The sequence below is a fragment of the Rhodanobacter aciditrophus genome (genome assembly GCF_042679525.1).
Classification (GTDB): domain Bacteria; phylum Pseudomonadota; class Gammaproteobacteria; order Pseudomonadales; family Marinomonadaceae; genus Marinomonas; species Marinomonas aciditrophus.
Genome location: NZ_JBHTMN010000007.1, coordinates 1 through 51,969, shown reverse-complemented (window position 1 = coordinate 51,969; position 51,969 = coordinate 1). Strand labels below are relative to the sequence as shown.

Below are 51,969 nucleotides of genomic sequence, written 5' to 3'. Positions count from 1 at the left end.
GAAAAAGCCACTGGCGCAGACGTAAGTTACGCTGGCTCGGACTCCTTTGAACAGCAGATTGTGATCGACTCCCAAGCTGGGAGTGCCCCTAACATTGCCATCTTCCCGCAACCGGGGTTAGCGGCTGACTTGGCGTCTAAAGGCTTCCTAACACCTCTGTCTGATACGGTTAAGAAGGGCATTCAAGATGACTATGCCGCGGGACAATCCTGGGTAGATTTAGCAACCTTCACTAACGCATCAGGCAAGCAAGACTTTTACGGTATCTTCTACCGTGCGGACCTGAAATCTCTGGTCTGGTACTCTCCAGACAACTTTGATGATGCAGGCTATGACGTGCCTGAAACTATGGAAGAGCTGAAGGCTCTGACGCAACAGATTGTGGCTGATGGCGGCACTCCTTGGTGTATTGGTCTTGGTTCCGGCGCGGCTACTGGGTGGCCGGCAACAGACTGGGTTGAAGACTTGTTACTACGCTTGCAGCCAGCGGATGTGTACGATAAGTGGGTGACCAATGAGGTGAAATTCAACGACCCTCGTATTGTAGAAACCATCAATGAGTTCGGCTGGTTTGCCCGCAATGACGATTACGTGGATGGTGGCGCAGGGGCTGTGGCTTCTACGGACTTCCGTGATAGCCCTAAAGGCTTATTCGCGTCCCCTCCAAAATGTTACATGCATCGCCAAGCGTCTTTCATTCCAGCCTTCTTCCCAGAAGAGGTGGAAGTGGGCTTGGATGCGGATTTCTTCTACTTCCCATCTTATGAAGCCAAAGATCTAGGTAATCCCGTATTGGGTGCTGGTACCTTGGCAGCCATTACGGCGGATTCTAAAGGTGCCCGTGCCTTCATCGACTTCCTACGTTCACCCATCGCCCATGAACTGTGGATGGCGCAAACAGGCTTCCTGTCTCCCCATGGCAAGGTTAACCCAGACATTTACGTGACCGAAACCGCTCGTAAACAAGGGGAAATCCTTCATGACGCCACGACCTTCCGTTTTGATGGCTCGGACCTCATGCCAGGTAAGATCGGCGCTGGTTCCTTCTGGACGGGCATGGTCGATTATGCCGGTGGTGAGGACGCTAAAGATGTGGCTGATAGCATCCAGAAAACTTGGGATGCGCTGAAATAGCACGCCATACCTTGGAGGCTCTGAAGAGCCTCCAAGCTTCTGATTAACCCTTTCACAACCTCTTTTGCGATGTATTGGAGAGACAATGGGACAGCTCGCGACAGCGTTAGTGACCATGATCTTAGGCGTGCTTGCGTGCGCAGCATACTTTTATGGCTCTAATGCCTTATTAGACATGATATTTCCAGGGAAGAACCGCCCCCCAGAAGTGGTGGCTCGTAACCTTCGTATCAGTAACCGCATTCGACCTTGGTTGTTTCTTGGGCCAGCGGTACTGATCTTAACCTTCTATTTGTTTTATCCGGTAATCGATTCGTTTCGCTTGTCTTTTTACGATCGCACTGGGGAAGCCTTCGTCGGTGTTAGCAATTATGTGTGGTTGTTTGGCAGTGACGAGTTTTTTGAGTCGTTCAAAAACAACATGTTATGGCTGATCTTTGTGCCTACCATGGCGACCTTCTTCGGTTTAGTCATCGCCACCATGACCGATCGCGTCTGGTGGGGCAACATCGCCAAGAGTTTGATCTTTATGCCTATGGCGATTTCCTTTATCGGGGCATCGGTGATCTGGAAATTCATCTACGACTACCGCAGTGGCGATGACCCACAGATCGGTTTGTTAAACGCTGTGGTGGTGGCCTTTGGTGGCGAGCCTCAGGCGTGGATTACGATTCCATTTTGGAACAATTTCTTTTTGATGATCATCTTGGTGTGGATCCAAACGGGATTTGCCATGGTGATTTTGTCTGCGGCGCTACGGGGAATTCCTGACGAAACCATCGAAGCCGCGGTGTTGGACGGTGCCAGCGGAGTGCAGATTTTCTTTAAGATCATGGTGCCGCAAATCTGGGGCACTATCGCTGTGGTATGGACCACCATAACCATTCTGGTACTCAAGGTATTCGACATTGTATTGGCCATGACCAACGGTCAGTGGGGGACACAGGTGCTGGCGAACCAGATGTTTGATTGGATGTTCCGCGGGGGCGGTGACTTTGGTCGTGGCGCGGTCGTAGCCATTGTCATCATGGTGCTGGTCATCCCTATCATGGTTTGGAACATCAAGCGTGCCAACGCTGAAATGGAGGGCCGCTAATATGGTGATCTCAAAGAAAGGCTCTGCCTTAACCGCAGTGGTCCATGTGACGGTATTGCTATTGGTGATTATTTGGACCATCCCTACTTTGGGGCTGTTTGTCTCTTCCATTCGCGATAAAGATCAGTTGTCTACATCAGGCTGGTGGACGGCGCTAGCAACCTCAGAGCAACGTCTCGTGGAGCGTGCCGCCTCAGCAGAGGCGCAAACCCAAGAAGGCAATCTTTGGGTGATTCGAGGCAATGTGCTTGGCGATGGCTCAGATCATTCTGCGAAAATCACTCGCTTCGGTAGCAGCTCGTTAGAGCCAGAGGCTTATGCTGCAGGGGAAACCGTGGCACTGAAGCGTGGTATTCAGCTACAGGTGATGGCGAACGGGGATTATTTAATTTCTTCGGAAGAAGAAATGAGTGGTCGCCGTGGTCAGCGGATTTTCTATACGGCAGAAGTGCCACCCCGTTTCACCCTGGATAACTATCGTGAGGTGTTGGGAGCAGAAGGGTTAGGCAAGTCGTTTATTAACTCCCTGACGGTGACCATCCCTGCGACCATTATCCCTATTCTGATCGCAGCGTTTGCGGCTTATGCCTTGGCGTGGATGAAGTTCCCCGGTCGTGCGCTCTTGATCGCTGCGGTGGTGGGACTGTTGGTAGTGCCATTACAAATGTCTCTGATTCCCCTGTTGAAAACCTACAATGTAATCGGGGAGTTTTTAGGGGTAGGAGCGAAAACCTATGTGGGGATCTGGCTTGCCCATACGGGGTTTGGTTTGCCCTTGGCTATTTATCTCCTACGCAATTATATCGCTGGTTTGCCGAGCGAGATTATTGAATCTGCTCGGGTAGATGGTGCCTCGGATTTCGACATTTTCCGCAAAATTATTTTACCTCTGTCGTTCCCTGCGTTGGCGTCTTTTGCCATTTTCCAATTCCTTTGGGTATGGAACGATTTGCTGATTGCGATGGTGTTTTTGGGGAACAACGAAGATCAGCTGGTAATGACGGGACAGCTGCGTGAATTGTTGGGCTCCCGTGGTGGCAACTGGGAGATTCTCACCGCTTCGGCGTTTATCACCATCATAGTTCCTTTATGTGTGTTCTTTGGATTACAGCGTTATCTGGTACGTGGCTTATTGGCTGGATCCGTTAAATAACGTCGAATTTGAATGGCGAAGCGCCCAGAGCGCTCGCGAAAAGAGGCAATAGACATGGCAGATGTAAAGCTAACCAATGTTAAAAAGGTCTACGCAAACCAAGTGGAGGTCATGCGAGACATCAATTTAGATATTAAACAGGGCGAATTTATCGTTTTTGTTGGGCCTTCTGGCTGTGGTAAATCCACCTTGTTGCGCATGATTTCCGGTCTGGAAGAAATCTCCGGTGGCACCTTGGAGATCGACGGGACTGTGGTGAACGATGTGCCGCCTTCTCTACGCGGTATCGCTATGGTGTTCCAAAGTTATGCCCTGTATCCGCACATGACGGTATACGACAACATGGCGTTCAGCTTACAGATCGCCAAAGAAGACAAAGCGGAAATCGACAAACAGGTGCGTAAAGCAGCAGAAATGCTGCAATTGACGCCGTTTTTGGACCGTTTACCCAAAGCCTTATCCGGCGGTCAGCGTCAACGGGTGGCCATTGGTCGTGCGATTGTGCGCCGTCCTAAAGTCTTTTTGTTTGATGAGCCCTTGTCGAACCTAGACGCAGCTTTGCGTGTGGCAACCCGTATGGAGATTGCTAACTTAAAAGAAAGCATGCCGGACAGCACCATGATTTATGTGACCCATGATCAGGTGGAAGCCATGACCTTGGCGGATCGAATCGTGCTGTTATCCGCTGGCAACATCGAGCAAGTAGGCTCACCGCTCGCTTTGTATGAACGTCCTGAAAACGTGTTTGTGGCGAAGTTTATTGGCTCTCCAGCCATGAATATCCTGCCTTGTCAGATCGCTTCTACGGGCAGTGAAACCCTTGTGACCTTGGCATCAGAGCAGACTGTCACTGTACCGATTTCCACCGAGAGTTCAGAGCAGGGTAAGACGGCTTTCTTTGGTGTTCGTCCCGAGCATCTGGACGTTGTGGCTGAGGACGAGGGGGCGATGTTGGCTGGGGAAGTGTCTTTTATTGAGTCTTTGGGGGAAGCCACCTTGCTATATGTGGCGGTACCTGGAGTAGAAGGCATGGTGATTGCAAAGCAAGCGGGTACCCTAAAAATCGAAAAGGGCGACCCAGTGCGCTTAGCGGCGAAGCCTGAAGCCCTACATTTGTTTGATGAACAAGAGAACACATACCGCCGCGACTAGCGGTCATGTGATGCATGATTGATGACCGGTGCTGAGTCTTTTATCTCAGCACCCAATTTTTTGGAGAATGGTGTTATGTCAACCGATCTGAACTGGTGGAAAGGCGGGGTGATTTATCAGATTTACCCGCGCAGTTTTATGGACGCCAATGGCGATGGCATTGGAGATCTTGCGGGCATTGCACAGAAGCTCGACTATGTGGCCTCGTTAGGGGTCGATGCGATTTGGCTGTCGCCGATTTTTACTTCACCGATGAAAGACTTTGGTTACGACATCAGTGATTACCGTGATATTGACCCTATGTTTGGTTCTTTGGAGGATTTCAAAGCTCTGATCGACAAGGCTCACTCTTTGAATCTTAAGGTCATGGTGGATCAGGTCATCAGCCATTCATCTGACGTGCATCCTTGGTTTGAAGAAAGCCGTCAGGACAAGACCAATGACAAAGCGGACTGGTATGTTTGGGCGGACCCAAAACCAGACGGCTCTCCGCCAAATAACTGGCTGTCGATCTTTGGAGGCAGTGCCTGGAAATGGGACAGCCGTCGTCTGCAGTACTATTTGCATAACTTTCTCGAAAGCCAACCGGACTTTAACTTCCACAATCCAGTGGTGCGTAAAGCCCACTTGGATAATATGCGTTTTTGGCTCGATTTGGGGGTGGATGGTTTCCGTCTTGATACGGTGAACTTCTATTTCCATAGTCAAGGCTTGGAAGACAACCCACCAGTGCCGCCGGGTGAGCCAAAAACCAAAGGCGCACCAGAGGACAATCCATACACTTACCAGCGTCACGTGTATGACTTGAGCCGTCCGGAAAACTTGGACTTCCTCAAAGAGCTACGGGCTTTGATGGATGAATACCCAGGCACCACCACGGTGGGTGAGATTGGTGACGACTTCCCTCTCAAACGCATGGCGGAATATACCTCCGGTGGCGATAAGCTACATATGGCTTACACCTTCGACTTTTTGAACAAGCCCCATTCACCGGCTTACATCCGTGAAGTCTTAGCCAACATGAATGAGATTGTGGGGGATGGCTGGCCATGTTGGGCCCTGTCGAACCATGACGTAGAGCGCTCCCGCTCCCGCTGGGGCAAAGGGGAAGATCCGAGAGCTTACCCATTGGTGGCCATGGCGCTGATTTTATCCTTGCGCGGCAGTGTGTGCTTGTACCAAGGGGAAGAGCTAGGCTTACCTGAAGCAGAAGTGCCCTTTGAGCGCATCCAAGACCCTTATGGCATTCCTCTATGGCCAGTGTTTAAAGGCCGTGATGGCTGTCGTACTCCCATGGTATGGGACAAATCACCTCTTGGTGGCTTCTCTACCGTGGAGCCATGGTTGCCAGTCTCCGCGGCGCAATTACCACTGAGTGTGGCGGAGCAAGAAGCGGACCCAGAGGCCCTATTACATAAGGTGCGTCGCTTGATGGCATGGCGCCAAAACCAGCCAACCCTAGTGAATGGCGCTTTGACTTTAATCGACGTAGCCAATGATGACCTGGTGGCGTTTGAGCGTGAATACCAAGGGCAACGGGTCTTGGTCGTGCTAAATATGACAGGTGACCACCACACTGCAGAAGTATCTGTGGCTGTGTCTGAGCCACTCACGGGTCATGGCTTCACGGCTTCGATCTCTGGAAGTACTGTGTCATTACCGCCTTACCAAGCGTTTTATGGGGTATTAGGCTAGCCCTTTTGCGCCCCAACAGATGAGTTGGGGCGCTTTGTTTACCCGTCGAGTTGTATTGCAGGTTGATATGAAAACGACAATAAAAAAACTCACCCTCAAAGACGTTGCCTTGCATCTGAATGTGTCCACCGCGACCATCTCTAACGCCTTTAATCGTCCTGATCAGCTGTCTGCTGAGCTGCGCGAAAATATTTTGAAGCAGTGTGAAGAGATGGGCTATTACGGCCCCAATGCGGCGGCTCGGAGCTTGCGTACTGGGCGTACTGGGATTGTGGGGATAGTCCTATCGGACGAGCTGAGTTATTCCCTGTCTGATCCGGTTGCCAATCAGTTTATTACAGGTATGGCGGAAGTCTTTGAAGCCAATGATTACAACATGCTGCTGTTGTCCGCGACAGAAGCCAAGCAGGATGTGCAAACGCGCATGCAGTCGTCCATGGTGGATGGCTTTATCGTCTATGGACACAAGCCCCAGCAGTACCATAGTGCGCCTTGGTTAGATGCGCGCAAAAATGTGGTTACGGTCGACAGTGCCATTCCCGGCACCCCATCGGTGAATGTGACCAATGAAAAGGGCGCCTACGACATTGCCAAGCATGCTCTAGTGCATCAGCCTGAGCATATTGCGATATTGGGATTAGCCTTATTAGAAACGGATCGAGTGTGTCGCATACGTGATGACGAGCTGTTTGATGCGGCGGCGTCAATCTCGATTCAGCGTCTGGCGGGCTATCGCAGGGCCTTGCAAGAAGCTCAAGTAGAGCTGCCTCCAGAGTTGATCTGGAACATTCCCCATAACGATCATAAGTTGGCTTATCAAGCGGCTAGAGAAGCCCTCACCATGGCTAATCGCCCTCAGTTATTACTTTGCATGAGTGATCGGATTGCTTTGGCGGCGCTTCAGACAGCATTGCAAATGGGCCTTCGCGTACCGGAAGATCTGCAAGTGGTGGGATTCGATGGCATTCCAGAAAGCGAGACTTTCCATCCTTCCATTACTACTGTGTATCAGCAGACTGTTGCCAAAGGCCGCATTGCCGCGGAGATTTTTTTAGGTTTGCGTGAGTCAAAAGATGTGGAGCTTGAAACCCAACTAGTGGTGCGGGAAAGTTGTCCCGCACTCTAGCGTGTTATTGTGAACCGAGGAATGGTTAGCAGTAATAATCCTTTAGGGGGCGCTCGACATCTAAGTGGTGTGCTGCTTGCGCTTGCAAAAGCTCTGCGCAAGAGATGGCATCAATCAAGGCTTGATGGGCGCGGTAGCGGGGGAGATTGTAGCGCTGGCGACAAGCATCTAAACGGACGGAAGGTTGTCTACCAAAGCGTTTCCACCAAGGTTTGTGGATGATGGCCGCCTCAAGGGCCATGGTATCTACCATGGGAAACAGTAATGGCTCACCGAAGTATTTTTGTGCCGCTTGATAAAGAAACGGGCGTTCAATAGCGGCGCAATGGACCACCACCACTTTACCGGCGATCGCCTCTAAAACGTCGTCCAAAAAGCTGGAAAGTCGCGGGGCATCCTTGATCTCTTCATGGGTGATTTCATGAATGGTAACGGATTCTGCTGTCAGTGGACCATGGGGCTTAGCGAGCCAATAGCGGGCTTGATTGAGAGGAATACGATCCAATGTCATATCCACTAAACCAATGCTCACAATGTCGTCCGTATCAGGGTCCAGTCCAGTGGTTTCAATGTCTAATGCTACCAGCGGCGCCTCTTGGAGATTGCCATCAAAACGAGCGGCTCCGGCTTCATAAAACGCTTTAAGCTCAGGCGTTTGCACTTCTTTGGCAAGCTGTGCGAAGGTCGCCTGCCAATCATCGGGTGTTTCATAAGGTGATTGCATAATGTGGAACTAACCCTTCCCTGGATAGCGGTATTTCAAGAACTCTTGCTGACGCGAAACAATGTTAAAAGCGTCCCTCAAATGGCGCTTCTCGAAGGCTGAAAGCGTTTCTGGGTCAACCTTGTTATCAGGTTCTTCACCGTTCTCGATTTGAGACTTTTGGTTTTTGATACGCACCATGCCAATCATTTCCAAGGCGAGGATCAAGTCTCGTGCTCTGCCGTCTGGCATCACCCCCGCTTCTTCGATGTCTTCCAAGCGTTCGAAGGTATTGAGCTTAGAAGACCCTAGTGCCAAGGCATGTACCCGCACCAAATCACAAATCGGAGCAATACCACGACCTTTTAGGTTAAAGGTACGGGACTGTTTGCCTTCATCATCCAATACAAATTGACGGAAGAACCCTAGCGGTGGCGTGCGTTGGTTAGCGTTGCGCGCCAAGGCAGATAAGAAACCTTTGTGGCTTTGGGCCTGTTCGCGAATGTGACGATTAAGCTGCTTGGCGAACATCTTATCCCCATAAATGCCCCGTAGGTCAAAGAAGATCGACAGATGCAGTAGAGCTTCTGCTTTTGGCTTGAGGATCCACTCAGAGAATTGCTCTTTCCATTGAGAAAGAGTCATACGCCATTTGGGGTTCATGGCCATGATCTCCCCAGTACAAAGCGGATAGCCGCATTTGTCTAAGTTGTTACAAACGTATTCGCTCAGCTCCCGGAAGTAATCGCCGTGCTCTGCTTCGTTATAACGATCACTTAAGATCATGGCATTGTCTTGGTCGGTGCTAATGGTTTGCTCTTCCCGAGCTTGGGAGCCTAGGGCCAAGAAACAGTAGGGGACTGGCGCTGGACCAAGCTGTTGCTCACCCAGCTGTAATAGACGCTTCACAAATGCGACGCCAATGTGGGACAAAGCGTTGCCGATCATTTGTGTGTTGGCATCTGCATTCACCAGCTGAGTGAAAGTGTGAGTCATTTTTTTACTGATGCTGACCAGGCCTTCGATGCTTTCTTGTTTGAAAATATCGCTGATGACATAGATGGAGCCATGGCTTTCCCGTTGCACCAAGTCACCGGTGCTGATGACACCAATAGGGCGGTCTTTCTTGAGCACAGGCAAATGGTGAATGTTTGCTGACATCATTTTTAACACGGCTTCAGAGGCAAAATCCCCCGCGTCCACGGAGATAGGATCACGGGTCATGACGGTGCTGACACCCGTGTCGAAAGGCAAACCCTTTGCCACTACTCGGTTGCGTAAATCCCGGTCGGTTAAAATGCCCACCAGCATATCGTTTTCGGTAATCAGTAATGAGGAGACTCGCTCCTCAGCCATGATGTTAGCGGCGGTCATAATATCAACGCTTTGATCAGCGGTGATGGGCTGACGGCGTAAGAGACTGTGAATTGGACAGGTCATTAACGACAAGTCTGAGGACTGGCTGTCCATGGCGGCTTTCAAACGTACTTCTCGAGATACTTCAAAGAAGTCAGAAAATGCGTCGAAATCCGTATAAAACTGAATAAACCAACGTGCCGGAATGCGATAGAGGAGTGTGTCCTCTAAAGCGCGCATGGTTTGTGAAGACTTACCCCCTCGGAGCAGTGACGAAGATCCGAAGATGTCACCTTCATGCATGCGTCGCAGTAGCTTGCCCTCTCTGCCCTTGGACTCTACTGCGCCGCTGCGAATGAAGAATAACGTTTCATTCCGTTCTTCAGGGGCGATGGCCCATTGTCCCGCTCGGAGGTATTGGATTTCGATGTCTTTTACCATCTCTTGCAAGATGGGTTCGTCTTTTAGGTCCGCAAACGGTGCGTACTCACAAAGGGTGTCCAATATTTCCGAGAGTTCAATGTCCATAATATCCTCGTAATTACATGACTGGATAAATGATCGCGCTAATACCCAGTACGACAAATAGAATACAAGCAGCGATTCGTGTTTTCGCCGGGTTGATGCGTTGCATTAACCAGTTACCTGCAAACACGACAGGTACGTTTGCTAACAGCATACCTATGGTTGAGCCCACGGTCACCCAAAGTACTGATTGATAGTTAGCCCCAAGTATAACGGTGGCCAATTGTGTCTTGTCACCGATTTCCGCTAGGAAAAAGAGAACAAACGTCGCAATAAACGCACCAGATTTCATAACGTTGCTTTCTTCACTGTCATCCTTATCAGGGATCAAGATCCATAAGCCTACTGCTATAAAGCTAGCACCGACTAACCAATTTACCCAACCTTCAGGCACCCAGTCAGCAACTTGTGCGCCAAACCATGCCGAAGCTAAGTGGTTAAGAATAGTCGCGGCAAGAATACCAAGAACGATTTGAAATTTAGAAGAGAATCGTGTCGCAAGAAAGAGTGCCAGAAGCTGGGTTTTATCACCCATTTCTGCCAGTGCGACAGTTGAAATTGAGGTTAGTAAGGCTTCCATTTGTGTTTCCGTGGTGGGCGATTAAACATAAGACAATGAACCTGTGCCCACCTGAGCCAAGTCATCGTCTTAAGTCTCATCAATCCGAAGCGCTAAGGCTCTAGGACTCTCCTGCCATGAGCTTGAGGCTCAATTATGTTGACAGAGGATCTTCACAGATAGGAAGAAGATTACTCCCTTAAGAGGTGAAGCAATTCTAATCTAAGGGCTCCCCAAACGCAACAAAGGCGAGCTAAGCCCGCCTTTGCGAAGGTAATTTGTTAGGAACGATTATTTCCCGACAAATTTAAGGTCTTGTTTTAGGCCGATAAACAAGCTGACACACATAACCAGCATCAACAAGGTAAACGGTAGACCTATGGTAATCGCCGCAGCTTGGATGGCGGTCAAGGCGTCGGAGCCACCGCCTACCAACAAGGCAATCGCAATAATACCTTCCATCACAGCCCAGAAAATACGCTGAGACATAGGTGCATCTGTCTTACCACCGGCAGTGATGCCATCGATAACCAGTGAACCAGAGTCAGAAGAGGTCACGAAGAACACCAAGACCAATACGATACCCACAAATGAAATCACAGAGGTAAGTGGCAACTGCTCAAACATTTGGAACATGGCCAACGATACTTCTGAGATACCACCTGACAGAGCACCTACACCGTTTTCTACTTGCTCGATAGCAGAGCCACCGAAGATCGCCATCCACACAAGGGATACGGCAGTCGGTACAAGCAATACGGCAATGATGAACTCACGTACGGTACGGCCACGAGATACGCGGGCGATAAACATACCAACAAATGGTGACCAGCTAATCCACCAAGCCCAGTAGAAGATTGTCCAGCCGTGGTAGAAGGTTTGGTCATCACGACCAATCCAGTTACTTAGAGGAATAATGTTTTCAACATAGCCTAGGAAGAAACTACCAATGGCAGCGAAGATGGCACCCGTATGACCAACGATCACGATGAACAAAGCCAATACTGCTGCAATGATCATGTTAACGTTCGAAAGCAGCTTCACACCACCGTCTAGACCACGAGCAACCGAAATAATGGCAACACCGGTAACAGCGATGATGACACAGATCTGAGTGGCTAGCGTGTTTGGTAAACCAAATAGGAAATGTAAACCAGACGTTGCTTGCTGTGCGCCAAACCCTAGGGATGTTGCCAAACCAAAGATGGTCGCAATTACCGATAGGATGTCGACAAAGTGGCCCAAAGTACCCCAGACACGCTCACCGAAAAGTGGGTAGAACGCAGAACGGATGGTTAAAGGCAAACCTTTGTTGTACGCGAAGAAAGCGAGGGACAAAGCCACAACCGCATAGATGGCCCATGGGTGTAGACCCCAGTGGAACATGGTTGCACCCATTGCTAAGCGAGCCGCTTCAGGAGTATTTGCTTCCACATTAAGCGGTGTGCCGTACCAGCCTGTGTAGTAAGCCACAGGTTCTGCCACACTCCAGAACATCAAACCAATACCCATACCTGCTGCAAACAGCATACAGAACCAGGCTATCGTAGAGTGTTCGGATTTGGCTTCTGTACCGCCTAATCGGATTTTACCCATTGGGAGAACGATTAAGACTAAACAGAATAAAACAAATAGGTTACCAGAAATGGCAAAGAACCAATCGAAGTTGTTGATTGACCAACCGCGAGCGGCCATTAAAAGCTCTTTGGCGTCACCAGGGAAAACGATAGAGCCAATAACGAAGGCTAAAATGATTAGGGCACTGATGCCGAAGACTGGATTGTGTACATCTAAGCCAAGGAACTGAACGTTATCCTGTCCGACCTTGTAGGATGTGCTGTACTCTTCCCGCCCTTTTGGCGGAGTAGTATTACTCATCTTTTATCTCCCAATTATTAAGATGGTAACAATTGGAATGACGGCAAAGGAGAGAGTCACGTTTCGACGCTGCCTAAAAACAACCATTCCAATTGTCGCTGTGCTTTTACTCTAACGAAGCGAGTAAAACTATTCACAAAAGTGTGCTGAGGGACGCACATGTACAGGCAAAGGCCTGATTGAAATAGAAGCTTTGACACTTCAACTTGGCTAAAAAATCGCCAAAACGTTCAAGGTTGTCATATAAGATCGCCTATAAAACAACCTGATGGAAGGCAGAATGACAGCAAAATACTTAGATGTCAAATTATTGTAAGTGTAAGTATTATTCTGGCAAGAAAAGTTCGAGTAACTCATTGAGGAATAATTTACCCTTTTCTGTGGTGCTTATTATTCCATTTTTCCATAAGTTTTCACTTAATAATCCGCGGGTTGCGGCAATCTCACAGGCGCTTTTTAACACGGCTGGTACAGGGCGATAACCATATTGCTCAAAGGCTTTTAGGGGGAAACTTTCAAACAAGCGTAAGCGATTCATCATGAACTCTAAAGGCAAATCTTCTGGCTCAATGGCGTCTTTGATGCATAAGGCTTCAGGCAAATTGCTCAGGTAATGATTTGGGTGGCGAGTTTTGCGGGTACGAAAAATCTGCCCATCGGGCAGGGTGATTTTACCGTGGGCGCCAGCGCCAATCCCTAGATAATCCCCAAATCGCCAGTAATTGAGATTGTGTTTGGCTTCACGCCCCGCTTTTGCATTGGCGGAAACTTCGTACTGGTGATAACCCTTTTGCTCCAGTAGTGCTAACCCTTCGTCTTGGATATTCCATAGGGTATTGTCTTCTGGCAAGGTGGGCGGTCGACGATAGAACTCAGTATTGGGCTCAATGGTCAGTTGATACCAAGACAGGTGCTCAGGGTTCAAATCGATGGCGAGTTGCAGATCTTCCAGAGCCATGGCGGTGGTTTGATCCGGCAAACCATGCATCAGGTCTAAGTTGATGTTATCGAATCCAGCGGCCCGTGACTTATCCACAGCGTGCAAGGCTTCTTCGCGATTGTGGATTCTTCCTAAGGTTTTCAACAGGTTTGGCTGAAAACTTTGGATACCAATGGAAAGGCGATTAATCCCCGCTTGACGAAAGTGGGCGAACTTTTCTTGTTCGAAGGTGCCGGGGTTCGCTTCCATGGTGATTTCGGCATTGTCCACCCAAGTCAGTTTGCTGCGCAGGGCATCCATTAATTGGTAATAAAAATCTGCGCTCATGAGGCTGGGCGTGCCGCCGCCAATAAAAGCTGTTTGAATGGGGCGATCTGCCACGTAAGGCAGGTCAACTTCTAAATCTGCCAGTAGCTGATCCAAGTAGGCCTGCTCGGGCAGCTTACCTTGCTCTTCAAAACGGTCCGCTTGGTGGGAGTTGAAGTCACAGTACGGGCACTTACGTACGCACCAAGGGACGTGAATGTAGAGGCTTAAAGGCGGCAGGGCGCTCATGACAGAATGTTGCCTGCTTGTAGCGCATCAAACAGTTGCGTTAGAGCTTTCGCTCGATGGCTCAGCTGGTTTTTTTCATCTTTGGACAGGCTTGCAGAGCTGCAGCCTTTTTCGGGTACATAAAAGATAGGGTCATAGCCAAATCCTTCCACCCCTTCTGCAGATTCTAAAATGCGACCTTCCCAGCTGCCGTGGGCAATAATGGGGGTCGGATCATCTTTGTGACGCATGAAAGCTAAGACGCAATGGAAGCGTGCGGTACGTTGCTCTGCGGGAACCCCTGCTAGCTTTTCGAGTAGTAGGGCGTTGTTGGCTTCGTTATCCCCGTGGCCGCCTGCAAAACGAGCGGAGTATATGCCTGGTGCGCCATTTAAGTAGTCCACTTCAATACCCGAATCGTCCGCCAAAGCTGGTAAACCTGTCTTTTCGCAGGCATGGCGGGCTTTGATGATGGCGTTTTCAATAAAGGTTAAACCGGTCTCGTCTGCGTCTTCCACTTTGAAGTCACCTTGAGGTTTTACTTCCACATCAAAGGCATCAAACAGTCGGTTGAATTCTTTTATTTTGCCCGCGTTATTGCTGGCAAGCACAATGGTTTGGCTCATGGGTAGATCTCTATATTAACGGCTAACGTGAAAGATGGCCGTTTCGCTGAAAAGGTTAGGCATCATGCGAGTCCACCAATGATCTCGTAATTGTCCGTCAACGGCGGCCCAGCGTAGTACTTTTAAGTCTTTCTGCTGACATAAGTCGCGAAAATCGTTGAAAGTACAGAAGTGGATGTTCGGTGTGTCATACCAGTTATAAGGCAAAAACTCAGACACGGGCATATGCCCCTTGATGCCTAGGTGAATGCGGTTACGCCAATGACCGAAGTTTGGGAAAGTGATGATGGCTTCTTTACCAATGCGCAACATCTCATCTAACAATAGATCAGGGCGTCGGAATTGCTGCAGGGCGTGGGCCATGACGACCACGTCAAAACTTTGCAAATCAAAGTTCTGTAAGCCTTCGTCGATGTCTTGCTCTAACACCGGAATGCCTTTTTCAATACAGAAGTTAATGTTCTCTGCATCGATTTCGAGTCCATAGCCGGTGGTGTTCTTATGCTCCGCTAGGTGTTCTAACAGAGCGCCATTGCCACAGCCAAGGTCGAGTACTCGCGAGTCTTTAGCGATCCAGTCACTGATTAATTCGAGGTCAGCGCGCATTTAGACATTCTCCTTTGGTAGACGTTTTGCAATGCGGCCTAAAAAGCCACGCATCGCCGCCATGTAGCGGGGAATCGGGAACAAAAAGGCGTCATGGCCTTCGATGGAGTCAATCTTGGTGTAGGTGACGTGTTTGTCAGAGCGTATCAAGGCGTCGACGATTTCTTCACTACGTTCTGGGGCAAAGCGCCAATCCGTGGTGAAGGACACCAATAAGAACTCACATTGAGCCTTAGAAAGTACCTTGGCTAAATCGCCACCTTCTCTAGCAGCTGGATCGAAGTAATCCAATGCCTTGGTCATCAGCATATAGGTATTGGCGTCAAAACGTTTGGTGAAGGCTTCCCCTTGATAACGCAGGTAGCTTTCCACTTCAAATTCGATTTCATAGTTGTACTGGTAGGCATCATGACGCATCTGACGGCCAAACTTGTTACCCATGGAATCATCAGACAAGTAAGTAATGTGACCAAGCATGCGGGCTAAGCCAAGGCCATTGGTGGGGACAGCATTGTGTTCCACATATTGCCCATCGAAGAATTCTGGGTCACGGCGAATGGACTGACGAGCCACTTCATTAAAGGCAATGTTTTGCGTTGATAGTTTAGGCGCCGAGGCAATGATCGCCGCCCCTTGCAAACGATCTGGATAACGGATGCTCCATTCCAGTACCTGCATACCGCCCAAGCTGCCTCCGACAATGGCAGCAAAGGTTTTGATCCCTAGTCGATCGGCTAGGCGAGCTTGGCTCTCAACCCAGTCTTCCACGGTGACAAATGGAAACTCTGCTCCCCAAACTTTGCCTGTGGCTGGGTTGACCGTAGTGGGCCCTGTGCTACCACAACAGCCGCCTAGATTGTTAAGGCTGATGACAAAGAAAACGTTGGTATCGATGGGTTTGCCTGGGCCAATAGCGCTGTCCCACCAGCCGGGTTTACGGTCTTCCATGGAATGATAGCCGGCCGCGTGATGGTCACCGCTCAAGGCGTGACAAATCAAAATCGCATTGCTGGCATCCGCATTAAGCGTGCCGTAGGTTTCGTAGATAAGCTGATAGGTTGGCAGCGTTTGGCCACAAGCGAGAATCAGCGGCTCATCAAACTGGGCCACTTTTGGTGACACGAGCCCTACTGAGTCGGCAGGAAGGGTATCCGGCATAGGTTGTACGTTTCCTGATGAATGAAAGCGAAAACACCGCAAAGTATTGCGGCCAATGGAATCATGGTAAATGGACGCACAGTCTAGCGTTTGCGCTGTGTGGCATCAAGAGAGAGTGGTTAAAAGCCAGCCTGCTCAGACAGGCTGGCGTGTTAATGATGGGCTTTTAGGACAGGGTAAAGACGCGGGTTTTATCGGCTAAGGTATTGGCCATATCATGGATCTGGCGAGCGTTCCCCACGATCTGTTCAATGGAGCTGGTGTCTTCCCTTAGTTGCTGGGCGATCTGTTCCATTTCGGTACTCATTTCCACCGCTGTTGACGCCACATCTTGAATGGAAGCGGCCATCTCATCGGACGCTTGATAGCTGGTTTGCGCATTGGTTTCTATGGTGCGCATGGCTTCTTCTGCTTCGTTACCACTTTGTTCAATGACGCTTAGGCGCTGTTGGCCTTTTTCCATAGTGCTAATGGCGGACTGGGTAGACGACTGAATAGTGCCGACTATGTCTGTGATTTTAGACGTCGCATCCACGGTTTTTTCTGCCAAAGAGCGGACTTCGTCCGCTACCACAGAGAAGCCTCGTCCTGCTTCCCCTGCACGGGCGGCTTCAATGGCGGCGTTAAGGGCGAGTAGGTTGGTTTGGTTGGCAAGGTCATTGATCATGTTGATCACGTTGTCGATGTCCGTGGACAAACGGCCCAGTTCATTTAACTCTTGGCTTGTCAGGTTAACCGCTTCTACCGTGTCTTTCAGGTTGTCTAATACCTCGCGGATGGTTTTTGCACCGGCTTTCGCGGATTGATAGGTTTCGCTGGAGTGCTCTCGTAGGTTGTCAGTGGTGGTCGACAAGGTGGTGATGCGGGTAGAGATGTCGTCAGTGGACTCCGCTAAGGAGTTAGTACGTTGGTTAACCGAGCGGTTGTTGTCGGCAATATTGCCAATGGCTTGGCTTAATCCTGTGATCATGGTGCCGACACTACCGGTGGTGATCACGACTTCGGATAAGACATTGCCAAGGCCGCCAGTCATTTCATTGAGGGAGCGACTGAGGGCATCGAACTCGTCGTTGCGTTTATCGTTGATCACTGCTTTGGAGGTCATGTCGCCGTCTTTTACTTTTGTTAAGTCAGCAATTACACGGTTAAGGGTGTTTCGGGCGCTACGGCCAATACTTAGCATTAGCAGAATGGAGACAATAGACACGGCCACACTGACGCCGAGGAGGGCTATTAAAGATTGATCACTGCTGGCTTCTGCCTCGTTTTCCGCAGCGATGATATAAGTGGTCAGTAGATCCGCTAGGGCGACTTGTGTTTCGGCGAAAGCGTCTTTTTCTGCATCGAAGGTGGTTTCAGCGGCATCTAAAGCACTGAAGGCTGAGCCATAAGCAAGAATGGCATCGTGGTACTGGGCCGCGGTTTGCCCATGGGTATCTTGGAAACCAAAGTTGTCTACCCGTGCCATAAAGCGCTCATAGCTGGCGTCTAATTCTGCAAGGACTTCCGGACTTGGGCTGCTTAAGTAGGTGCCTTCTGCTTTACGTACGTTGACGAACTCCCTTTTCAGTAGGCTGAGAGCGGCAATATCATTACTAATTTTGTTGCCGAGAGAAGTGATTTGTCCCTTCAAGCCGGAGCTGTTGTCGAAGCCAATGACACTACGTTGGTAGGCGAGCTCCAGTAGCGCGTCAGCGTAGCGAGACAGTTCATCTTGTGAGGCTTGCAGCGCATTGATCAGTTGATCACTTTGGGCGCGTTCAATGCTATCGCTTAAAGCTTGTAGGTCAGCCGCTTTTTGCGCTTTTAGATCATTGGCATAGGCTTCGTAAGTGTCATTGTTTAGACCGCGAAGTCGGTCAGCTGCCTCTAGAATGCCTAAGCTCATTCGGTCAACGCTGGTTTGAATGCTACCAAACACACGCAGCTGAGCGTTTGCCTGCTTTTGGGAATGCATGCCTTGGATGGCAGTCCAAGTGACCAAGGCGAAGCCAATAATGGCGCACAATAATAAGATGATGAGTTTTGCACGAAACGAGAGATTCTTGAGCATAATACAACCGCACCTATATAAAGAGAGTCATGTTCTGGTGAACAGGGCTGTGCAATATCTGTGCACGTTTTTATGGTAATAAAAACGTGCCATAGGAGCGGTGAGGTAGGTCAGGCGTTGCGGTACAAAGAAAACGTCAGCTGTCCCGCGACTTTTTCTTTTTCTAGCTGCCAGTTGTCCGGTAACTCAAGGGACTTCTCACTTTCTCTTTCAATGTAGATGTAGCCTTGAGGCTTGATCCAACCAGATGTCAGCAGAGGAATAACTTGATCTAACAAGTCCTTGCGAAAGGGCGGATCCAAGAAAACCACATCAAACCCGGTCGCAGGTTGTCGCAAAAAGGTTGTGGCATCGGTATTGATAACACTTCCATTATGGGCCTGTAGGGTTTTTAGGTTTGTTTTGATTTGCTCCGAAACGGAGCGATTTAGTTCTACAAAGGTACAGTCTTTTGCACCACGGGAGAGCGCTTCAAAGCCGAGTGCCCCTGAACCACAGAATAAGTCCAAACAAGAGGCCCCAGGAATATCGAAGTTAAGCCAGTTGAATACTGTCTCTCGAACACGGTCAGTGGTAGGCCTTAATCCTTCGATGTTTGGAATCGGTAATTGGCGTGAACGCCACTCTCCGCCAATAATGCGAAGTTTTGAGTGGGAGGCGGATTTTGAGGTTGAGCGTTTGCCTGAAGGCTTCTTCATTGTTTGACCTGAACTTCTTGTCGCGAGGACGGTATTAGGAGCGCATCAATATGCTGCTGATATTGCTCTATTGTAAAAGAGTTCGCCGCGTCACTGTAGCTTTTGCTGAAAGTTTCAAGAGACAGTGGACTGTCTGGCAAGGCAACACGGGTGCCCATGATGGCCCACCAGCTAGGGTTCTTGGCCAAGGCTTCCAGTTGATTCAAAAGCTGGGCTTTCAGTTCGTTAAAACGTCCAGTGTCTGTGTAGCTAGGTAGCTTTTCGCTGGCGAACCAGCTGGATGCAGCTGTTAAGGGTTGTTGGTCGTCTATAAACACTTGAGTTGGCACGTCTATCTGCCAATTGGCGTAGGCAAGTTGGCGACCTAAGTGCAGCTCCCATTGGGGCACCTGGCTACCGACCTGATCCTGCTGTGCTTGCAACATATCTCGTACCCAGATTTGCTGTGCTAGCCAGTCTTCTACAGAAGCTAAGGGCTCCATTGCCACAACGCCATAGATGGCGCTGAGGTCATTGTTGCCCAATATTGCGGTAGCTGGCTGGGTAGGGAGCTGCCAAGAGACAGGGTAAAGGTTATGCTGCAATGATTTCGTCATAGATGAAAGCCCCCTCGCCAAGACCCGCTGAGCGTTTTCGTCCATGGCGCCTGCGATTAAAATGTGGGACACGTGAGCTTTTAGATGCTGCAAATAGGTGTTTATATCTTCTAAGGTGAGTGCTTGTTTTGGCTGTGAAAAGGGGGCGTCCGGCGCGTAGAAAAATTGCTGCCAAAGCTGTTGCTCGGCAGGGTCGGGGGTGTATTGGCGTTGCCAAGTTTCCAGGGGTGTGGCTTTGAGTTGGGTGTTATTAAACCAAGTGTCTAACACCTTCAAGGCGGGCGCTAGGTATTGTGGTTGGCTACTTAAGGTGACATTCAGAGTCTGTTGAAGATGATCAAAACTGCTATCAACGCTGGCCGCTGCAGGGGCTAAGCGCTGGTTAATGGTGGCCGTGCTAAGAGGTAGGCTAGGGCCAAGCATCATCCCCAAGGTGGCAGCGGTGAGTGGCGCGTTACGAGTATCCCCTTGAAAGACAAAAGAAATCGCTAGCTTATCCTGGCCCTCCCAAATACCTTGGTTTACCCAATAAACTGGGATGTCTGACTCGGTTTGCCAAGTTTCAATATTTGGTGTCGCCAACTGAGTATGAGGCGCAGTAAGGTTGAGCAGCCAAATAGCCAGTGTGCAAGCAACTATGATGACCGCTAGTACTGGGCGGCTAAACAAGGGTTTATCGCGTTTAATCATAAAAAATGTCGCATGATCAGAGGTTTGATATGCATTTTTCCACGAAAGTGGGGCTTTTTGCCAATAGGAATGATGCTAAAATCACCGCTTTTAAGGCATTTACGCAGGTTTTGAGAGTAGGTGCTGTTGCCCATATCCCCTTAAACGGGGCAGATCTAGAGAGATGTGAATGGAATTTGTTAACCAGATTATTGCTTACCTAACGCCGTATTTCGGCGAGTACGCGCGTTTTGCTCCGATCGTTATCGGTGCCATCTTGGCCATTATTGCGTTTGTGATAAAACGCAAAGTGATAAAGGGGATGGATGCGGACATCAAAGCTGGCAAAGACAAGACGCCAGAAGAGTCTTCCGTAAACGAAGTAGAACAGACAGAAGAACCCCTATCTCCTGCCTCTAAGGACAACAAGGCTGACGTTGCAGAAGCCCAGTCAGCTCAAGTTGATCCCCCTGAGCCGGTGGAAACAGAGGTTAAGCCTGAGCCAGCCCTTAACCCTGAGCCAAAGGCCACTGAGCCTGCTCCTTTGGAACAAACGCCAGCGGCACCTAGCTTATCTTGGTCCCAGCGTATTAAGGCTGGGTTATCTCGTACACGAAATGGTCTTGGATCGGGGTTGTCTAGCATCGTATTGGGCAGCAAGAAAATCGATGATGACCTGCTAGAAGAGCTCGAAACTCAGCTTCTTATGGCGGATGTGGGGATGGACGCTACCACAGAGCTAATGGGGACATTGACAGAGAAGTTGAACCGTAAAGAGTTGAAAGATGGCCCTGGGGTATTGGCGACGCTAAAGGATGAGCTTAACCACATTCTTCGTAACTCCGAGCAGGAGCTGAATCCAACTAAGGCTGATGGCCCGTTTGTGATCCTGATGGTTGGGGTTAATGGGGTGGGTAAAACCACTACCATTGGTAAATTAGCGAAGAAATATCAAGCGGATGGTAAGAGTGTGATGTTGGCGGCCGGAGATACCTTCCGTGCTGCTGCAGTGGAGCAGCTCCAAGTCTGGGGGGAACGTAACAATGTTCCTGTTGTCGCACAACATACCGGTGCTGATTCTGCGTCAGTGATTTACGATGCCATCGAATCCGCTAAAGCCCGTGGGGTAGATGTGGTGATTGCTGACACCGCAGGTCGTTTGCAAAATAAAGCGAACCTCATGAGCGAACTTGAGAAAGTGGTTCGAGTTATGAAGAAGCTAGATGTGGAAGCGCCCCATGAAGTGATGTTGGTGCTGGATGCAGGCACCGGACAAAACGCCTTGAGCCAAGCCAAGCTCTTCACCGAAGCCGTTGGTGTGTCAGGTATTACGTTAACCAAGCTGGATGGTACCGCAAAAGGTGGCATTATCTTCGCCATTGCGAAACAGTTTGGTCTACCAATTCGCTACATCGGAGTGGGTGAACAAGTGGATGATCTGCGTCCGTTCAAATCCCAAGAATTTGTTGACGCCTTGTTCGATAGTGAGTAACAGTTAACCACTAACACTGAAAACGGGAAGTTTGTGTGGAAATTGAGTTTCAACAAGTAGGTAAAAAGTACGACACTGGCCAAGAAGCTTTGTCGCAGGTGAACTTTCATTTACGCCAAGGAGAAATGGCGTTTTTGACTGGGCACTCGGGTGCAGGTAAGAGTACCTTGATGAAACTCATTATGATGATTGAACGCCAGAGCTATGGGAAAATCCTAGTGGATGGTGTGGACTTGCGCACCCTAGGCAAACAGGCGATTCCATACCATAGACGTCGAGTTGGGGTGGTGTTTCAAAACCACCAACTGCTGTTTGATCGTAGTGTCTTCCATAATGTGGCTTTGCCTTTACAAGTCAGTGGCGCTGACCCTGATCAAACCGGTAAGCGTGTGCGTGCAGCATTGGATAAAGTGGGCTTATTGGGAAAAGAAAAACTTAACCCAATGGCTCTATCCGGCGGTGAGCAGCAGCGTATTGGTATTGCCCGAGCAGTGGTTAATAAGCCGCAACTATTATTGGCGGATGAGCCTACGGGTAACCTAGACCCTAGGTTATCGTCTGAAATCATGAATCTGTTCCAAGAGTTTAATCGTGTCGGCGTCACCGTATTGGTGGCCAGTCACGACTTGGCGTTAGTGGCTCGTATGCGCCATCGGGTATTGACCTTGAATCAAGGTCGAATGGTAAACGATGGAGGGTTTGCTTAATGGCAAAGCCGACACCCCCAACGCGCCGTGGTGCGACCCGCCAACAGCACACATCGACCCGTAAAAGCCTTTGGTCAGGAGCCGAGAGCTTCAATTTAGGCCGCTATATGCGTAACCACCAAGCGGTTTTAATGGAAAGCTTTAGCCGATTGTTGGGTTACCCATTGGCGAGCTTTATGACAGTTCTGGTGATTGCTATTTCCCTGTCTTTGCCTGGTGGACTTTTCGTTTTGTTAAAGAACGTCCAGTCAGTGACCGACCGCTGGGAGCAGCAGTCAGTCATCACCTTGTATCTTTTCCCTAATCAGGAGGATACGGAAGCTCTATCTTTATCCCATCAGTTATCCGGCCGGGCCGACGTGGATTCTGTGGAGTACATTTCCAAGGAAGAAGGACTGCGTTATTTCGAGCAGTCCAGCGGCTACGAACAAGTGTTGTCTGCCTTGCCAGAAAACCCCTTGCCGATTGTGTTAAAGGTGATTCCTAAGGCATTGGTGGATCTAGAAACCTTACCAGCCCTACAAACACTTCGCGATCAGCTACAAGATCTGCCTCAGGTGGAATACGCCGAGTTAGACGCAGAATGGTTGCAGCGTTTGGCGACCATTCTGAATTTCGGTAAGCGCTTCGTGTACGCCATCTCAGCATTATTGGTGATGGCTGTGTTACTGATTGTGGGGAACACCATACGCACCGCCGTGGAAAGTCGCCGTGATGAAGTCTTGGTGATGAAATTAGTGGGAGCAACCAATCGCTATATTCGCCGACCATTCCTGTACATGGGGTTTTGGTTTGGGGTGATTGGGGGTGTGCTTGCTACAGTTTGTATCTTGTTGCTGACTTGGTGGGTCAGCGCGCCCGCGGAGCGATTAGTTGAGCTGTATCATGCGGGTTTCGAACTGCAAAGTTTTAATGCAGGTGAAATTATTATGTGTTTAACTATTAGCGCTACTATTGGTGTGGTAGGTTCTTGGGTTGCCGTGAGCCGTCATATCAGAGATATAGAGCTGCAATAATTGCGGATGAAAACGGTGTTTGGATTTACGAATGCCCCTTTATTATCCACATTTGCGGCACATACCGTGTTAACTTTGTTGCTAGTATGTGTTCATACTCAGTACGAACACTAAGAGGTGAAATAGAAATGGGTAAAGCTCTCCAGCCAATCGACATGATGACACCGGGTCAAAACCTTGAGTCATATATGCAGGCCGTTGGTACCATTCCAATTTTGTCAGCAGAAGAAGAAAACGAACTAGCAGAGCGTCTTTACTATCAAGGCGACCTTGAAGCGGCCCGTTCGTTGGTTATGTCTCACCTGCGTTTCGTCGTTCATATTGCGAAAAGCTATTCTGGTTACGGGTTGAATCAAGGGGATTTGATCCAAGAGGGTAACGTCGGCCTAATGAAGGCTGTAAAACGGTTTAACCCCGAAGTGGGTGTTCGTCTGGTGTCCTTTGCTGTGCATTGGATCAAGGCTGAAATCCACGAATTTATTTTGAAAAACTGGCGTATCGTGAAAGTCGCGACCACAAAAGCCCAGCGTAAGATGTTTTTCAATTTACGTAGTGCGAAGAAGTCTTTGACTTGGTTGAGCAACTCGGAAGTACAGTCAGTGGCAGAAGACTTGGGTGTAACGCCTGAAGTTGTGCGCCAGATGGAAGGCCGTATGAGCTCTTCTGATATGGCGTTTGATGCCTTCTCGGACGATGACGATGACAGTGCTTATCAAGCGCCTGCTAACTTCTTAGAAGACGCCCGTTATGACCCAGCTTCTATGCTTGAGCATGGCAACTGGGAAGCAGACTCTAACCGCCGTCTAGAAGAAGCCATGCTAGATCTGGACGATCGTAGTCGTGATATCCTGATTCGTCGTTGGTTGAACGAGCAAAAAGCCACTTTGCATGATTTGGCTGCTGAGTATGGTGTTTCTGCTGAGCGTATTCGTCAGCTTGAAAAGAATGCTATGAAAAAGATTCGTGCGGCTATGGGTGAAGCAGAGTTCCACTAAGTCTTTCCCTAGGTCAAACGATTAAAAGAAGCCCTCCATGTGAGGGCTTTTTTGTGCCTGTTAGCCTATCTACTGACAGACGGTCGTTAAGGAATTATTGGCTGCGAAGTTGGTTGCCAGGGACAAATTGCCAGGTGCGGATAATTTCTAACTGATCGACTTCGGATTTTAGTTCCGTAGGAAAAGAATCAAATGGTTCAGCCAAGCGTACAATACGCATGGCGGCATCATCTAACACTCTGAAGCCAGATGAGTGCAGGACTTCAATGTCTTTCACGTACCCGTTCGGCAAAACTGAGACGGCTAAACGTAGTTGACCGTATAAGTGTCGCTGCTTGGCTTCAGCAGGGTAGTGAATGTTACCAATGCGCTCAATGCGTCGCCGCCAATCGTCTAGGTAGCGGGCGTCCACCGCAGATTTAGCTGATACGGAGGTCAGGCGTCGGATGCGAGGGCGCTTAGCATAGGCTTGGCGCTGCTGGTCCAGTAGGGCTTCTAGGGTGGCGATGTCCGAGGACAGGCGGCTTGGTACTTGAGTTTCCCCTAGGAAGCGCTCTTCCAGAGTTTTGTTTTGCTGCTCTGGCTCTTCTAATACGCGGAATACGTCAGATTGGTTACGACTTGAAATCAGGTGGGGATCTTCAACGGGCTCTGCGGATGCTAGCTGTGGTTGCACCGGAGGCGTCATTTCTTGAATATCATCGGCACGAAATTGGGCTGTTTCGGTCGTCGTGAGCTTTTGTTTGTGCAGCTCCGTTCCGCTTGCTTGTTGGTCAGCTTGGGCGATGAAGTCAGCTTCTTTAGGAGGTGTTGATCGGTGTTGAACCAGTGTCACCTCAAGGGTTTTGCGCGCTGCTGGCCGCTCTGACAAGAAGTCAAAGTTAACCAAGGTTATCGCCATCAGGTGTAAGCTGATGGCGATAAACAATGTAATGGAAAAACGGTCAGCTACGCGCATGGAGGTTAGTTGCCTTGCAGGCGAGCCTCGATTGCATCCATCAGTGTCATGGCAATGTTTAGACCGTATTGGTTATCGAGTTCACGGACACAGGTTGGACTGGTGACGTTGATTTCGGTTAGGTAATCGCCGATCACGTCGAGCCCTACGAACATTAGCCCTTTTTCTTTCAAAGTTGGAATCACTTGGTCACAGATCCAAAGGTCTCGCTCAGTCAGTGGACGGCCTTCGCCACGTCCCCCTGCGGCTAAGTTGCCACGAGTTTCGCCAGAGGCCGGAATGCGTGCTAAACCATAAGGAATAGGCTTACCGTCTACGATCAGAATACGCTTGTCCCCATCTTTGATCTCTGGGATAAACTTTTGCGCCATGATTTGTTCGTTGCCCATTTGGGTTAGGGTTTCGATGATAACGCTAACGTTAGGGTCGTCTTCTTTAATGCGGAAGATGGAGCTGCCACCCATGCCATCCAATGGTTTAAAGATGACGTCTTTGTGCTCTTTGTGGAAGGCTTTTAGTAAGTCTGCGCGGCGTGTCACTAGTACGTTGGGTCCGCATTGAGGGAAACGTGTGGCAAACAGCTTCTCATTGCATTCAAGCAGAGCATTTGGATCATTCACTACCATGGCGCCATCACGTTGGGCTTGGGCAAGGATCATGGTGCTGTACATGAATTCGCTATCAAATGGCGGATCTTTGCGCATTAGGATGACATCCAAGTCTCCTAGGGCCATTGGCGCTTCTTCGCCGAGTTCATAGAAATGTTCTGGATCTTTGAAAACGGATAAAGGCTTGGTCATGGCAAAGGCTTTGCCTTGGTCTAGGAACATATCTTTTAGTTCCATGTAGTGGAGTGACCAGCCTTTTTCTGCCGCAGCCCAGAGCATGGCCAGAGACGTGTCTTTTTTGTAGGTGATGGACTGGATAGGGTCCATGACAATGCCGAGTTTAATGGTCATCTGAATCGATTCCTGTGGTGGCTTTGAATTAAGTATAAAGCCTAAATTTTAATAGGGATGGTATAGCAGTATAAGGACTCAGCGAAGGAAAAATAAGGGAGAGGGCGCGAAAAGTTTGCGTACCTAGTCCACGCTGTATATGGTCCAGCGCTCCACGTCTCTTACCGAATTTGCAAAGACTTCTGCTACAACCCGGCGGTTACGGGCTTGTCCTGAGGTGGTGCTGTTGCTGGCGATGGGGCGTGTTTCACCATAGCCAATGGCTTCCACGCGGGAGGCCGCAATGCGGAAATTGTTAATCAGGACGTTAGCGATGGCGTCGGCACGGTTTTGTGACAGGTTAAGGTTGTATTCATCGTTACCCACGTCATCCGTATGGCCTTCAATGACTACGGAGCTGTTGGGTTGAGATCGTAAAAAGTCTGCGACTTTTTTGATTTCAGAGAAATACAGGGGTTTGACGTCAAAGCGACCTGAGTCAAACAGGACGTTCATTTCCACCGATAACAGCTTTGTGGTGACTTCATGACAGCCGTCGTTGTCCACGCGGGCACCCTGTGGCGTGTTGGGGCACAGATCCCGTGCATTAATGACACCGTCTTCATCATTGTCTTGCAGTTGTTGCTTGGTAATTCGATCGCCAAACAGGGACTCGGCTTGGGCTGGTGTCATGCCAGCCCAAACTAAAGCTATCAATACAGGAAACAACAAGGGCATCGCTTTTACCAACTGCGACCTTCCTCAGTAGCATCAAGGAATAAGCTGTCTTCATCCGAGGTTGTGTCTGTTGCAGGAGATTGGGCCGGCGCACTTTGTGGTTCTGTTGTCGCTGGTGCTTGAATCTGTGTCTCCGCTTGTTTTAATTCATCAATAGCGGAAGCGCCTCGTGGTGGCGTTTCATCTTCTTCAAAAGCATCAGCAAAACCAAGTACAGGTGGGCGGTAAATACGGAAGGCGCGCATTAACTCGCCTTTGGCATTGAACAGTCGGAACTCAGAAAAGAGTTCATCATAGTCCGCGTTTACGTAGTCTTGGCGCGCAGTAAACAGCTCGTTTTCGCTGTCGAGTACGTCTAGCAAGGTACGACGACCAAGACGGAATTGCTTGTCGTAGGCGATTTGCGATTCTTTGGTGGCGATGACGTATTCCCGTAGATACTCTTTAGAGCCCAAAGAGGCTTCATAGGCAGACCAAGCAAGGCGCACGGATAGCTCTGTCTCGCGGGCGGTGTTACGCTGAATTTCCGAAGCCTGAACATTTTGCTGGACGGCCACTTCTTTACGGCGCTTATCTGTGTTGCCACCGTAGAGGTTGTAGGTCATACGAAACATTGCGGTTAGGTCTTCAGAAGGACCTTCATCGCCATCAATATTGTTGTTAAATGTGCGCTCAAGTAGGAAGTTAACTTCTGGGTACTTGTTGGAATCGGTTGCGCTAATGAAGCTTTCGGTAGCTTTCACGTCCCATCGGGCGGCTTCGATAGCGGGGTTGTACTTCATCGCATCGGCAACGGCTTCTTCCATGGAACTTGGAATCAGGTCGCGATCCGGCACTGGATAGATCATTTCTTCCGGTGGCAGTTCACCCACTACTTTTTTGTAAGTGGATTCCGCATCTTGTAGATTGTTAATAGCTGAAAGGCGATTGGCATTGGCCTTTGCTAGTCGCGCTGTGATTTGGCTAAGATCTGATTGACGACCCACGCCTGCATCACTTTTGAGTTTGATCTGATCGTAAATGCGCTCGTGGGTTTGTTGGTTAATGTTGGCTAAATCCACGAGTTCACGATGACGCAATACGTTGGCATAGGCTTCGGCTACGTCTAGGGCGGTATTTTCTACGGCGATCAACGCACCCCAGCGGCTGGCCTCGGTTTCTTCTGTTAGACGTTGAGTGTCGAACTTAGACATGAAGCCATCAAAAATAGGTTGGGTAAGACTTAAAGACAGTTCGCGGCGCGTTAACCCCACATCTTCACCTGAGTCTTGGTAGTCATAGGTGGTTTCGTGCCCTAGACCTGCTGACAAATCAATAGACGGATACAAGCCGCCACGGCGAGTGATTTCGGTATTCTCTATGCCTTCACGGTAACTTGCTAAAGCTTGTCGAACTTCAGGGCTATTTTCGATAGCAATGTAGGTTGCTTCTTCTAGCGTGATCCCTAACGCTGGAAAGGCAGCCAGTGAAGAGGCTAATACTAGACTGCTCACTAGTTGTTTGCGTCGCATCATGACTTTGTTTACCTGTAAGTGTGTTGCGTTTTCATCCTAAGTCCCTCCATCGTATGACAAAATGCTGCACGGTGTGTAGAGTTAGTGTTAACCAAGGGGCGGTTTATGTACGGGTTAAGTGATGTTTTATGTAATAAATTGTAAATGTCTAGATGTCGCCCCAAAGCAAGTTCAATGCAGTCAGGGCAACAACGGGAGCCGTTTCGGTTCTAAGTACTCTCGGACCTAGAGCGATAGCTCGAAATTCTGCCTCTTGGGCGCGATTAACTTCCTGCTCGGTTAGGCCACCTTCTGGGCCAATTAAAAGGGCCACTTGTTTGGACTCAGGCAGGGTGTATTCTCGTATTGGCCGCGCACTGTGATGATGAAGGGTTAATTTCAACATATTGTCACAGGTCTGCAACCAGTTAGCTAATGGCATAGGCATGGCGACTTCAGGCACGATTCCTCGGCCGCATTGTTCCGCTGCGCTAATAGCAACCTGTTGCCAATGTTGCACGCGCTTTTCTATGCGAGCATCGTTAAGTTTGACCTCACACCGTTCGCTGAATAGGGGCTGGATCTTGAAGACTCCGGCTTCCACCGCTTTTTGTACCGCATAGTCCATGCGCTCCCCCCGGGAAATGGATTGGCCAATGGTCACTTGTAGGGGGGATTCATTGGTTAATTCTTCAAACGTCTCTACTGCCAATTGGGCGCTGCGTTTTTGAACATTGGTTAGGTGGGCTCGATATTGTCCACCGGCCCCATCAAACACTATTACGGGATGTTCATCCTTGAGTCGAAGCACTTTACAGCAATGTTGGAAAGCACCATCTGGTAAGTCAAACAGTGTGTGTTCTGACAGTGGTAGGTCGACGAATATTCGTGGAATGCGCATAAATGAAAAAGCCCTCTATTGAGAGGGCTTTTATAACGGAAAACGAGCTAATTATAAACCAGCGGCTTTACGAAGTGCGTCGGCTTTATCCGTGCGCTCCCAAGTAAAGTTATCCCCTTCACGACCAAAGTGTCCGTATGCAGCCGTTGGCAGGTAGATTGGACGTTTAAGGTCTAGCATCTTGATTAAGCCAGCTGGGCGCAATTCAAAGTGCTCGCGAACCAATTGAGAGATGATGTCATCGCTCACCTTGCCAGTGCCAAAGGTGTTGATGCTGATGGACGTTGGCTCAGCAACACCGATAGCGTAGGACACCTGGATCTCACATTTGTCCGCTAGGCCAGCAGCAACAATGTTTTTCGCCACGTAGCGACCAGCATAGGCTGCTGAGCGGTCTACTTTGGATGGGTCTTTACCAGAGAAAGCACCGCCACCGTGACGTGCCATGCCGCCGTATGTGTCAACGATGATCTTACGACCTGTTAAACCACAGTCCCCTACAGGGCCACCAATGATGAATTGGCCGGTTGGGTTGATAAAGTATTTAGTGTCTTTTGATAGCCATTCTTCAGGAAGTACGGGCTTGATGATTTCTTCCAATACCGCTTCACGAAGATCCGCTTGTTTAATGTTAGCGCTGTGCTGGGTAGACAATACTACGGCATCAATCGCACAAGGCTTACCATTCTCATCGTAGCGGAAGGTTACTTGGCTTTTCGCATCTGGACGAAGGAAATCTAAGGTGCCGTTTTTACGAACTTCTGCTTGGCGTTGAACCAAACGGTGTGCGTAAGTCACAGGAGCGGGCATGAGAACATCGGTTTCGTTGGTGGCGAAGCCGAACATTAGGCCTTGGTCACCGGCACCCAGTTCTTTTTCGTCTGCTTCGTCAACGCCCACAGCGATGTCTGCAGACTGCTTACCGATTGCATTTAGGACGGCGCAAGATTCCCAGTCAAAACCCATGTCTGAGCTGTTGTAGCCGATTTCACGAATCACACCGCGGGCGATGTCTTCGATGTCGACCCAAGCGTTGGTGCGGACTTCTCCTGCCACTAAAACCATGCCTGTTTTCACAAGGGTTTCACAGGCAACGCGAGCGTCTGCGTCTTCTTTAAGGATGGCATCTAGGATGGCGTCGGAGACTTGGTCTGCGATTTTATCTGGATGGCCTTCAGAAACGGATTCTGAAGTAAATAGAGAATATTCTGACATGTTTGTGCCTCTATCAAATGGTCGTCAAGAGAGCCAAACAGGCATAAAAAAACCCGCTTAGCTGGATTAAAGGGCTAAACAGGCATTCTGTGCTTCTGTTTAGCTGAATTTATATAGCGTCCGCAAGCCGAAACAAATCGACGCTGTGGTGCGAATAATGGACTAGGTGCGGCTAAAATTCAAGCAGTACGGCGGTTTTGATGGGCGTTTATGATGCTTTTTTGTTATGCTCTCCACCATCTTTGTGCAATTTCATGTTCTTTGCCTAATTACTGGGCATATCATGCCCCGAGTCGTTGCATGGCAGAGAGATAGCATGGAAAATGAAATGACATTTCGTACAGTAACCAGGAGTGGATTAACAATGCCGTCTCGTAAACAACTCGCCAATGCCATACGCGTTCTTAGTATGGATGCCGTTCAAAAAGCAAAATCAGGACATCCAGGTGCACCAATGGGCATGGCCGATATTGCGGAAGTGCTTTGGAATGACTTTTTAAAACACAATCCGAGCAACTCTAAGTGGGTTGATCGTGACCGCTTTGTGTTGTCTAACGGTCACGGTTCCATGTTGATTTACTCTTTGCTTCACCTATCTGGCTACGATCTAGGAATCGAAGACCTGAAGCAATTCCGTCAGCTACATTCTAAAACCCCAGGTCACCCAGAGTACGGCTACACTGATGGTGTTGAAACCACTACAGGTCCATTGGGCGCAGGTATCAGTAACGCTGTAGGTATGGCGATCGCAGAGAAAACTTTGGCGGCGCAATTTAACCGTGAAGGTCACACAGTGGTAGACCACAACACATACTGCTTCCTTGGTGACGGCTGTATGATGGAAGGTATCTCCCATGAAGCCTGTTCTTTAGCGGGTACTTTAGGTCTTGGTAAATTGGTTGCGTTCTGGGATGACAACGGCATCTCTATCGACGGTCACGTTGAAGGTTGGTTTACTGACGACACCGCTAAGCGCTTTGAGTCCTACGGTTGGCACGTGATCTCAGGTGTTGATGGTCATGATCCAGAAGCGATTAAAGCAGCAATTGAAGCCGCGAAAGCGGAAACGTCTAAACCTACATTGATTTGCTGTAAAACGATTATCGGTTTTGGCTCTCCAAACAAGTCTGGCTCCCACGACTGTCACGGTGCGCCATTGGGTGACGAAGAGATTGCCGCAGCACGTGAATTCCTAGGTTGGCCCCATGCACCATTTGAAATCCCTGCTGACGTATACGAAGGTTGGGACGGTAAAGCGAAAGGTGCTGAGGCTCAATCTGCATGGGAAGCGCAATTTGAAGCCTACAAGGCCGCTTACCCAGAACTTGCTACAGAATTCGAACGTCGTGTGATCAAAGGTGAATTGCCAGCAGACTTTGCTGAAAAAGCGGCTGCCTACGTGAAAGAATGTCAGGAAAAAGGCGAAAACATCGCCAGCCGTAAAGCGTCACAAAACGCCATCGGTACTTTCGGCGCTATGCTTCCAGAATTACTAGGTGGCTCTGCTGACTTGGCGGGTTCTAACTTGACCCTATGGTCTGGTTCAAAAGGTATCCAAGAAGATCCAGCCGGCAACTACGTATTCTACGGTGTGCGTGAGTTCGGTATGAGCGGTATTATGAACGGTGCTTCTTTGCACGGTGGCTTCATCAACTACGGCGCGACTTTCATGATGTTTATGGAATACGCTCGTAACGCTGTGCGCATGTCTGCCTTGATGGGCATTCAAAATATCTTCGTTTACACCCATGACTCCATTGGTCAAGGTGAAGATGGTCCAACGCACCAGCCAGTTGAACAGCTTGCTAACCTACGTATGACTCCTAATATGTCCGTTTGGCGTCCAGCAGATGCAACGGAAACAGCGGTGGCTTGGGCTGCGGGTATTCAGCGTCGCAATGGTCCAACGTCTTTGGTTTTCAGCCGTCAAGGTTTGCCTGCGTTGGCGCGTACAGAGGCCCAAGTTGCTGACATCGCTAAAGGTGGCTACGTGCTGTCTGATTGCGAAGGTACACCAGAGCTAATCTTGATCGCCACTGGTTCAGAAGTATCATTGGCTCTTGAGTCTGCAAAAGTGTTGGCGGAGAAAGGCACTAAAGTGCGCGTTGTCTCTATGCCATCTACCGATGCGTTTGATGCACAAGATGCTGCCTACAAAGAATCTGTCTTGCCAAGCAGTGTCACTAAGCGTGTTGCCATTGAAGCGGCGCATGTGGATTACTGGTACAAATATGTTGGTTTTGGTGGCGCTATGGTGGGCATGCGTACGTTTGGTGAATCTGCACCAGGCGGTGACTTGCTGAAACACTTCGGCTTCACGGTAGACAATGTTGTTGAAACCGCAGGTAAACTGCTAGAAGCCTAACGGCATCACAGCAAAAGGAGGAGCGTTTGAGCTCCTCTTTTTTGTTGTAAGAACATGAATAGAAGGGCTATGTTGCGAGTAGCGATTAATGGTTACGGCCGAATTGGTCGATCTGTACTGCGTGCGATTTATGAAAACGGCTTCCGAGACCGTTTGCATGTGGTCGCAATTAACGAATTATCTGATATTGAAACCATCAGTTATCTCACCCGATACGACACTACACATGGTCGGTTTCCTAAGCCTGTTTCCGTACGTGGTCAGAATCTAGTGATCGGTGAAGACGAAATCTTTTGTACTAACGCAAAAGCCCCTGAAGACATTGATTGGGCAGAACTGAATGTTGACCTAGTGTTGGAGTGTTCTGGGGCGTTTTCTGCTCGTGAGCAGGTACAACGCTTTGTGGATGCTGGTGTGCCCCGTGTATTACTGTCTCAACCAGCCGATGCGGAAGTAGACGCCACCATTGTGTATGGTTTTAATGAATCTAAGGTCACCGCTGAACAGACGATTGTTTCGGCGGCGTCCTGTACCACAAACTGTGTGATCCCTGTGTTGGATACCTTGCAGTCCCTTGCTGGGGTCGTCCATGGCACCACTCAAACGATTCACTCGGCGATGAATGATCAGCCTGTGATTGATGCTTACCATACCAATGACCTGAGACTGACTCGGTCGGCTATCAGTTCCATTATTCCTGTTAATACGGGATTGGGCAGAGGTATTGCCCGTCTGATGCCAGAGTTGGCGGGTAAAATTGGTTGTAACGCGATTCGTGTGCCGACCTTGAACGTATCCGTGATTGATATGGTGATCCAAACAGAACACCCTGTGACAGTGGAACAAGTCAATACGGCTCTGCAGGTGGCGGCGTCTTCAAAATACGCGAACCTGCTGGGCTACACCCAAGAGGCCCATGCCTCAGTCGATTTTAACCATGATCCTCGATCTGTCATTGTAGATGGCACCCAGACCCAAGTGGTGGATGGTCATATGGTTAAATTATTGTGTTGGTTTGATAACGAATGGGGTTACGCTAATCGTATGTTAGACGTGGCCTGCTATTGGCAAAAATTATTGGTGGATGGTGCGCAGCACTAGCAATTTTAAAACGACGAGGAATCGTGCATGACCGTAATTAAAATGACCGATTTGGATCTTGCGAACAAACGCGTGTTGATTCGTGAAGACCTTAATGTGCCGGTAAAAGAAGGCAAAGTAACCAGTGACGCACGCATCCGTGCAGCGTTGCCAACACTTAAGCTAGCGTTGGAAGCGGGTGCCAAAGTGATTGTGATGTCCCATTTAGGCCGTCCAACGGAAGGCGAATACGAAGAACAGTATTCGATGCAGCCGGTGGCTGATCATTTGGCCGGTTTACTTGGCCAAGATGTGCCCCTAGTGAAAGATTGGCTAGACGGCGTCGACGTGGCTGCTGGCCAGTTAGTCTTAGTCGAAAACGTTCGCTTCAACAAAGGCGAAAAGAAAGACGACGAAGCCCTTTCTAAGAAAATGGCGGCCTTGTGTGACATCTATGTCATGGATGCGTTTGGAACTGCCCACCGTGCTCAAGCATCGACCCATGGTGTGGGTAAGTTTGCGCCAGTTGCCTGTGCTGGACCATTGCTAGCAGCCGAGTTAGAAGCCCTTGAAAAAGCCTTGGCTAAACCTGCTCGCCCAATGGCAGCAATCGTAGGTGGCTCAAAAGTTTCAACGAAGCTGACGGTATTGGAGTCTCTTTCAGATAAAGTGGACCAACTGATTGTAGGTGGTGGTATCGCCAATACATTCCTAGCGGCTGCAGGCTTCCCAGTGGGGAAATCTCTTTATGAAGAAGATTTGATCCCGCAAGCGAAAGCCTTGATGGAAAAGGTCAGTATTCCTTTGCCTGAAGACGTCGTTGTTGCCACTGAGTTCGCTGCAGACGCAGCAGCAACAGTAAAAGATGCTAAAGATGTTGCGCCTGATGACATGATTTTGGACATTGGCCCTAAAGCTGCGGCTAAGCTGGCTGGCTTGTTAGAAAGTGCGCAAACGATCATTTGGAACGGCCCTGTCGGTGTGTTTGAGTTCGATCAGTTTGGTGAAGGCACCAAAGCATTGTCTATGGCGATTGCTAACAGTGATGGCTTCTCTATTGCCGGTGGTGGTGACACCTTGGCCGCGGTAGATAAGTACGAAATCGCGGATAAGGTGTCCTACATTTCTACTGGTGGTGGTGCTTTCTTAGAATTTGTTGAAGGAAAGGTGCTTCCAGCTGTTGCTATGTTGGAGTCATGCACGCAAAATTAGTGTAAAGCTTAATGCTTATGCTTGAATAAGACAGGGATAACCCTGCAGGATGAGATGTCACGGAGATGAGCGTCTCATCCCTATAATAACTAACACTTAGAGAGTGACCGGTCTGTCATTAGACAGAATGACAATATAACGATAAGGCGAAAGCCACATGTGACACACATGCGCATGAATAACAATCACAGGGTGATTCGTACGGCTTTGCCTGCTAACCACCAAATACTTCATTGTCAGAGGAAACTTTTATGCCTTTAATAAGTATGCGTCAACTGCTAGATCATGCTGCAGAGCATGATTACGGACTGCCTGCATTTAATGTGAATAACATGGAGCAGGTCAAAGCGATCATGGAAGCCGCTGACGAGGTCAACTCGCCAGTGATCATGCAAGCCTCAGCAGGGGCGCGTAAATATGCAGGCTCTCACTTCCTTCGCCACCTGATTGCAGCGGCGATTGAAGATTACCCACATATCCCGGTAGTCATGCACCAGGATCACGGTACGAGCCCAGCAATCTGTCAGCGCTCGATCCAACTTGGCTTTTCATCGGTTATGATGGATGGCTCCTTGAAGTCGGACGGCAAAACACCAGCAGACTACGATTACAATGTTGACGTCACTCGTCGTACCGTTGAGTTTGCACATGCTTGTGGTGTGTCTGTTGAGGGTGAATTAGGTTGTTTGGGATCACTTGAAACCGGCCAAGCTGGGGAAGAAGATGGCGTGGGTGCGGAAGGCATTCTTGACCATTCCCAGATGCTAACAGACCCAGATGAAGCCTTCGAATTTGTGGAAGCGACCGGTATTGATGCTTTGGCCGTTGCCATTGGTACTAGCCACGGTGCCTACAAGTTCACGCGTCCACCAACTGGCGATATCTTGGACATCGAGCGTATTAACCGTATCGCGGAACGCTTGCCAAACACTCATATCGTGTTGCATGGCTCGTCTTCAGTGCCACAAGATTGGTTGGAAATCATCAATGAGTTTGGTGGTGAGATCCCAGAGACTTACGGCGTACCTGTAGAAGAAATCGTAAAAGCGATTCGCTACGGTGTTCGTAAGGTAAACATTGATACGGATTTGCGTTTGGCGGCAACGGGCGCGATTCGCCGTAGCTTGGCGGAGCACAAAGGCAACTTTGATCCACGTAAATACTTGACTGAAAGTATCAAAGCTATGAAGGCAGTTTGTATCGATCGTTATGAAGCCTTTGGTTGTGCAGGTCAGGCGTCTCGTATTAAGACAATTGACTTGGAAGAAATGGCCATTCGTTACGAGCGTGGCGAGTACGCGAACGGTCGTCGCTTCTAAAACGGGTATCCGCGAGCATTTAGGCATATTTTTTAGGTGATTTTGAAAAAAAACTATTGACCCTAAAACTGATTAACCTATAATGCTCGCCATTCCAAGCGGGAGTGGTGGAATTGGTAGACACGCTGGATTTAGGTTCCAGTGCTTCACGGCGTGAGAGTTCGAGTCTCTCCTTCCGCACCAAATTAAAAAAAGCTGACTTTAAGTCGGCTTTTTTTTCGTCTGCAGTTTATTTCAGGTGTGTTCCCGTTAGAATGTCTTGATTCCCCATTGAGATGTACTCTAACAATGCGCTTTGATGTCCGTTCTTTATGCCTATTGCTTTTAATGATCCCCATGATCAGTTGGGGGGGCGTGTTCGGTCAAAAAGGTGTCACCCTGCAGCGCTTCTTAGAAGAAAACCCTGGCCAACAGGCCTTGCTTGATCAACTCGCAGTACGTGTGCATTCGCTCCCGGCCCCAATAAACTCCCTTCAAACCGCGACACTTCAAATTGGCGTGATTTTCTCTGGTAGCGACAGCGATATCGAAAATAAAGCCTGGCTGATTGCGTTCAAGCGTCGCATGCAGATCTTGCGAATTGATTATCGGTTGGATGTCTACTATCTCCCCAATGGCCACGATGTGAGAGATGTAGTGAGGGCATTTGACGCGGTAGGAGTGTCACGCTTTGATTATTTAGTGATAGATAGTGTAACTGAGTATCTACGTCCCGAGTTAGAGCGTGTGCTAAAACGTGATTACCCAAAAGTCATTATGTTGAATGTTTCCACTCCCTTTCGTGTTTGGCGCTTTCATCCGCCGTTAGTTTATATTGGGGTAGATTATTCTCAGTCTATGGGGCGATTAGCCAGCTATTTGGATCGTCGGCTAAGTAACGATGCAACCATTGATGTGGTGACTGTGGAAGATGCTTATCTCTATGACAGCCGATGTAGTACCTTTGTAAATGCTCTGGAAACGGTTGGTCGATCCGTTCGCGATTATTATATTGTGGCGGATTCATCTGAAGAAGGGTATCGAGCGGCCATGTCATCCCTTGACCACAGCAGTCTTCACATTGATGATGAAGACACTGGTCGTGAGCAGTTTATTTTTGCCTGCACGCCGAATATCAGTCTAGGTGTGTGGGAGGCGCTCAAAGCAGCACAAGTTCCCTATTCCTATACCAATAGCTGGAGTGGTCAGGCGCCGTATCCAGGGGAGTCTTCCAGGCCCAATTTATTGGTTACAGTTTTGGGTATGCATGACAATATGGCTATAGCAACGGCAGAAGTGGTCAAGGCGCATATGGAGTCTCGTCTTTCCCCCATGGTTTATGCCGAATCCTCGCAATTGATTACACAAGAAATGGATGAACAAACGTTGAACATCATTTACGAGCAGGCATTTATTTATTCGAGGCCCCTATGGCCTCAGTGAGTTTAAAGCGGCAGTTTACCCGCCATTCAGGCTTTGCTTTTACCTTAATTGGACTGCTGCTGATCGGCATTCTCTGGGCCACGGATTTTGCCGCGCGCCAAGACCAAGCGGAGCAGTTGTTAAAACAAAGGGCTTTGGCGGTTCAAGTAAACTTTTCGGCTTATCTAGATCGTGCTGAGTTTGAAGCGAAATATTTGGCCCAGCAAGTAGGTAAAGAGGGTGATTTAGATAGCTTGTTCCAGCTCCATGATGTGTTGTTTTTTGGTGGCTTAGATTTTTTCTATGTGCAACTGTCGGATGGGCAGAGCATGTTAGACCCTCGCTCGCGTCTTTATACTCGTGATGCGTTAAATGTTTTATCAAATAAAGCACGGCTCAATTATTGGATGAGATTAACCTCAAGTGAAGGTAGTGAGCTGCTGGTGTTCAAAAAAGTATTGCCTGTGGATGACGTCGGCAGAAGTAAAGGCTACCTCTATGGCTTTATCTCACTCGATAATAACCTAGCCTTATCCAGCGATCTTATGTCCGGAGCGGATGTGGACTATATGAGATTGCAAGATTTAACAGGCAAGACCTTATTTGAAGATACGCTTCCGAGGTTGGATGATGAGACGGTGACTATTGGTCATACTAGCGTGCTCTCTTTGCCAGCATTGGTCGATAAATTTAAGGTGGAGCTAAAGCTTATCCAGCCCTTGTCAGGGAGTGTCAGTCAATGGTTCTTATTGGCTTGTGGTGCTGTGGTATTTGGCATAGCCCTGTTGTATTGGTCTGTGCAGTACTATGCTCGCCGCTGGATGTATCGGCCCCTGTCGTCCATGCCTACGATGGCACAGAAGTCTAATGTAAGCTTTGAAGAATTTGAGCCTCTGATTGCGCAAATGAATCGCTTTCAAACTCAGCTTAAAGCTGGTGAGCAGCATTTGCATCTCCTCTTGGATTCCCTCCAGTCAGCTATATTATTTTGTGATGAGTCCGCCCGCGTCACGGCTATCAACCAAGAAGCGAAAACTATTTTCCCTGATTATGGTGTTGCAAAGACGATTTTTGACATGGCACCGTTAGATTTCCATCAGCCCATTCAGAGCGCTTTGAAAGGTGACTTTGGTGGTCGTTTCGAACTAGAAGCAGAACATGTAAACAAGATCTATGAGTGGCTGACTTACTCTTTCGTAAATGAGTATGGCTTTCGTGGTGTGATGTTGGTTGGTAGAGATATCACTGAGTTGAGGCGTTTGGCTTGGCATATCGATAACTTACATCCGAATAACGCTTTGGATCGTCCGCGTCCCGAACCCGAAGTTTTGATAAATGAAATGAGTTTATTAGATCGAGACTACGATGAGGTTGACGCTGTTCGACCTGAATATTGGCTAAGGGCAGTTCATGGTTTATTAAGCGCCCTTTCTAACCAGGCTGAAATCGCGACCTCTGAGCAGACTTTAGGCGATCTTTTTATTGAGCAATTAGAGACAGTAGGGCGCATATTTCATTTGTCGTCTGGGCAGTTAGCAGAGATTGAACTTGGGATGCCATTAACGGCTGCCACGAGAAAGGCGCGTTGGAGTTCAGACCATAAATGTTTGTTGCAAATAGCACTTTTGCTTTGTCTTAATGGCAACATGGCCGGTCGTCGACTAATGATTGATTGGCAAGTAAGTAAGTTAACGATTTCAGTTCAGGGGGCCTCTGAACCCACTCCAATTCTAGCGTGGTTGCTAGAAGTGCTGCCTAAGCTTGTGAAAGGGCGGGTGTTTTATGAAGGCTCAGGGCGTATTACCTTACTATCAACGATTGAGCCGATAGGAGCTGATGAGGATAATAGCGGCCTTGCTTACAAAGTAGTCGCATTCATAGAAAATGATTTTTATAGTGCTGCGAAGGTTAAGGCCTTACTTACTGGGTTAAATATTGAGCTGGATGTTTTTGGTTCGTTCGATGAATTCTTTCATTCCAGCCGGGCGCAGCTTGTTCCCTATGACGGTTTGTTAGTCGGCGTAGGGGATCAAAGCAAAGCTGAAAAAGGTATTTCTCGCCTTATAACCATGTGTGATGAGGCATCCGATTTACCTCTGCTTTACGTTGGCGATGTGAAACAAGAAGACCCATATCCTAGGCTTCCTCACAGCCACTTATTTAGTTATGGCATGTTAAGAGCTTTGCAAAAAGTCTTTACTAGGCCCACTATCAATCTGGTAGAAGGTTTCAAGCGTGAACAGCAGTGGTTGTTAGTTGGGGGGAGCGCCTTAGTACAGGCAGTCTGGCAAACTGAGTTGAGAGCGCAAGGTGTGACCGCCCGTAAAGAGCCTGATATGGAGCGTTTAGAAGCCAATCTGGGCTTTAGTCCCCAGACGGTTGTTCTTCTTTTAGACAAGCACACAGCTCAAGGTCTGATGACGCTAGATTTACCGGAAACGTCAGTTGTCGTGACCGTAGAGGACTTCTTAGAGCGTCCTGATTTTATAAAATATTTTGAAGTGGGAGCTGCGCTCCCAAGTGCAGATCAAGTAGCTGATTTGTGTCGGCGATTTAAAACATAAGGTAAAAAACATGAGTGTAATTGGTTTAATCGGAGCGATGGACGAAGAAGTTGCTGTGATCAAAGAGTGGATGACAGACGTCGTTGAGTCCAGTGAAGCTGGCTGCGATTTTTACCATGGCAAATTAGATGGTAAAGAGGTTGTGTTGCTGAAGTCTGGGATCGGCAAAGTTAATGCTGCTATCTCCTCGACACTACTGATGACCAAGTTTGCACCCGCTAAAGTGATCAATATTGGCTCTGCTGGTGGCTTTGATCCTGAATTAGAAGTGGGGGATGTGATCATCTCTGACCAAGTGGTACATCACGATGTGGATGTCACGGCATTTGGCTATCAGCCGGGTCAGCTTCCGAGTATGCCTGAGACTTTCTCGGCAGATGCAGAATTAATTGCAATCGCCCAGGCGGCAGTGGCTAAGGTGGGCGAAGTTAAAGCCAAAACAGGTTTGATCGGCTCTGGCGACGTGTTTATGTGTGAAGCTGAGCGAGTTGCGCAAGCACGGGCTCTTTTCCCTTCTATGAAAGCCGTAGAGATGGAAGCGGCAGCCGTTGCCCAAGTGTGTCATAAGTTTGAAGTACCATTCGTAGTCGTGCGCTCTCTATCCGATGTGGCGGACAAAGAGTCTCCGGCAAGTTTTGAAGAGTACCTCGTCGTGGCGGCGCAAAACTCGTCAAAAATGATTCGTGCCATGTTGCAGGATATCTAAATGTTGTATTACAGGGATGTGTGTTCTCTTAAGGTGTTGTGTTGGGCAGTGATAGGCTGCCTGAGTCCCTTATCTTTCGCAGACAGCACATCCCAACCTCAGAAATCATTGGAGCCCACTCTGAAGAGTGCTTCACAGGAATGGTTTCTATCGACCCACGAAGTGATCTCCGAGAAAGTCAGTGACTGGTCAAACGGTCTGGATTCGTTCTTTTCTGGACGTCGTGACAAGGTTGCTAACCAAAGCTTCGTCAGTATGCGATTTGGTTCTATTATTGACGAAGGCGACGGTGTTTCTGGCTTTTTTAACCTAGATACCCGTATTCGTCTGCCCAACACAGAAAACCGCCTTAACTTGGTGATTGAGACGGATGGGGATGAGCTGACCCAAGATAACCGTGTGAGTGAAAACGAAGCAGGGCAAAACATTTTGCAGTCTGCTCGTAATACTCGAGTCGCCACAGCATTACGCTATATCAAGAAAGAGTGGAATACCAATGTGGACTTGGGGGTATTGTTAGATATGCCCATGGACCCGTTCCTACGATTTAAAGTCGCTCAGTCTTGGAAAACCGGTCAATGGCAGTGGTCCCAATCGGAGTCGTTATTTAGCTATTACTCTCTGGGAAATGGCGGGCGTTACAGTCTTAAAGCTGACCGAAGGATTAATGATACCTATAGTACGGGTGTGGACTTTGGGGCGACCTATTTGGATTCTGACTCGCAAACCTATTGGCGAGAAAACCTTTATCTGACCCATGCCCTTAATCGTGACAGCAAACTACGCTATCAATTAAGTTATCTACAATATGGGTGGCCTAATCTAACGTCTGATACCGTCCTTTACTTTGTTCAGTATCAGAAGCTCTTGTATGAGAACTGGTTAATTGGCGAAGTGAAGCCACAAATTGCCCATGCAAGGGACAATGATTATGAAGCGGCTCTGTCCCTGACTTTGTCATTAGAAGTGCTACTGGGACAAGAGTACCTATAGCGGCAGTGATTCAGGTGTTCGCAAAACAATCGGACTCTTTGTATAATGCCGCGCCTCCACGAACCACTTGCGGAAATCATGCATGAGACCGGACCAGATTCAGCCTGAGCAATATGATGCTCAGCTACAAACAAAGAAAGATACTTTGATTGCCCTAATGGCAGATCAGAACTTGCCAGAACTCGAAGTATTTGAAAGTGCGCCAAGCCACTACCGGATGCGAGCAGAGTTTCGTATTTGGCATGAAGGTGACGACTTATTTTACGCCATGTTTGATTCTGCCGACCCGCGTCAGCCTATTCGTGTCGATCAGTTTATTCCGGCATCTGCGTTGATTAATGAATTAATGCCTAAGTTATTGGATGCCATTCGAGACATTCCAGTGCTGCGTCATAAGCTTTTTCAAGTGGATTTCTTAACGACCACAACGGGTGAAGCGCTTATTAGTATGCTGTACCACAAGCCCATCGATGAGGCCTGGCATGAGGCTGCAGTGGCTTTAAACGAGCAGTTCCCTGCGTGTCACTTTATTGGTCGTAGCCGTAAGCGTAAGCAGGTGCTTACTCGCGATTTTGTTATGGAAACCTTGCGAGTGGGTGGTCGTCTGTATCATTACCAGCAGGTGGAAAATAGCTTTACTCAGCCTAATGCTGGCATCAGTGAAAAGATGCTGGAATGGGCGTTGGATGTGACGCAAAACTGTTCTGGCGATTTGCTAGAAATGTACTGTGGTAATGGAAACTTCTCCATACCTTTATCTCGCCGATTTGATCGTGTTATTGGTACTGAAATTGCCAAAGTGTCAGTGAATTCAGCCAGTTTGAATATTGCCATGAACGGCGTTAAGAACGTTCAAGTGATTAAAATGGCCAGTGAAGATGTGTCTGCCGCCTTGAATGGAGAAGGGGAGTTGCCTAAGGCACTGGTACAAGCTGGTATGGATACCCTCAACCCATCAGTGGTGTTGGTTGATCCGCCGCGGGCTGGATTGGATGATGCAACGGTAGAGTTGGTGCGTAAAGTGGACCAGATTCTTTACATTTCCTGTAATCCAGAGACGCTAAAGAATAATTTGGAAGCGTTGAGCTCTACTCATGAAGTTAAGCGTTTCGCCATGTTTGATCAATTCCCATATACCCATCACGTTGAAGCTGGGGTGTTTTTAGAGCGACGCTAAGTCGCTCTAACTTGGGGTGTTAAGCGGAAAAGTCGATGGTTTGGCCAAGAGCGGTGTCAGGGCTGACATTGTATTGGGAAGCAACGCTCGCGCTTTGGCTTGAGTTAGATGGTGTGCCATTCAATGTGGCGCCTGAGGTGCCGGAGACTTCTGCTGCTAATGCGGAGTTATTCACCGTTGCATTTGTTCCAAACTGAGATTCTGACGTTGGATCTGCCACCGTTGAGTCGGCCAATGTAGAAATGTCAGAAGCTTGTGTAACGGTCGTCTGTTGAATGCTTTCTAGGGCTAACTGTTGTGCTTGAGGTGAGATCTCAACGCTCACATCTACCGATGTAGGAGCTACGCTGGTCGTCGCCGAACTAGCGGTAGTCCCAGTCGATGTTTGACTCGATACCGGGCTGACGTAACCATTGTTATTAAGTTCTTGGATGTCCATAGAACACCTCGTTGTTTGAAATTTGATCAGTATATTCTAGTGGGCTGGTCAGTACATCTCCAGTTAAATTGCGTAAAAAAGACGTAATTTATCGTTGAGTTGAGTTTTGCTCCAGTCAAGATGAACCACATTCCTCTATCTTTGCTACGTCTATTTGGGTTGTGTGTTAACATAACCCCTTAAAAATCCCCCATTACCATAGAGAAGTCAGAAGAAGCGATGAGCAATACCTCTTTAGATAAATCAAAGATCAAAATTTTATTGCTGGAAGGCGTGCATCAATCTGCTATCGAAGCGTTGAACGCTGCCGGCTACGACAACATTGAATACCATAAAACTGCCCTAGCAGAAGATGAGCTGATTGAGAAAATCTCAGAGGCGCATTTCATCGGTATTCGTTCCCGTACTCAACTTACTGCTAAAGTACTGGAGCATGCGAACAAGCTTGTAGCTGTTGGCTGTTTCTGTATTGGCACAAACCAAGTGAACTTAGACGCAGCCTCTGAAAAAGGTATCGTTGTTTTTAACGCGCCTTTCTCAAATACACGAAGCGTTGCTGAGTTAGTGATTGGTCAGTTGATTCTTCTACTTCGTGGCATTCCAGAAAAAAATGCTGTGTGTCACCGTGGTGGTTGGATGAAGTCTGCCGTAGGGTCTTACGAAACTCGCGGTAAGCGTCTGGGTATTGTTGGCTATGGCAGCATAGGTACTCAGTTAAGCGTATTGGCAGAATCCTTAGGCATGGAGGTTTGCTTCTACGACATCGTGACGAAATTACCATTAGGTAACGCACGTCAGGTTAAATCTTTAGAAGAGTTGTTATCTACGTCAGATGTCATCAGCTTGCATGTTCCTGAGACGGCGAGCACTAAGATGATGATCGGTGCTGAAGAAATCGCGCAAGTGAAAAAAGGCGCTATTTTCATTAACGCCTCTCGCGGAACAGTAGTAGATCTAGATGCCTTAGCTGAGTCTATCAAAGCGGGCAACATTTCTGGTGCAGCGATTGACGTATTCCCGGTTGAACCAAAAGGCAACGCAGAAGAGTTCGTATCCCCATTACGCGGCCTAGACAATGTTATTTTGACTCCGCATATTGGTGGCTCCACAATGGAAGCACAAGAAAACATTGGCGTGGAAGTGGCTGAGAAGTTGATTCAATTCTCTGATGTCGGTACGACAACTGCTGCAGTGAACTTCCCTGAGGTGGCATTGCCTGCACAAGCGGATAAACACCGTATTCTACATATTCACGAGAACCGTCCAGGTGTGTTGTCTAAGATCAACGCTATCTTCTCTGAAAATGACATTAACATCACAGGCCAGTTCTTACGTACAACTGAGAAACTTGGCTACATGGTAATGGAAGTGGATGCAGACGAAGGCGAGCTTGCACTTGAAAAAGTGAAAGAAGTAGAAGGCACTATTAAAGCACGAGTGTTGTTCTAATCTCATTTGATCCCTTCAGAACAAAAAAGCCGATACAGTGTGTATCGGCTTTTTTATAGGTGTCGCAAACGCATCCAGTGTTAGCGAATACCCAGAGTGGTCGTAATATCTTGGATCTTTTTGCGAATATTCGCTGTCATCTGTGCTAGGAACTGTTCAGATTCTTCTGCTTGTTCGCGTACCCGATCAACGGTCTCTGTCAGTAAGCTTACACTACGCTTTTGTTCTTCTGCGTAACCTGTTGCTTTACGGGATAAGACTGAAGACTGCTCCGATTTTGTTTGAACTTCCTGAGCCGAGTGTCCCAGCTCCACAGTGAGGTTACGTTGATCGCCTGTCACTGATTCAATAAGCTCCAAGTTTTTGCGTAAGTTAGTCGTCGAAAGGGTTAGTGAATCAAAAATGGCGGTAATCTCAGCGAGAGAATGTTGAGTGCGGCCAGACAGAGTGCGCACCTCATCGGCCACCACAGCGAATCCTCGACCCGCTTCACCTGCTCGAGCAGCTTCTATGGCGGCGTTGAGGGCGAGTAAGTTGGTCTGCTCGGCAATGTCTCGAATACCTGTCACGATTGAGTTGGCGCTGGACACGGACTCTTCAAGGTTTACCAAAGCGGACTTACTGCTTTGCAGTTGCTCTACTGTTGCTTGGTTTGCTTTTTCCAAAGAAGACGCTTGTTGAAGACTGGTCTGCATGGCCACGCTGGTTTCTCTGGCGTAGCTCTCTACCTCTTTAGCGCGAACCTCCGCTTTGTTTGCCAATACGTCCACATGGCCAGCTTGCTCTACAGTTTGCTCTAGGGCCTGTTTAGATGCCATGCTGATGTCATGAACTTGGCCAAATGCGTTCAGCATTTCGTTCAAGGACGCTGAAATGTTTTGTAATTCATTGTCCCTTTGAACCCGTTGTGCAGCGATTTGCTCAAGGTAGCGATTTAAATAACGAGCGACATCAGACAGCTCATTTTTGCTATTGGCAACGGCGAGAGTATGAATGTCATCACTCTCAACCAAGGCTTTCACTGCATTGTATAAATCCTTAGCACTGTTGACGACGACTCGAGTTTGGAATAGGTGGGTGATGATGGTGGTTAAGATCATGATAACCACGAAAGCGCCAAATGCGATTAAGGTATTGCGCTCGGTTTCAGCAGTCGCGGCCTTAATCGTTGCTGTGCCTTTTTCAAGCTCCTCTTCTAGTTGAGAAATGAGCTGACGAATATTCTGTTTGGCTTGGTCTGCTTGAGCGATAACCTCTAGGCTCGTATTCACATCTTTTAAGTATCGATTTGACCAAGTGTTAAGCTCGCTTTTCGTTTCTTCAAAGGCGTCCGACACCTCATCTTCGTCTTCGTCACTACCCCAACCCATCAGGGCTGATAGGTCGTCTCCTGATGAGTCCTCTGAGTCATCACTATTTTGCCAGGCAGGTAAGGCGCTGAGCTTAGACACCTGCTGAATAAGTAATTGATTGGCTTGAGTAAGGTTGTTGCGATTGTCATCAGACGGGCTGTTTAAGAATTCGCCTGAGGCCTGACGCATTGTCGAAAGTGCTGCGAATATATTGCCTTGGGCTTTGAGGTACTGCAGCACCAAATCTGAATCGATGCTGCTGTCTGCATTGTTGAGCTCTTGGTTTAAATACTCCAACGACAGCAACATTTGGCGTTCGTTGTTCTCAATTAAAGCGTAGGGATTTCCCGACAGCTTTCCTGCCGCTCTCACATCGGATTGTAAACTGTTAGAGATGGCCGCAAGACGTTCTGATAACGAGATCTGAAGTGATTCAGGCAAAGTGGCTAGTAGAGGGGTAATGGTTTCGGAGATAAAAAGCTCGGACTCATTTAATAGAGAGGCTTCTCCAGTCGTTAAGTAGTGCTCGATCCTTTGTTCTAATTGAATGGCAGACGCTTCCCACACCGTATTAAAGGCCTCGTTTTGTTCAAAGGCGTTACGATATTTTTGAGTGCTCCAAAGTAGCAGCGCAATGAGTGCAACGGCAATCACTAGATAGCTTGAGGTGGTGATGCGGGTGACATGGGAGATTTTCAATTTAGTCTCGCTTTCAATAATTAGGCCTTGGATTGGATGGGGCTACTTTATTATCAAAATGTGACGGTTTTGTTTCAGTTTCTGGTGTGACTGGATAGATTGCTCCTCTGGAGGAAAAGTTGAAGGTTTTTTCGGCTATGAATACTGACCAAAATGTCAGTTTCTATTGACTGTTTGTTTTTTCGTCACTAAATTGAAACATTAGTCACAGATAATTAAACAAATATTTAATAAAAAGGTGGCTTTCCGTCGCCCGTCATGGGAACGAATGTCAAAAGGATACAAGGAGCTAATATGACAATTTCTCGCCGTCAGTTTATAAAGGGCGCGTCTGCTGCTGGAGCAGTGGCTGCAACGCCGTTTTCAATTGGCAACGCTATAGCTGCAACAAAAGAGCTTAGAATTTACGCATGGGCTGGTTACATTACCGATGAAATGTTGGCCGACTTTAAAGCGAAAACGGGTATCAATGCGACATTCACACCCTATGGAACTAACGACGAGTTGATGAACTCATTACGTGCTACAGACGGCACGGGTTTCGACATTATCATGCCGACAGTCGATCGTGTTCCTGGCTATGTTGATTACGAGCTGGTTCAACCACTAGATACAACTCGTATTAACTGGGATGGCTGTTTAGACAGCGCTATGTCAGGTTCCGAAGTGGGTGGAGTGGTAGACGGTAAACGTTATTTTGCTCCGTCTGACTGGGGTACTGAAGCGATTGCTTACCATAAAGACTATGCTGATGTGGATCCTAAAAATCTGAGCTACGGCGATTTATGGAAGCCAGAGCATGCGGGCGGTGTGACCGTGCGTGGTCATTCAGCACTTGTGGGCATTGGTCTTTGGCTAGAGAAAATGGGCAAGCTTCCTTACCCACTTTTAGAGTCATACAAAACAGAACAAGCCATGCGTGCTAACTTCGATGTGATCCTGAAAGAAGCGGTTAAGCATAAAGATATGATCGCTCAATTCTGGTCTACTGAAAACGAAGCGCAAGGTGCTTTCCGTACTAACGGCGCCTTGATAGGTCAAACTTGGGACAGTACAGCCTTTAAACTTGGCCAAGAAGGTGAGCCAATTGCCTACGGCGCGCCAAAAGAAGGTGCTTTGGCGTGGATGGAAGGCTTTGTCATTCCTAAAAATGCTAATAACGTCGATTCAGTCTACGAGTTCATTAACTGGTACTACACTCCTGAAGCGGGTGCTATGTTTGTGAAAGCGACGGGCTACAACTCTACTTCTAAGGGCGCTGCGGATCTTCTACCGGAAGCCACTAAGCAGTTCTTTAAAGATTCCTACTCCGATCAGGACTTGGCAAACCTATGGTGGTGGCCAATCCAAGAACCTTGGTATGTGGCGCTTCGTAACGAGTATCAAGACCGTTACCTATCTGCATAATTTATCCAAGTAACCTTCTATAGATGCCTGCTGGTTCGCCAGCGGGCATTCCGCGTTTTATATAAAAATGATTCGAGAGGCCCCATGGACAGTAGTGTTCATTTAGATGATGTAGTCATGCGTTTTGGCGATTTTACCGCCGTACAAAAGATGGATTTGAAAATAGAATCCGGCGAGTTCTTTAGCTTTCTAGGGCCTTCTGGCTGCGGTAAAACCACTATTTTAAATATGGTGAGTGGTTTCCTAGACCCTAGTGAGGGTGCCGTTCGTATCGGCGGGAAAGATATGCGTGGCGTGCCTGCTAACAAGCGTCCGACCTCTATGATTTTCCAAAATTTAGCTTTGTTCCCCCTAATGACGGTGGCAGAGAATATCGAATTTGGCCTAGAGGTCCGCGGGGTTTCGAAGGCGGAGCGTAAGAAAACGTCTGATCGTTTGTTGGAGTTAGTGGCGCTGGAAGGTAGCGGTACTAAAAAAGTATCCGAGTTATCTGGGGGGCAAAAGCAGCGTATCGCGATTGCTCGAGCGCTAGCCGTTGAGCCTCAAGTGTTGTTATTAGATGAGCCCTTGTCAGCGTTGGATTTAAAATTGCGTCAGCACATGCGTACTGAATTAAAAGAAATCCAGCGTAAAACAGGCATCACTTTTATATATATTACCCATGACCAAGGTGAAGCGCTGACAATGTCAGACCGTGTGGCAGTCATGTCAGCAGGAAAACTGCAGCAAGTGGCTGATCCCATTGCTCTTTATCGTGATCCACAAACATCCTTCGTTGCTTCCTTTGTTGGGGAGAATAATGGCATTTCAGGAACCGTCGTTGAATCACGAAATGGTGAGGCTATTATCGATGCGGGGGTGTTAGGTAAATTAGCTGGGCGTGTAGCTGAGCCCATTGCGCCTGGTGCTCGTGCGACACTCTTCATTCGCCCAGAGTCGTTCCAGTTAGGAGAAGGGGCTGATTTTGTGTTGCCAACCACTCTTGAAGAGGTGAACTTTGAAGGCTCATATCTAACCTTAAATAGCCAGTCTGCGGGAGCTCAGTCACTGGCCATTCAGCTGGCAGCTAATCAATATACTGAAGATATGGTCGCAGGGAGGGCAATGAGCCTGTCTTATCGTGCTCAAGATGCCATCGTCATTGCAGGGGAGGCCAGCGATGTATAGTCAGCTTAAAGGTCGCTTTGGCGGGCCTTTGTCAGTTGGCATCATTGCACTCATTGCGATTTGGCTAATTGGCATGGTGATACTGCCGCAGCTCTTAATGGTGGATTACTCGTTTAAGCCTAATTTGCTTCCGAGCGAAGTTGGGGGGCCAAAGGATCAATATTCTTTGGTGAATTACACCACCCTTTTCGGGAACACCATTCACTTATCTATTTTCTTCAAAACCATCTGGTCAAGTGTGTTGGTTACCTTCTTAACCTTAGTGGTCAGTTACCCGTTGGCTTTTTATCTAGCGAAAGTGGCCACGCCAAAGCAAGCGGCGTTATGTTTGTTGTTACTTATTATTCCATTTTGGATTAACGAGATTCTACGTACCTTTTCTTGGTACATCATCTTGGCTTACAAGGGGCCATTGAATGCTCTGTTATTAGGGTTGGGCTTGATAGATCGTCCAGTGAGATTTCTCTCTGGTGACGGGGGCGTTTTGATCGGTATGGTATACGCCTACATACTATTTATGATCTTTCCTATTTATAACGCCATTGAGAGTCTCGATACCAATCAGGTTAAAGCTGCTCGTAACCTAGGAGCTGGCTGGATCAGAACCCATTATCGAGTGATTATTCCCCATGCTAAACCAGGTATTGCTACCGGCTGCATTATGACCTTTATGTTGGCTGCAGGTAGCTATGCAGTGCCTGCATTGCTCGGTTCACCCGGTAGTCGTTGGTTTACCCAGATTATTTATAACTGGTTTTTTGAAGGTGGAGACTGGAACCAAGGTGCTGCTTACGCCTTCCTTCTTCTTATCATTTGTATTGGTTTTATCGCGTTGGTAATGAAAGTCTTTAAAGTAGGTTTGGGGGATATCGCACGATGAAATCAGACTCTATTCTAAAGTGGGGCGTGCGCTTCTATATTGGTGTGTTCTTTCTCTACTTGTTTACTCCCTTAATCGTGATGGGCTTGGCTACTTTTAACGATAGCCGTTTCCCAACGATCTCTCCTTGGCGTGGGGCAACCTTAAAGTGGTTTGACGCATTGGCTCAAGATGGTGCCATGTGGGAAGCGTTAGGTAACAGCGTGGTGGTTGCGGCAGGTGTGTTGCTTGTTGCTGTACCGATTGGTGTCTGTTGTGCGTTGTTTCTTTCTACCGTGGAAGGAAAAGGGAAAACGTTTTTATATTCTCTAATGATGTCTCCATTGTTAACCCCAGGCGTAATCGTTGGCATATCAACCTTGATCTTTTGGCGTGGTATGTCGGTAAACGGTGGCATTATGTTGACGGTAATTGCTCAGACAACCTTTATTGCAGCTTACGTTATGTTAATGGTGCTAGCGCGACTACAGCGCTTTGATCGAACATTAGAAAATGCCGCATTGAGCTTAGGGGCAACCCAGTGGCAAGCCTTCAGAAGAATTCTGTTGCCTTATTTAAAGCCTGCCATATTCTCCGCTGCTGCGATTGCATTTCTGCAGTCCTTTGAAAACTACAATACGACCTTGTTTGTAAAAGGCTACGATACCACTCTTACCGTCTATATCGCCTCTAAAGTCCGTACAGGATTAACGCCAGCGGTGAATGCATTAGGGTTAGTATTAATTGCTATTACAGTCGTTCTTGCTGTCGTCTATGAGTTAAAACGCAGACAAGAGCAAAAGGCATAATAAGCCACTTCCATCCAAAGCAAGATAAATTGTATAAAGAGTGAACGATTTATCTTGCTTTTGCTCAAAAATCAGACTAAAACTTAACGCCCTTGTCGGAAATATTAAGAACAAGTGACTTTTTTATTAATTCTTCAAAAAAGTACTTGCACTAAATCTGTAGATCCTTAATATACGCCCTCGCTGACACGGACAGCGCTTCAAAACAACGAAGCAGCTAGCCAAACAAACTAAGTCAGCAACGCTCTTTAAAATAGATAA

General features: G+C 48.3%; 43 protein-coding genes and 1 tRNA gene. 25 read left to right on the top strand and 19 right to left on the bottom strand.

What is annotated here, in order from left to right; all coding sequences use genetic code 11:
• The 6 genes from ACFQ45_RS05635 to ACFQ45_RS05610 form a co-directional block, all read left to right on the top strand.
• On the top strand, nucleotides 1-1,134 hold a 1,134-nt coding region (locus ACFQ45_RS05635), incomplete at its 5' end, for an ABC transporter substrate-binding protein (RefSeq protein WP_377366012.1).
• An 85-nt stretch (nucleotides 1,135-1,219) separates the two neighbouring features.
• On the top strand, nucleotides 1,220-2,230 hold the full coding sequence (locus tag ACFQ45_RS05630) for a carbohydrate ABC transporter permease (RefSeq protein ID WP_377366011.1): 1,011 nt from the start codon (nucleotides 1,220-1,222) through the stop codon (nucleotides 2,228-2,230).
• Between the two features lies 1 nt (nucleotide 2,231).
• Nucleotides 2,232-3,383: a carbohydrate ABC transporter permease gene (locus ACFQ45_RS05625; RefSeq protein WP_377366010.1), complete on the top strand. Its 1,152-nt coding sequence runs from the start codon at nucleotides 2,232-2,234 to the stop codon at nucleotides 3,381-3,383.
• A gap of 54 nt (nucleotides 3,384-3,437) precedes the next feature.
• On the top strand, nucleotides 3,438-4,535 hold the full coding sequence (locus tag ACFQ45_RS05620) for an ABC transporter ATP-binding protein (protein WP_377366008.1): 1,098 nt from the start codon (nucleotides 3,438-3,440) through the stop codon (nucleotides 4,533-4,535).
• 75 nt (nucleotides 4,536-4,610) lie between these two features.
• Nucleotides 4,611-6,230 (top strand): alpha-glucosidase family protein, encoded by a 1,620-nt coding sequence (locus ACFQ45_RS05615; RefSeq protein ID WP_377366007.1) that lies wholly within the window; start codon nucleotides 4,611-4,613, stop codon nucleotides 6,228-6,230.
• Nucleotides 6,231-6,297: 67 nt separating this feature from the next.
• Nucleotides 6,298-7,356, top strand: coding sequence for a LacI family DNA-binding transcriptional regulator (locus tag ACFQ45_RS05610; RefSeq protein ID WP_377366006.1), 1,059 nt, complete (start codon nucleotides 6,298-6,300; stop codon nucleotides 7,354-7,356).
• Nucleotides 7,357-7,381: 25 nt separating this feature from the next.
• Here the strand turns inward: ACFQ45_RS05610 and ACFQ45_RS05605 are convergent, their stop codons facing one another.
• The 11 genes from ACFQ45_RS05605 to ACFQ45_RS05555 all read right to left on the bottom strand — a co-directional run bounded on the left by ACFQ45_RS05605 (nucleotide 7,382) and on the right by ACFQ45_RS05555 (nucleotide 20,278).
• Nucleotides 7,382-8,080, bottom strand: coding sequence for a 3'-5' exonuclease (locus ACFQ45_RS05605; RefSeq protein WP_377366005.1), 699 nt, complete (start codon nucleotides 8,078-8,080; stop codon nucleotides 7,382-7,384).
• A 9-nt stretch (nucleotides 8,081-8,089) separates the two neighbouring features.
• On the bottom strand, nucleotides 8,090-9,943 hold the full coding sequence (locus tag ACFQ45_RS05600; protein WP_377366004.1) for a DUF294 nucleotidyltransferase-like domain-containing protein: 1,854 nt from the start codon (nucleotides 9,941-9,943) through the stop codon (nucleotides 8,090-8,092).
• A 13-nt stretch (nucleotides 9,944-9,956) separates the two neighbouring features.
• Complete coding sequence (locus ACFQ45_RS05595) at nucleotides 9,957-10,520, bottom strand: TMEM165/GDT1 family protein (RefSeq protein ID WP_377366003.1); 564 nt, start codon at nucleotides 10,518-10,520, stop codon at nucleotides 9,957-9,959.
• 270 nt (nucleotides 10,521-10,790) lie between these two features.
• On the bottom strand, nucleotides 10,791-12,377 hold the full coding sequence (locus ACFQ45_RS05590; RefSeq protein ID WP_377366002.1) for a BCCT family transporter: 1,587 nt from the start codon (nucleotides 12,375-12,377) through the stop codon (nucleotides 10,791-10,793).
• Between the two features lie 325 nt (nucleotides 12,378-12,702).
• Entirely contained in the window at nucleotides 12,703-13,872 is a 1,170-nt protein-coding gene (gene hemW / locus ACFQ45_RS05585; RefSeq protein ID WP_377366001.1) for a radical SAM family heme chaperone HemW, read from the bottom strand.
• Nucleotides 13,869-14,477 carry an RdgB/HAM1 family non-canonical purine NTP pyrophosphatase gene (gene rdgB / locus ACFQ45_RS05580; RefSeq protein ID WP_377366000.1) on the bottom strand — a complete coding sequence of 203 codons (609 nt, stop codon included), beginning with the start codon at nucleotides 14,475-14,477 and terminating at the stop codon, nucleotides 13,869-13,871. The genes hemW and rdgB overlap by 4 nt, the downstream gene beginning before the upstream one ends.
• Before the next feature lie 15 nt (nucleotides 14,478-14,492).
• Nucleotides 14,493-15,083, bottom strand: coding sequence for a methionine biosynthesis protein MetW (metW, locus tag ACFQ45_RS05575; RefSeq protein WP_377365999.1), 591 nt, complete (start codon nucleotides 15,081-15,083; stop codon nucleotides 14,493-14,495).
• Nucleotides 15,084-16,241 carry a homoserine O-succinyltransferase MetX gene (gene metX, locus ACFQ45_RS05570; protein WP_377365997.1) on the bottom strand — a complete coding sequence of 386 codons (1,158 nt, stop codon included), beginning with the start codon at nucleotides 16,239-16,241 and terminating at the stop codon, nucleotides 15,084-15,086. It lies immediately after the preceding gene.
• A 166-nt stretch (nucleotides 16,242-16,407) separates the two neighbouring features.
• The gene (locus ACFQ45_RS05565; protein ID WP_377365996.1) at nucleotides 16,408-18,294 is read right to left on the bottom strand and encodes a methyl-accepting chemotaxis protein; all 1,887 of its coding nucleotides are present in this window, start codon (nucleotides 18,292-18,294) and stop codon (nucleotides 16,408-16,410) included.
• A gap of 110 nt (nucleotides 18,295-18,404) precedes the next feature.
• On the bottom strand, nucleotides 18,405-18,992 hold the full coding sequence (gene rsmD / locus ACFQ45_RS05560) for a 16S rRNA (guanine(966)-N(2))-methyltransferase RsmD (RefSeq protein WP_377365995.1): 588 nt from the start codon (nucleotides 18,990-18,992) through the stop codon (nucleotides 18,405-18,407).
• Nucleotides 18,989-20,278: a hypothetical protein gene (locus ACFQ45_RS05555; RefSeq protein WP_377365994.1), complete on the bottom strand. Its 1,290-nt coding sequence runs from the start codon at nucleotides 20,276-20,278 to the stop codon at nucleotides 18,989-18,991. Before ACFQ45_RS05555 ends, rsmD begins: the two co-directional genes overlap by 4 nt.
• 169 nt (nucleotides 20,279-20,447) lie before the next feature.
• On the opposite strand from ACFQ45_RS05555, the gene ftsY reads away from it, so the two are divergent.
• From ftsY to rpoH, 4 genes are all read left to right on the top strand, one after another.
• Nucleotides 20,448-21,749: a signal recognition particle-docking protein FtsY gene (gene ftsY / locus ACFQ45_RS05550; RefSeq protein ID WP_377365993.1), complete on the top strand. Its 1,302-nt coding sequence runs from the start codon at nucleotides 20,448-20,450 to the stop codon at nucleotides 21,747-21,749.
• A 35-nt stretch (nucleotides 21,750-21,784) separates the two neighbouring features.
• Nucleotides 21,785-22,456, top strand: coding sequence for a cell division ATP-binding protein FtsE (gene ftsE, locus ACFQ45_RS05545; protein WP_377365992.1), 672 nt, complete (start codon nucleotides 21,785-21,787; stop codon nucleotides 22,454-22,456).
• Nucleotides 22,456-23,472, top strand: coding sequence for a permease-like cell division protein FtsX (ftsX, locus tag ACFQ45_RS05540; RefSeq protein WP_377365991.1), 1,017 nt, complete (start codon nucleotides 22,456-22,458; stop codon nucleotides 23,470-23,472). The genes ftsE and ftsX overlap by 1 nt, the downstream gene beginning before the upstream one ends.
• A 128-nt stretch (nucleotides 23,473-23,600) precedes the next feature.
• Nucleotides 23,601-24,467 (top strand): RNA polymerase sigma factor RpoH, encoded by an 867-nt coding sequence (gene rpoH, locus ACFQ45_RS05535; RefSeq protein WP_377365990.1) that lies wholly within the window; start codon nucleotides 23,601-23,603, stop codon nucleotides 24,465-24,467.
• 94 nt (nucleotides 24,468-24,561) lie between these two features.
• Here the strand turns inward: rpoH and ACFQ45_RS05530 are convergent, their stop codons facing one another.
• From ACFQ45_RS05530 to metK, 6 genes are all read right to left on the bottom strand, one after another.
• On the bottom strand, nucleotides 24,562-25,425 hold the full coding sequence (locus ACFQ45_RS05530) for an energy transducer TonB (protein WP_377365989.1): 864 nt from the start codon (nucleotides 25,423-25,425) through the stop codon (nucleotides 24,562-24,564).
• Between the two features lie 5 nt (nucleotides 25,426-25,430).
• Entirely contained in the window at nucleotides 25,431-26,384 is a 954-nt protein-coding gene (gene gshB / locus ACFQ45_RS05525) for a glutathione synthase (protein WP_377365988.1), read from the bottom strand.
• Between the two features lie 123 nt (nucleotides 26,385-26,507).
• Nucleotides 26,508-27,101: an OmpA family protein gene (locus ACFQ45_RS05520; protein ID WP_377365987.1), complete on the bottom strand. Its 594-nt coding sequence runs from the start codon at nucleotides 27,099-27,101 to the stop codon at nucleotides 26,508-26,510.
• A 5-nt stretch (nucleotides 27,102-27,106) separates the two neighbouring features.
• On the bottom strand, nucleotides 27,107-28,615 hold the full coding sequence (locus ACFQ45_RS05515; protein ID WP_377365986.1) for a TolC family outer membrane protein: 1,509 nt from the start codon (nucleotides 28,613-28,615) through the stop codon (nucleotides 27,107-27,109).
• Nucleotides 28,616-28,763: 148 nt separating this feature from the next.
• Nucleotides 28,764-29,495 carry a 16S rRNA (uracil(1498)-N(3))-methyltransferase gene (locus tag ACFQ45_RS05510; protein WP_377365985.1) on the bottom strand — a complete coding sequence of 244 codons (732 nt, stop codon included), beginning with the start codon at nucleotides 29,493-29,495 and terminating at the stop codon, nucleotides 28,764-28,766.
• A 51-nt stretch (nucleotides 29,496-29,546) separates the two neighbouring features.
• Nucleotides 29,547-30,710 carry a methionine adenosyltransferase gene (gene metK, locus ACFQ45_RS05505; protein WP_377365984.1) on the bottom strand — a complete coding sequence of 388 codons (1,164 nt, stop codon included), beginning with the start codon at nucleotides 30,708-30,710 and terminating at the stop codon, nucleotides 29,547-29,549.
• 364 nt (nucleotides 30,711-31,074) lie between these two features.
• Between metK and tkt the strand changes: the two genes are divergently transcribed.
• The 10 genes from tkt to trmA all read left to right on the top strand — a co-directional run bounded on the left by tkt (nucleotide 31,075) and on the right by trmA (nucleotide 43,527).
• Nucleotides 31,075-33,075 carry a transketolase gene (gene tkt / locus ACFQ45_RS05500; RefSeq protein WP_377365983.1) on the top strand — a complete coding sequence of 667 codons (2,001 nt, stop codon included), beginning with the start codon at nucleotides 31,075-31,077 and terminating at the stop codon, nucleotides 33,073-33,075.
• A gap of 69 nt (nucleotides 33,076-33,144) precedes the next feature.
• Nucleotides 33,145-34,176, top strand: coding sequence for a type I glyceraldehyde-3-phosphate dehydrogenase (locus ACFQ45_RS05495; protein ID WP_377365982.1), 1,032 nt, complete (start codon nucleotides 33,145-33,147; stop codon nucleotides 34,174-34,176).
• Nucleotides 34,177-34,203: 27 nt separating this feature from the next.
• Nucleotides 34,204-35,367: a phosphoglycerate kinase gene (locus ACFQ45_RS05490; RefSeq protein WP_377365981.1), complete on the top strand. Its 1,164-nt coding sequence runs from the start codon at nucleotides 34,204-34,206 to the stop codon at nucleotides 35,365-35,367.
• 251 nt (nucleotides 35,368-35,618) lie between these two features.
• A complete protein-coding gene (gene fba / locus ACFQ45_RS05485) occupies nucleotides 35,619-36,686 on the top strand; it encodes a class II fructose-bisphosphate aldolase (RefSeq protein ID WP_377365980.1) in 1,068 nt (355 codons plus the stop codon).
• A 98-nt stretch (nucleotides 36,687-36,784) separates the two neighbouring features.
• Nucleotides 36,785-36,869, top strand: a tRNA-Leu gene (locus ACFQ45_RS05480).
• A 153-nt stretch (nucleotides 36,870-37,022) separates the two neighbouring features.
• Nucleotides 37,023-38,108, top strand: a complete 1,086-nt coding sequence (locus ACFQ45_RS05475; protein ID WP_377365979.1) for a type 1 periplasmic-binding domain-containing protein — start codon at nucleotides 37,023-37,025, stop codon at nucleotides 38,106-38,108.
• Nucleotides 38,096-40,651, top strand: coding sequence for a PAS domain-containing protein (locus ACFQ45_RS05470; RefSeq protein WP_377365978.1), 2,556 nt, complete (start codon nucleotides 38,096-38,098; stop codon nucleotides 40,649-40,651). Before ACFQ45_RS05475 ends, ACFQ45_RS05470 begins: the two co-directional genes overlap by 13 nt.
• Before the next feature lie 10 nt (nucleotides 40,652-40,661).
• On the top strand, nucleotides 40,662-41,357 hold the full coding sequence (gene mtnN, locus ACFQ45_RS05465) for a 5'-methylthioadenosine/S-adenosylhomocysteine nucleosidase (RefSeq protein WP_377365977.1): 696 nt from the start codon (nucleotides 40,662-40,664) through the stop codon (nucleotides 41,355-41,357).
• Nucleotides 41,358-42,350 carry a hypothetical protein gene (locus ACFQ45_RS05460; RefSeq protein ID WP_377365976.1) on the top strand — a complete coding sequence of 331 codons (993 nt, stop codon included), beginning with the start codon at nucleotides 41,358-41,360 and terminating at the stop codon, nucleotides 42,348-42,350. It abuts the gene before it with no gap.
• A gap of 82 nt (nucleotides 42,351-42,432) precedes the next feature.
• Entirely contained in the window at nucleotides 42,433-43,527 is a 1,095-nt protein-coding gene (trmA, locus tag ACFQ45_RS05455; protein WP_377365975.1) for a tRNA (uridine(54)-C5)-methyltransferase TrmA, read from the top strand.
• A 19-nt stretch (nucleotides 43,528-43,546) separates the two neighbouring features.
• Here trmA and ACFQ45_RS05450 read toward each other — a convergent pair whose 3' ends face one another.
• A complete protein-coding gene (locus ACFQ45_RS05450; RefSeq protein ID WP_377365974.1) occupies nucleotides 43,547-43,966 on the bottom strand; it encodes a hypothetical protein in 420 nt (139 codons plus the stop codon).
• A 219-nt stretch (nucleotides 43,967-44,185) separates the two neighbouring features.
• Here ACFQ45_RS05450 and serA point away from each other — a divergent pair, with 219 nt between their 5' ends.
• Entirely contained in the window at nucleotides 44,186-45,415 is a 1,230-nt protein-coding gene (gene serA / locus ACFQ45_RS05445; RefSeq protein ID WP_377365973.1) for a phosphoglycerate dehydrogenase, read from the top strand.
• A gap of 80 nt (nucleotides 45,416-45,495) precedes the next feature.
• Here serA and ACFQ45_RS05440 read toward each other — a convergent pair whose 3' ends face one another.
• Nucleotides 45,496-47,466: a methyl-accepting chemotaxis protein gene (locus tag ACFQ45_RS05440; RefSeq protein ID WP_377365972.1), complete on the bottom strand. Its 1,971-nt coding sequence runs from the start codon at nucleotides 47,464-47,466 to the stop codon at nucleotides 45,496-45,498.
• 294 nt (nucleotides 47,467-47,760) lie between these two features.
• Between ACFQ45_RS05440 and ACFQ45_RS05435 the strand changes: the two genes are divergently transcribed.
• From ACFQ45_RS05435 to ACFQ45_RS05420, 4 genes are all read left to right on the top strand, one after another.
• Entirely contained in the window at nucleotides 47,761-48,873 is a 1,113-nt protein-coding gene (locus tag ACFQ45_RS05435; RefSeq protein WP_377365971.1) for an extracellular solute-binding protein, read from the top strand.
• 84 nt (nucleotides 48,874-48,957) lie between these two features.
• Nucleotides 48,958-50,040 (top strand): ABC transporter ATP-binding protein, encoded by a 1,083-nt coding sequence (locus ACFQ45_RS05430; protein ID WP_377365970.1) that lies wholly within the window; start codon nucleotides 48,958-48,960, stop codon nucleotides 50,038-50,040.
• Nucleotides 50,033-50,920, top strand: a complete 888-nt coding sequence (locus ACFQ45_RS05425; RefSeq protein WP_377365969.1) for an ABC transporter permease — start codon at nucleotides 50,033-50,035, stop codon at nucleotides 50,918-50,920. Before ACFQ45_RS05430 ends, ACFQ45_RS05425 begins: the two co-directional genes overlap by 8 nt.
• Nucleotides 50,917-51,708, top strand: a complete 792-nt coding sequence (locus ACFQ45_RS05420; RefSeq protein ID WP_377365968.1) for an ABC transporter permease — start codon at nucleotides 50,917-50,919, stop codon at nucleotides 51,706-51,708. The genes ACFQ45_RS05425 and ACFQ45_RS05420 overlap by 4 nt, the downstream gene beginning before the upstream one ends.
• Nucleotides 51,709-51,969 lie beyond the last annotated feature (261 nt).

Excerpts from the sequence above, each read along its gene's own strand:
- ACFQ45_RS05630 (WP_377366011.1), top strand. The coding sequence starts at position 1,220 with ATGGGACAGCTCGCGACAGCGTTAGTGACCATGATCTTAGGCGTGCTT.
- ACFQ45_RS05625 (WP_377366010.1), top strand. The coding sequence starts at position 2,232 with ATGGTGATCTCAAAGAAAGGCTCTGCCTTAACCGCAGTGGTCCATGTG.
- ACFQ45_RS05620 (WP_377366008.1), top strand. The coding sequence starts at position 3,438 with ATGGCAGATGTAAAGCTAACCAATGTTAAAAAGGTCTACGCAAACCAA.
- ACFQ45_RS05615 (WP_377366007.1), top strand. The coding sequence starts at position 4,611 with ATGTCAACCGATCTGAACTGGTGGAAAGGCGGGGTGATTTATCAGATT.
- ACFQ45_RS05610 (WP_377366006.1), top strand. The coding sequence starts at position 6,298 with ATGAAAACGACAATAAAAAAACTCACCCTCAAAGACGTTGCCTTGCAT.
- ACFQ45_RS05605 (WP_377366005.1), bottom strand. The coding sequence starts at position 8,080 with ATGCAATCACCTTATGAAACACCCGATGATTGGCAGGCGACCTTCGCA.
- ACFQ45_RS05600 (WP_377366004.1), bottom strand. The coding sequence starts at position 9,943 with ATGGACATTGAACTCTCGGAAATATTGGACACCCTTTGTGAGTACGCA.
- ACFQ45_RS05595 (WP_377366003.1), bottom strand. The coding sequence starts at position 10,520 with ATGGAAGCCTTACTAACCTCAATTTCAACTGTCGCACTGGCAGAAATG.
- ACFQ45_RS05590 (WP_377366002.1), bottom strand. The coding sequence starts at position 12,377 with ATGAGTAATACTACTCCGCCAAAAGGGCGGGAAGAGTACAGCACATCC.
- hemW (WP_377366001.1), bottom strand. The coding sequence starts at position 13,872 with ATGAGCGCCCTGCCGCCTTTAAGCCTCTACATTCACGTCCCTTGGTGC.
- rdgB (WP_377366000.1), bottom strand. The coding sequence starts at position 14,477 with ATGAGCCAAACCATTGTGCTTGCCAGCAATAACGCGGGCAAAATAAAA.
- metW (WP_377365999.1), bottom strand. The coding sequence starts at position 15,083 with ATGCGCGCTGACCTCGAATTAATCAGTGACTGGATCGCTAAAGACTCG.
- metX (WP_377365997.1), bottom strand. The coding sequence starts at position 16,241 with ATGCCGGATACCCTTCCTGCCGACTCAGTAGGGCTCGTGTCACCAAAA.
- ACFQ45_RS05565 (WP_377365996.1), bottom strand. The coding sequence starts at position 18,294 with ATGCTCAAGAATCTCTCGTTTCGTGCAAAACTCATCATCTTATTATTG.
- rsmD (WP_377365995.1), bottom strand. The coding sequence starts at position 18,992 with ATGAAGAAGCCTTCAGGCAAACGCTCAACCTCAAAATCCGCCTCCCAC.
- ACFQ45_RS05555 (WP_377365994.1), bottom strand. The coding sequence starts at position 20,278 with ATGATTAAACGCGATAAACCCTTGTTTAGCCGCCCAGTACTAGCGGTC.
- ftsY (WP_377365993.1), top strand. The coding sequence starts at position 20,448 with ATGGAATTTGTTAACCAGATTATTGCTTACCTAACGCCGTATTTCGGC.
- ftsX (WP_377365991.1), top strand. The coding sequence starts at position 22,456 with ATGGCAAAGCCGACACCCCCAACGCGCCGTGGTGCGACCCGCCAACAG.
- rpoH (WP_377365990.1), top strand. The coding sequence starts at position 23,601 with ATGGGTAAAGCTCTCCAGCCAATCGACATGATGACACCGGGTCAAAAC.
- ACFQ45_RS05530 (WP_377365989.1), bottom strand. The coding sequence starts at position 25,425 with ATGCGCGTAGCTGACCGTTTTTCCATTACATTGTTTATCGCCATCAGC.
- gshB (WP_377365988.1), bottom strand. The coding sequence starts at position 26,384 with ATGACCATTAAACTCGGCATTGTCATGGACCCTATCCAGTCCATCACC.
- ACFQ45_RS05520 (WP_377365987.1), bottom strand. The coding sequence starts at position 27,101 with ATGCCCTTGTTGTTTCCTGTATTGATAGCTTTAGTTTGGGCTGGCATG.
- ACFQ45_RS05515 (WP_377365986.1), bottom strand. The coding sequence starts at position 28,615 with ATGATGCGACGCAAACAACTAGTGAGCAGTCTAGTATTAGCCTCTTCA.
- ACFQ45_RS05510 (WP_377365985.1), bottom strand. The coding sequence starts at position 29,495 with ATGCGCATTCCACGAATATTCGTCGACCTACCACTGTCAGAACACACA.
- metK (WP_377365984.1), bottom strand. The coding sequence starts at position 30,710 with ATGTCAGAATATTCTCTATTTACTTCAGAATCCGTTTCTGAAGGCCAT.
- tkt (WP_377365983.1), top strand. The coding sequence starts at position 31,075 with ATGCCGTCTCGTAAACAACTCGCCAATGCCATACGCGTTCTTAGTATG.
- ACFQ45_RS05495 (WP_377365982.1), top strand. The coding sequence starts at position 33,145 with ATGTTGCGAGTAGCGATTAATGGTTACGGCCGAATTGGTCGATCTGTA.
- ACFQ45_RS05490 (WP_377365981.1), top strand. The coding sequence starts at position 34,204 with ATGACCGTAATTAAAATGACCGATTTGGATCTTGCGAACAAACGCGTG.
- fba (WP_377365980.1), top strand. The coding sequence starts at position 35,619 with ATGCCTTTAATAAGTATGCGTCAACTGCTAGATCATGCTGCAGAGCAT.
- ACFQ45_RS05475 (WP_377365979.1), top strand. The coding sequence starts at position 37,023 with ATGATCAGTTGGGGGGGCGTGTTCGGTCAAAAAGGTGTCACCCTGCAG.
- ACFQ45_RS05470 (WP_377365978.1), top strand. The coding sequence starts at position 38,096 with ATGGCCTCAGTGAGTTTAAAGCGGCAGTTTACCCGCCATTCAGGCTTT.
- mtnN (WP_377365977.1), top strand. The coding sequence starts at position 40,662 with ATGAGTGTAATTGGTTTAATCGGAGCGATGGACGAAGAAGTTGCTGTG.
- ACFQ45_RS05460 (WP_377365976.1), top strand. The coding sequence starts at position 41,358 with ATGTTGTATTACAGGGATGTGTGTTCTCTTAAGGTGTTGTGTTGGGCA.
- trmA (WP_377365975.1), top strand. The coding sequence starts at position 42,433 with ATGAGACCGGACCAGATTCAGCCTGAGCAATATGATGCTCAGCTACAA.
- ACFQ45_RS05450 (WP_377365974.1), bottom strand. The coding sequence starts at position 43,966 with ATGGACATCCAAGAACTTAATAACAATGGTTACGTCAGCCCGGTATCG.
- serA (WP_377365973.1), top strand. The coding sequence starts at position 44,186 with ATGAGCAATACCTCTTTAGATAAATCAAAGATCAAAATTTTATTGCTG.
- ACFQ45_RS05435 (WP_377365971.1), top strand. The coding sequence starts at position 47,761 with ATGACAATTTCTCGCCGTCAGTTTATAAAGGGCGCGTCTGCTGCTGGA.
- ACFQ45_RS05430 (WP_377365970.1), top strand. The coding sequence starts at position 48,958 with ATGGACAGTAGTGTTCATTTAGATGATGTAGTCATGCGTTTTGGCGAT.
- ACFQ45_RS05425 (WP_377365969.1), top strand. The coding sequence starts at position 50,033 with ATGTATAGTCAGCTTAAAGGTCGCTTTGGCGGGCCTTTGTCAGTTGGC.
- ACFQ45_RS05420 (WP_377365968.1), top strand. The coding sequence starts at position 50,917 with ATGAAATCAGACTCTATTCTAAAGTGGGGCGTGCGCTTCTATATTGGT.